Below are 57,671 nucleotides of genomic sequence, written 5' to 3' on the forward strand. Positions count from 1 at the left end.
ACAACATCAAAACAACAATAATCTAATGAAAATAGGCATACTTTGCTATCCGACCTACGGAGGAAGCGGAATCGTAGCTACAGAACTGGGAATGTCTCTTGCCAACAAAGGCTATGAGGTTCACTTTATAAGTTCTGCGCTCCCTGCAAGACTGGACATTACCAACCCGAACATTTTCTTTCACCGAGTGAATGTACAGACGTATCCGCTTTTCCAGTATCAGCCATATGATATTGCGTTAAGTTCTATGATTTACCGTGTCGTAAATCTATATAAACTGGATCTCCTACATGCCCATTATGCCATTCCATATGCATATGCTGCATTTACGGCTAAACAGATGCTGAAGGAAGATAAGAATGACGTTCCATTGGTAACAACACTTCACGGAACAGATATTACCTTAGTTGGACAGCATCCAAGTTATAAACATGCAGTAGAATTTTCAATCAACCAGTCAGATGCCATCACGTCGGTTTCTGAAAGTCTGAAAAAAGATACCCTCCAATTTTTCAATATCAAGAAGCAGATACAGGTGATTACCAATTTTATTGACAATTCTGAATTTGACGACTTAACAGAATGCCAGAGAACACAGTTTGCCAATCCGGATGAGAAAATCCTGATCCATGTCTCTAACCTTCGTCCCGTAAAACGTGTAGATGAAGTGCTGCAGATTTTCAAGAGCGTTGAGAAAAAAGTGAAGTCAAAATTGATCATCATCGGTGAAGGGCCGGACATGGAAAAAGTAAACCAGTTTCTGGAAGAAAATCCTGAGCTTATTTCTAAGATCCGTCTGTTAGGAAAAGTAAATGATTTGTATAAGATCTTACAGCTTTCAGATGTATTTTTACTTCCTTCTGAACAGGAAAGTTTCGGTCTGGCAGCACTTGAGGCGATGGCAGCTTACACTCCAGTGATCAGCTCCAATGCGGGAGGAATTCCTGAAGTGAATATCCAGGGAGAAACAGGATTCTTAGCCGAGATCGGAAATGTAGAAGCGATGAGCAACTATACGATCAAACTTTTAAGCAATGAAGAGCTTTTAACTACGATGAAGCAGAATGCAAAAGATCAGGCTATCAAATTTGATCTGAAAAACATTCTTCCAATCTATGAAGAAATGTACAGAACCACTATAGAAAATTTCAAGAAGGAGCTGACAAAAGCTTAATTTTACCAAACAGATAAAATATAATCTCTATTCCCGCAGGCCAGATATGGAACTGACAGACAATACGAAAGGATTTGAAGATGAGTTTTCTATCATCCGCCTCGACGGGAATATGGGTTATAATCACCAACCGCAACGAACTGCCGTTAACCGGATCTACATTTATCAGAATGGTACAGGATCTGTAACCATCGACAAAACCTCTCTTCATCTGGAAAAATATCAGGTTCTCCTTATCGCTAAGGGACAGATCTTTTTATTCTCCGAAGATTCTTCACTGGCTGGCTATGAAATTACTTTTACGGATGCATTCTGGGAGAAAGCCCCTGAAAGTGCGAGCAATTGTAAATCCGTCCTGTTCAATCTGAATGCAGACAATCAGGGACTGGCAGCGGAAAAGGATGATCTCGAAGAACTTTTCTCAGTAACAGCCATGCTGAACAGGGAATCACAGAGCAAAAACTACATCAATAAAACGGATGCTCTGGCGGCCTATCTAAAGATCATCATGATCAAAACCGCCAATATCAATTTTTCTCTGCAGGAGCGCTATAACAGTTCCGACAGAAAAATCTACACTCATTTCCTGGAACTCGTTTCTCAAAATTATCAGAAAACCCGCGAAGTTTCAGCATACGCGGGATTCCTGAATATAACAAATAAACAACTTTCCGGTATCTGCCATAAACAGGGTGGAAATCCTCCAAAGAAAATAATTGCAGGCATGATCATCAATGAAGCCAAAAGAATGCTCTATTTCTCTGCATCACCTGTAAAAGAGATCGCTTCTGTTCTTAATTTTTCCTCAACGGAGCAGTTTAGTCACTTTTTCAAAAAACAGACTTCTTTTTCACCTCAGGTTTATCGGAATTTAGGTCAATTTTGACATATGAAGGAAAAAAACTGATATTATCTACGCGCTTTGATTGATTTAATTTTGTAAAAAAAGTTATGACAGCAAAGTTAAAATCAGCCGTAGGTATCATAATCCCCGACAGCACCATTGCAGAACAGGCAAGAGAACTTCTTTTGGAGCACGGCAATGAATTTTTATACAATCACTCGATGAGGGTGTTTCTTTTTTCATCTTTAAATGCTAAACGGAAAGAAATTTCTTACGATTCCGAATTACTCTATGTTTCGTCCCTATTCCATGACCTTGGTTTGACCGCACATTACAGCAGTCCTGATCTCAGATTTGAAGTAGACGGAGCCAATGCAGCCAGAGATTTTCTTAAAGGACACGGACTTCCCGAAAAAAGCCTTCAGCTTGTATGGGATACCATTGCCCTGCATACTACGATAGGAATTGCGGAACATAAAGAGGCGGAAGTTGCCCTGATGTATTCTGGTGTAGGATTGGATGTGATGGGTGAAGGATATGAACATCTGTCTGAAGCAAACCGTGAGGAGATCATCGGATTTTTCCCGAGGACAGACTTTAAGAAAAAGATTATTCCTGCGTTTTTCTCAGGATTTGAGCATAAAACCGAAACAACATTCGGAAATATTAAAGCTGATGTATGCGCTTTTATGATTCCGAACTTTCAAAGAAAAAATTTCTGTGACTGTATTCTGCATTCACCGTGGTCGGAGTAGATTGGGGTTTGGAGAAGTTATGTGATATGGGTGCCGGAGTTGGAAAATTTTAAAAATTCACCATTCACTTGCGAAGCAAAATTGACCATTCACATTTCTAATCTCAGCTTTATATCTGCTACCTAAATTAATACATTAAATTTAGACACGATACCTTCCGTCATTGCATGGGAGGTATTTTATTTTTTTAGTTAAAACAAGAAGAAAATAGAATGAACAAAACATAAATCTTTGTTTCAAAAACTGGATTTCTATAGATAAAAATTTGTGTAGAACAGAACCGGAAAACTTAATCACAGGGTTAATGAAAGTACTGAATTTCTATTATATTTATCATCACACCTATGACGGAAAAACTGCTTCAATATCTTTGGAACTATAAGGTTTTCAAAAATTATGACTTCAAGGACCTTGAAGGGAATCCCGTTGAAATCATCCAGTTTGGGAGATGGAATACCGATGCGGGGCCAGACTTTCTCAATGCAAAAATTAAAACAAAAGGACTCGTCATTGCCGGACATATAGAACTTCACATCCGTACCTCTGACTGGATTTTCCACAACCATTCCCAGGATCCCAATTACCAGAATATCATTCTTCATGTAGTCTATCAAAATGACACAGACATCGATGACCTCATCCGGAAAAATGTTCCGACGTTGGAGCTTAAAGATCATATCGACTCAAATATGCTGTGGAAATATGAAAAATTGATCAACGGAACCCAATTCATTCCTTGTGAAAATATTTTTGAGCCTAATAAAATCCCCATTCATTTTCACGAAGCTAATGTTCTTAAAAAATTAGATGAAAAGTCTCAGGAGTTGGAGAAAAGCCTAGACCAGTACAAAAATAATTTTGAAGCCGTTCTTTTTCACAGCCTCGCCTACTCTTTCGGATTAAAAGTGAATGCTCATATTTTCAGACAAATTGCAGAATCAATAGACTTCAGTGTTATCAATAAGATCCGGCAAAATGTATTACAGCTGGAAGCCCTTTTATTCGGTATTTCTGGATGGCTGGATCATCCAAAAGACGGACAAATGATGATCTGGAAAAGAGAATTTAAATTCATCCGAAAAAAATTCAACATTCCCAATCTGACCCTTCATCCTAAGTTTCTGAGATTGCGCCCACCCAACTTTCCTACGATCCGTCTTTCCCAACTGGCAGATCTTTATTCCAGACACCAGAATTTATTTTCAAAAATTATTAAGGCGAATAATACTGATGAGCTGTACGAAGTTTTTGAGCCTGTAAAAGCTTCGGAATACTGGGATTTTCATTTTAACTTTGGAACTATTTCAAAGTTTCAGCCTAAAACCTTAAGCTCAGATTTCATTGAATTAATTATCCTCAATACGGTACTTCCCTTAAAATATACCTATCATAAATATCATCATGAAGAAATTACAGAGGAAATCCTCGATTTGTACAGAAACAGTACCGCCGAAAAAAATTCTGTAACCGCCGCATGGAAAAAACTTGGACTGAAGATTAATAATGCTTTGGAAAGCCAGAGCCTGATTTATCATTATAACAATTTATGCACAGAAAAAAAATGCCTGAACTGCAGTATAGGGTTTAATCTGTTGAAACAGTCTTTGGACAGCTGATATTTTTTGCAATCGACCGATTATACAGCATAGTCTGGTTTTATATTTAAATCAATAAAAATACTTTCTACATCGAATAATTCTCCGTTCATCATCTCGTTCTTAAACCCCATGGATTTATTTGAATATTTATAGAAAAAAAACTGATCTGCTTTTCGAAATTCATTCTTAAAATAAAATCCTATGAAAAACATAAGCGTATTATTTTGTGTTTTACTTACATTTTTTTGTCGTGCACAGAGCTATACACAACAAAAAAATGAAATTCAAGATCTTGTAAAGGAGGTCAGACAACATATCATTAAAAAAGATACCGCAGCTTTTAAGGCTCTATTTACAAAAGGCTCCTTTAACTGGACTGCTGTGATCAGAGATAAGACCCAGCAGAAAAGGCTGAAAAATAAAACGTCAAATCCTTCCAATCTATTCACAAAAAGTTTTCAGGATTTCCATCTGTTCCTTATGGATAAAGGTAACCAGGATGAATTGTTTAATAATGTACATATTGAAAACGATGATGTTATCGGTTCAGTTACCTGTGATTATTCTTTCCTTTTGGATAACAAAGTAACCAATTACGGAAAGGAATTCTGGCAGCTGGCAAAAGTCAATGGCCAGTGGAAAATTATCAGTGTGATCTATAGCATAGAGCTTGATTAATTTTTGATAAAAACCAAAGTCCTGATCAAGATCAATTTATTTATCACGAATCGGATAGGTAGAAAAAAATTGCTTAAATTGCGGTATTGGATTTAAACTTTTAAAAGAATCTTCAAATGTTTGATAATATCCGCCACAAAATGGAAAGAGAATGGTTCGGCGTTCTTACGAGAACCGGAGCTAAACTGGGGATCCCTGTATCTAAATTGAGGATCTTTTTCATCTATTCTACTTTTGCCACTGCCGGCTTTTTCTTTCTGATCTATCTGGGACTGGCATTCACGCTTTGGATCAAAGATATTTTTATTACCAGAAGGCCGAGCGTTTTTGATTTATAATTATGGAATTTTTACCGATTACTTCTGCAGAAGACTATAGAGTTCAGGACATCTATAAGTCGTATTCCAGCACATTCCCCGCAGATGAGCAAAGGGACTGGAACCAATTTACCGCATTATTTTCAAATCCTCATGTGAAGGTCATATCTGTACTTCATGAATCTCAGGCTATAGGTTATCTTATTATCTGGGAACTGAGTTCTTATGTTTTCGTGGAACATTTTGAAGTTTTTGAAGCCTTCAGAAGCCAGAAACTGGGGTCACATATTACAGCATACCTGTTTAAAAATTACCCGAGAATTATTCTGGAAATAGAGCCTGATCATTTGGGAGAAGATGCGAAAAGGCGCTATTCTTTTTATCAGAAAAACGGATTTACCCTGATCGACGAAATGTATGTACAGCCGAGTTATGGCGAAGGAAAAAAGCCGCTGGATCTTTGGCTACTGGCCAATTATACGCCTGAACATCTAAAGAGTGTAAAAGACGAAATTTATGATGTTGTGTATCATTAAAATATAAAAACCGCCGGATATGTTCCGGCGGTTTGCTTTTTATAGCATCTTGTAAAGTCTTTTTTCTTTTTCTTTAACCACTGATTTCACGGATTTTCACAGATGATTGTGTATATTATTCCGTATAAAATCTTTTATTTTTAAAAAAACTTATGTGAACTTCTTGTTCGCAAAGCATTAAACTTCAGAATGACTTAAGTGTCCAAAAAACTTTTGTGCCCTTTTGTGGTTGATAGTTTTTCGCAGATGATGATCTTAATTGACTTCGTACTCCAGCTTTATCGTGATATTTGCTTCTTTTTCTTTCGAGGAAGTATTGAATGTTCCGCCGTAGGAATAATCTTCATTAGAATTGGGTTCTGTAATCTGAATCACTCCCATGGTTGCTTTTTTAAGATTTCCCAAGCTGCTGCCTGAATTTTCTGCAATTTTCTCTGCTCTTTCTTTAGCATCTTTCGTTGCACTGGCAATCATTTCCTGCTTTACCGTAGCTAATTTGGTGTAAAAATAGGATGGTGAAGATGAAGTGAATTCAATCCCACGGTTTATGATTTCCGTAATATTTCTTGAAAGGTTTTCAATCTTTACCACCTCTTTGCTTTCAATGGAAACTTTTTGGGTAAGGTTGTATCCGGAAAATTCACCCTGTACGTAATTTCCATTAGAGTCGTTATAACTTCTGAACTGCTTCTGGATATCTACGGAAGAAAATACAATTTCACCCTGCTTAATCCCTTTTGAAACAAGATAATCATTGATCACCTTTCTGTCTATAGCCAGTTCATCATAAGCTGCTTTTAAATCGGAATTATTTTTAGAAAAACTTCCGGACCATGTGATCAGATCGGACGTAAACTGTTTGGTTCCCAATCCGGTCACGGAAATGGTGTTTTCAGATTTATTTCTGTTTTTAATAGCATTCCCTAAAAAGCCTAGCCCAAGGACAAATCCCAGTGCTCCGACTGCTACCGCAATAATATTTTTATTCATAAAACTTGTGATTTGATTGATTCTGTGTAGCTGTACATCAATTTCTATTCCGCTTTTTAAGAATTTTTTAACATTATTCCTGGTATTTCCGCCCCAGTTTCAAAACTTGAAGGTTAGGCAAAAAGTGGATCAGTCTCAAACTTAGGAGCAGATAAGTTTTTTTTAACATTAAGACATTAAGCTCTTAAAAGATGGGTGCTTAAAGAACTTAAAAAATTAATTTATTGATTTCTTCATTTTTCTTCATTGATAACAATACGCTTGCTGCTTAAATCCTTAATGTTTAAATTAAGAAATAAACTAAAGTTTATTAAGGTTAAAAAAATTTAAGATCAATTTTAAAAAGGATTTTATAGGTTTGATAATATTTATTTTACTCGCCAAGCTTTGAAATTGATCCGTTTTTCCTTTGCTTTAATCTTTCCAGATAAACCGGCATGGTTTCTTCCATTCTCAACAGCGTCCCGGCAAGATTTTTTGCTTTCACATAAGTTCTTACCTGAGGTTTAACCTCAAAGGAATATTGGATAAATTCTGAAATCCGTTCTTCAGGAATTCCTGCCTTGGTAAAATACTCATTATCTACACGGTTCCTCACCCACATAATATGCTCCTGCAGATCGTCATACCTGTACTGCCGTTTCTGGCGTCTTGCTTTCCCGCTGATCAGATCATAGGTACCCTGCACATCTAAGCTTCCTAAAAGTATCGGAAGAAGAACCTTTTTAACTTCTGCAGGCTTTTCACGCATTTTACCAACAGGTTGTGGCAAACCTACCGCCTGTTGTACAATCTCTCCTTTATCTATTTTTGCGGCCAATCGGGAATCCGTTTCCAGGTCACCGGTTGGTTTTTTGACAATTTTTACTTCTCCGACATCTCTCGGTATCGGAATCATGGTAACCAGCAATTGAGGATTGTAGCCATTGATAAGAACTCTTGTGGATACTCTGTTGAAATCTGCTTTTACAAATCTCAGTTCGTCATTAGGAGATGCTTCAATAGAGAACATTCCCATAGCATTGGAAGATGTTTTCTGATCGGTAGACATATTAATAACAATGACTGAGCTTAAATCCACCCCGTCATCATCTGTGATTCGCCCGCTAACAGTTTGTTGTGCCATGAAACTATTAAACGCGAAAATCACAAGGAAGAAAGTTTTCTTCCAATCAGCAACATTGATATTTCTACATCCAACATTCATCTTCATATTTTTAAAACTAAATACTACTCACTTTTTGGGTTTTCCTGTATTCGGCAAATGCTGCTCTTAATTCATATTCCACGACATCTGCCTTAAAGTTTTTTCTGAATTTTTTCGCCATCATTCTCGTGTCATTCGCATAAATCAGGAATTTATCGATCTGCTCTTCATCCATTCCATATTTTTTCAGAAACTGTAAATCTATTTCATTTTTTATTCTTTGGATAAAATCCTGGGTTTCCTTATAGTTGGCTTTCGTGATCTTAAGTTCTGTCGCTTTTTTAAACAAACCCACAGCGGCATCCAGAACCCCTAAAAGACTTACCTGTCCGGCATTATAATCCGGTTTGAAGGTTTTCGAAATCGCATTATCCGGTAACGCTTCATTCAGCGGACTTTTCATATATTCATCAAGCTCTGATCTTAAAGAAACCACTTTCCGGGATTCGTTAAGATGCTTATTATCTCTTTCCAGATTGCCCGTAGGTTTATAAACGATCTTCACTTCAGGAATTTCTATTTCTACCCTTTCAAAGCTGATCATTAAAGGAGAACTGAAATCTTCTTTTTTTATTTTTTTATCAATGCGGTAATACCCTTCTTTTACAAAACGTACGTCATCATTTTCCGACGCTTCTATGCTAAATTTCCCTGAAGTATCACTTACAGCACTTTTTTGACTGGTGATATTGATAATTAAAACCGGATTAATATTGGTTTTACTGTTATCTGTTACGACACCAGTCACCTGCTGCTGGGAAAAAAATTCAACAGATACAAAAAGTGGAACTGCGTAAAGGCTTTGTTTAATATACGTTCTCATCTGTGTTTATTTTTGGGTCTGTGGAGCACGGTAGGACGAAATTCTTGTCAGCACAAATCTTTGAAACCTGTACAGATCTGCGTCGCTGCAGAACCCATACTTCAGAATACTTTTCCGCTCGAAACCGCCTGCAAGAACATAACTGATAAAATGTTCAATCTGAGGTCTCTCAATTTTCAGACTGGTAAAATAGTCATCTCCCAATGCTGAATGCAGATAGCCCATCAAATCAATATCATCCCATTTGTTCTTTACTTTTCCAATGGAGAAGCCCTGCCCTTTCGGTTGTACAAATTCTCCCGGTCTTGCTGCCAGAATCCTCGGATCCGATTTCTGAGCGATATACCGATCAATGTCTTTGATGAGTTTTTCAACCTTTTTAGGACGGTTAAGGGTTTTTGCATCAATTTTCAGATCGCCTGTGAGTCCCTGTTTGACTTCCACTTCAGGAATTAATATGGTTTCTCTCTTTAATGTAATATTGATGGGAGCATCTATAATCTCTTTGGAAATTTTTTTGACGATACGTTCGTAGCCGGCCTTTATAAACCTGAGTTCATCCCCTGCCCTTCCGGAAACCATGAAATGTCCGTCCCGGTTGGTGACCGTTCTTTCATCCGTTCTGATATTAATGACCGTCACATCCTGAATTTCTGCACTGTCTTCAGAAATCACTTTTCCGAAAATGTAATTTTGGGCATGAATGTTAATGAAAAAAAGGGTGGTTAAAAAAAAGAGTAGTTTAAGTTTCACGGACAGTTTTTTATTAAGCAAATCTAAAATTATTTTTAAATTAATTGACAAGTTTAACCACAGTTAACGTGTTTTGGGATTTCTTTTTAGTTTTTGCGGATTAAACTGTTAAATCGACGCTCCAAATTGTTAAAATTTCACTTAAAAATTAGCTAACTTGCAGTCTCAATTCTAAATTCAGCAATGCAAAATTCTTACACAGTGATCAATGCTTCAGCCGGGTCGGGGAAAACGTATGCCCTTGTCCAGAGGCTTTTGATGATCTGTCTCCGCTATCCCAATCAGCAGCAGTCGATCAGGAATATTCTCGCACTGACGTTCACTAATAAGGCAGCCAATGAGATGAAGGAGAGAATTCTGTCGTGGCTGGGAAATTTTTCCGCGGACAATTTTGCAGAAAACGGAGATCTGAAAAATATTCAGAAAGCATTTGAAGCTGATGGCTTAAAAATCACGATTGATGAGCTTCATAGCCGTTCCAAAAAACTGCTGGATTATGTTCTTCACAATTATTCAACATTGAATATCGGAACGATTGACCGTTTTAATTCAAGACTGGTAAGAAGCTTTTCCTATGAATTGGGTTTAGCGAAAAATTTTAATCTTGAGATCGATGCAGAACCGTTTCTGATCGAAGCTGTGGATAAAATGCTCGACCAAATCGGTGAAAATGACAACATCTCCAATTCTTTCATGGATTATGTGGATTACAGTCTGGAAAACAACGAAAGAATCAATCTGAATAAAAGCCTTTATGATTCCGCCAAGGAGTTCGTAAAAGATATTCACTACGAACATCTGAAAAGCAACAAAAGCTTTGATGACACGAATTACGAGAATATAAAAAATACACTCAGAAAAGAGATCGTACAGAATAAAAAGAAGTCTGCAGAGCTTGCCACACAGTCGGTAGAGCTGTTCCGGTCCAGAAATATTGAGATCGAAGATTTCGCACAGGGCAAAAACGGGATCGGAGGATTTTTTACAAAGGTTCAGGATTTTTATAACCAGAAAAGACCCGGTTTTCCGTTTCCTACCACGCAGGAAGAATCTGTAGTCAACAATTACAGAAAGGGGGCTGCTACGAAATCGAAAAGTAAAGAACCCGAAATACTGGAAATACTTGATCAACTTCTGGACAACAGGATGCAGCTGATCCTTCTTTATATTGAAACACAAAAGAAAGAAAAGATTTTATCGGCCCTTCTCCCTTTGAAGGTGAATAAAGATATTCAGGATGAATTAAAAAAAATTGAGGAAGAGAACGATCTGGTTCTGCTTTCTAAATTCAATATCCTGATCAATGAAAATCTTAAGAACGAGCCATCAGCCTTTATCTATGAGAAGGTGGGTGCACAGTTTCAGCATTTTTTCTTTGATGAATTTCAGGATACCTCAGAATTGCAGTGGCAGAATTTTGTTCCGTTGCGGGACCACAGTGTTTCCTCGGAATACACCTCTTTTACGCTGGTAGGTGACCCCAAACAGAGTATTTACAGATTCCGTGGTGGAGAAAGTAAACTGATGCTGGACATTATCAACAAAAAGGAATTTTCGCCCAAGCAGGCAAGTCTTCTTGTTTTAAAAGATAACTGGAGAAGTGCTAAAAATATTGTACAATTCAATAATGAGTTGTATCGTTATCATTCGTTAAACTTGGAAGAGGAACACCGTAATATTTTTGGAGAAGATGCTGAACAGAGTCCAAGATCCCAGATTGACGGACGTGTAAAAGTAAGTCTGATTGAAAACCTCACGAATGAAGATTTTTATAATGACACTTCTGAAAAAATGCGGAATGATATTCAGGAAAGCCTGGATAACGGTTTTAAATTTTCAGACATTACGATTTTATGCCGGGGTAATTTTGACATTTTCAGTTATTCTCAAAAACTGGGAAATCTGAAAGTAAAATATCGCGGAGAAGAAACCAACATTAAAACAATTTCCGACAAAGGTCTGACCCTTGAACTTTCCAACACATTGAAAGCAGTTATTGAATTTCTGCGATGGGAAATCAATCCAAAGAACAAGCCCAATCTGATCATGATGATGTATTATCTGAATACATTGGGAAGAATTCATATGGCTGATTTTACGCTTGAAATGAAAGAAGTTCTGGAACTTGAAACGCATGAGGAAATACTTCAATTCATCCAGAATACCTATTCATTAACACTGAAACAGGAAAACTTCCCAAGATTCAACCTGTATAATTTTGTGGAATATTACATCAATGAATTCGCAGTAGAGAATAAGGAGACGGATTTCCTACTGAATTTCCTGGAAATGCTTTTCAATTTTACACAAAATGCAGGAGCCAGCACAAAAGAGTTTCTAAAATATTGGGATGAAGAAGCTTCAGCCTATACGATTCAGGCTTCAGAAAATATTGATGCGGTTCAGATCATGACGATCCACAAATCAAAGGGGCTGGAATTCCCGATTATATTTATTCCGATGATGAATAAAAACCGGGACAGTGAATTTACGAACTGGTTTGATACGAATAATGATGATGCTTTGAAATCGGTCAATATTAATCAGTTTAGTAAAAACCTTGAAGTCTATGATCAGGAAATCGAGGCTTTCAACAAAAAGAATTCCTACAAAAACCTCATCGATAGGTTATGCCTTCAGTATGTCGCTACGACACGTCCTGTAGAGCAGCTGTTTTTCTATCTTCAGAAAGCAAATAAGACTTCCAATAATCTTGAACTGCTGGAATTTTTCAACGGAAAAAATACCGAAGGAGCTGATGAATTTGATCTGTATGAAGTTCGTCCTGAAATGCTGAAAAAGCATTCTAAAGATAAAACATCATTATTTAAGACCAAGGATATTCAAAACCTTAAAAATATTAATGAAAACAGGTCTTCTATAAAAATTGCTACGCCATCTAAAAACTATCAGGTACGGAATGAAAAGGTAAGGATCGGGCTTTTCGTGCATGAATTACTATCAAAAATCAATACAGAGAAAGATACGGCCAAAGTTCTGGAAAGTTACGTACTTGACGGACAGATTACGCGGGAGGAGAAAGATGAAATTCAGGAAACCCTGATTCAGATCATTCAGAAATATGCGGAGTTTTTTGATGAGAAGTGGGAAGTGATCAATGAAAAAGATATTATGATTTCGGACAGAGGTCAAAGCCATATTTTCAGACCGGACCGTATTCTAAAGAGCGATGAAGGTTATATTATTGTCGACTTTAAAACCGGTGAACAGACAGAAAAAAACGAACACCAGATTGAAAGGTATAAAAATATCCTGGAAAGCCTGGGAAGAAAGGTCTTAAAGACGCAGCTTATTTATCTGTAAAATAGGTTTTCCACAAAGTTTTCCACAATACAGTGTTGATAACTTCAAAATAGTCAATTAATATACTGATTAACAAATCAATATAATTAGCAAAAAAGAAAATATATTCTTCATAATTGTAGATAAATCCTGAAAATCACTGTGGATAACTTTGCATCTTATCAACATTGTCAGATTATATGTAAAACTTGGAGAGCAGCTAAAGTTTTTTTTAATACAAAGAAAATTACAACCCTATTCGATAAAATTAACCACGGATGACACAGATTTTCACAGATGTTTATGTTATCAGACTGCTTGATCTGTATAATTTGCGAGAAAAAAATCAAACCATTAAGAACCAGTTAAGCTTTTAAGAATATTAAGTTTGTGCTTCGCTTTAAGACGTACAACTTAAAAAATCAAATGATTTTATCTTAACTAACCTTACTCCCTTTATTGATCTTAATGTTTTAAAAACCGTACAATGAGAATCTGAGAAAGGAAAAAATCACAACTTGATTTGAAGTGAAATTTTGAAATTAACCAAGGATGACACAGATTTTCACAGATGTTTACGTTGATCAGACTGCTTGACCTGCATAATCTGCGAAAAAAAATCAAACCAATAAGAACCAGTTAAGCTTTTAAGAATATTAAGTTTGTGCTTCGCTTTAAGACGTACAACTTAAAAAATCAAATGATTTTATCTTAACTAACCTTACTTCACTCGTCTTAATGTTTCAAAAAGCGTACAATGAGAATCTGAGAAAGGAAATACTATTACAAACAATATTTTTTGGCTAAAAAATTTTAAAGATTGTAAAAAGCATGTTTTACATAAAGAAACCTTATAGGTTTTGAAAACCTATAAGGTTTGATGGTATGTATTTTTTATTTTACTCCGTAAGTTTTGAAATTGATCTACATTACCCCCATTTGATGTTCAGTAAAAACAAAACCGCCCGGCCGTTCTTCGAACGGCCGGGCGGTTTCTATCTTTTCTATTAATTAAGCTGTTGTAGCCGGTACAAAAACTCTTTGAGACAATTCCTGGTCAAAAAGATATAATGCAGATGGATTGTCGCAAACCATCTTGATTTTTGTAACGTACTGTGAAGCGCTGGCTTCTTCCTCTACCTGCTCGTTGATGAACCACTGCATGAAAGATGTCGTTGCAAAATCACCTTCGTCGTTTGCATTTTTTACGATGTTGAAGATGCTTCTTGTTACTTTTTTCTCGTGCTCCAATGCTTTTTCGAAGATATCCGTTGCATTTTCGAATTCATGAGGAGGTTTTGCAATTTCTCCGATGATGATTTCTCCGCCTACGTCATTTAAAAAGTCAAACATTTTATCTGCGTGCATCAATTCTTCTTTGCTCTGAACTCTGAAATAATTCGCAATACCATCAAGATCTTTTCCTGAGAACCAGGCAGACATGGAAAGGTAATATTGTGCGGCATATTGTTCGTGAGCTATCTGTTCGTTAATTAACGTTGCAATTTTTTCGCTGATCATAAGTATAAATTTATATTCAAAAATAAGGAATAAAAGCCCGACATCAAAAGTTTTAATGAAATTTAATACAAAAAGGACGGGTATTTCCCCGTCCTTCTCACATTAAAAAATCAAAATTATGAACTCTTATTTAGCTTCCGGAGCTTCCGTGTTCATAGGCTTCTTCATCATTTTTCTATCCTTCATTGCGGTCTTTCTCTGCTCCATTTTAGCTTTTCTGTCAGCCTGCCATTTATCATACTGATCAGGGGTAAGAATCTTCTTCATATCGGCATCCATCTGAGCTCTTTTAGCTTTCATATCCTCCATTTTTGCCTGTCTTACTTCTTTATTTTTATCGAAGTCAGCTTTCATTTCAGACTTTCTTTTTTCATGAAGGCTTTTTATCTGTGCTACCTGAGAATCGTTCAGATTCAGATCTTTTTTCATCTCATCAAGATGCTCCTGATGCTTCTGCTCCATTTTCTGATGCATCTCTGCTCTTCTTGCTTCTTTGTCCTGTGGAGTTGTTGTCTGCTGCGCCATGGCAAGACCTCCTATTCCGATAAATGCTATTGCTAAAACTAATTTTTTCATCTTAAAAAATATTTAATTAATTGTTATACATATCTTTGATTATTAGTTAAAAGATAAGTTAAACCTAAATATTCATAAAAAATGTTAAATTATAGTATTAAAATAATAAAATTGAAAAATAAAAAAGGACAGATCCTAAAACCTGTCCTTCACACCACTTAAATATAATATATGAAAATTATTTACTGCTTACCAGACTGCCTCTGAAACCACCTCCATTGCTGTTTTGTGATCTTGAAGGCTGACTTTCAGATCTGGAGCTTCCCCCATTTCCTCTGAATCCTCCACTGTTATTTTCTCTTCGGGGAGCACTTTCTCTTTTTACTTCACCGCTTCCTCTGAAGCCTCCATTATTTCCAAATCCTCTTGTTCCGCTATTTTCAGAACTCCCTCTGAAACCACCGTTATTTCTTTCTCTATTGGTTTCGTTACGGAAACCTCCTGAATTTTCAGATCTTCTGTCATTATTTCCAGCCTGATTTCTGAAACCTCCGGTATTACTGCCGTCTCTTACCGGTCCTCTGAATCCGTTATTTGGTCGGTCGCTGGTTCTGATCACATTGAAGGTTGGGTTATCCATTCTTCTGAATCTTGCTCTGTCTACCCTGTATACGTTGATATTTACATTTCTGTATCGTGGCATTACGGAATATCTTGGCGTGTAATACGTTCTTCTGTAATTCTGAAAGTAAACGATCGGGCTTGATCCACGGTAATAATTGTTTTGGAAAACAACAAACACCCTTGGTCCTAAAATTCTTTCCAGTGCGTAGAATCTGTCATAGTACCATCTGTCCGGATTATATCTGTAAAAATTATCCCATGTAGAGAAACTTACATACAAATTATTCAGACTCATGATCTGATCCATCTGCCAGCGGTTCAGTCTGTTTTCTCTAAAGAAGACATTCCAGTTGATATTGGTGATACTGTTTCTGTAATCATTGTAATATCCCTGATAGTAATCGCCTGGGTAATAGTCCTGAGGATAGTTGTAATAATAATCGTCCGGGAAATAATTTCTGTCATCTTCATCGGAATAACCAACGTTCTGGTAATATCCGTCATCTCCCCATCCGTTATTTGGATACTGCTGGGCGGAAGACAAAGCTGCCAGTCCCAAGGCAAATCCCAAAAGTATTTTTTTCATCTCTATAGTCGTTAATTGGTTAGTATATAGTAGAATATCTCTATTCTATCTTTTGGATGTAAATAAAAAAAAGAAGTTAAATCCTAAGATCAAACTTCTTTTAATTTATTATTAACTAACTGATAATCAAATGTTAAATTTATGCTCTTCCACTATCTTTTATCCAATAAGCTATTTTTTCATTGAATACTGTCTTTCCTTTCAGGTCTTCAAGGTTCAAATGCATCCTGTATCGCCAATAATGCGGGAAAACTGCAGGATTGTTGATCCTTTCGTTATCCATATTAGGATTGGTAAGCTCGGGATCGGTTGCCATAAACTCCTGAATTGGGAAAATAGCCAGCATCGCATCATTGTAAAGATGCTGTTTCATGATAATTTCAGCTAAGTGAGAATCCATTTCCTCAGGAGCTTTTCCATATTGGATCAGCTGCTGATTAAAATACTTCTGAGTCAAGGCCGGATCTTCTTTCCACCACTGTCTCAGCGTAGAACTGTCATGAGAAGATGCGGTGACTACATTCATATAATCCGCATTTTTAGGATTGTAGAACGGAATATTATCCGAAGGCATACGCTGAACTTTTAAGGCAATAATTGCCAGCTCGTCCATCGCTATAGGCACGCAAGCCGGAACCATTCCTAAATCTTCACCACAGATCAGCATTTTGGTAGCATTCAGAATCACCGGAAGTTTCTCCATTGCTTTTTCATACCATAAATGATCCTGTCTTCTGAAGAAGTAGTCGTGATACAGATCATAGATTGCTCTTTGCTCCCATTCAGGAAGGTATTGATAAGAGTCTGTACTGTAAACGTTAAATCTTGGATGATAGACCGTTTCCCCATTCCTCTCCTCAGTCAGGAACAAAACGTTTGCGCAGAGTGAAACCAGTTTTTCTTCAACAGCACCTTTTGGATTCTTTTTGAAAAAATCGGTCAGTTTTCTCTGGGTATCAAATTCTTCTTTAAAAGTATAAGTCCCATCATTATTATTGTTAATAAATTCAAGCGCAGCGCTACTCTCTTCACCGAAATATTTCCACAGGATTCTATCATTGATGAAAGGTTTACAATACCGGTTAAAATCAAACGGAATATGTCTGGCTTTAAATTCATCCACAACAATTGGAACAGCAGGATAAAAATATCCTAAAATCCCCTGTGTGGCAGATATCGGCATTCTCCATATCCTGAAAAACCCTAATATATGGTCGATTCTCATCGCATCGAAATACTGCTCCAATGCTTTGAATCTGTTTTTCCACCATCGGTAGTCGTCTTCCTTCATCGCTTCCCAGTTGTAAGTCGGGAATTCCCAGTTTTGTCCCAGTTCTGTAAACTGATCCGGCGGTGCTCCGGCCTGGAAATCCATTCCGAAAAGTTCAGGCTCTGTCCAGGCTTCTACAGAATGTCTGTAAATACCAATCGGAAGGTCACCTTTTAATGAAACTCCTAAACTGTGAGTATAATCTACAGCATCTTTCAGTTGTAGATGCAACTGGTATTGAACCCACGCATGAAGCATTGAAGCATCATAATCTTTACTTTTTACGGCAAAGAACTGAGAAATCTTCCCTGCAATATATTTCTTGTGGGTTTTCCAGTCATTGAAGTTCGGGGTTTTATATTTATCCCTCAGCACGCAGAAAGCAGCATAAGGAACGAGCCAGTGCTCATTGTCTTTTATAAATTTTTTGAAGCCTCTGTCTTTATAAATTTTTTCTTTTTCCGTGTTGAAAATCGCTCTTAAAAATTTCCATTTGCCCGCAATTACTTTTTCATAATCGATCAGATCCAGAGCGTTTAACGTCTCTTTCTCAGACTGGTACTCAGAAACTAATTCTTTCGGCAAAGGAAAATCAAGGTTTTCCAGTGAAATATACTGTGGGTGCAAAGCATAAACAGAAACTGCAGCGTAAGGGTAAGAATCCGTCCAGGAATAATTGGCCGTGGTATCGTTAATCGGAAGGATCTGGATGATTCCAAGATTGGTTTCACTGGTCCAGTCGGCAAGGTTTTTAAGATCTGAAAATTCTCCAACTCCAAAGCCGTTCTCACTTCTCAAAGAAAAGACAGGAACCGCTACTCCGGCATCATGATACATCTGATAGGACCTGAATTTAAAATAATGATTAGAAACAATCTGCAGAACATCCGGAAGCAGATTAGCAAGGGTGAATCTGTTTTCCCCGGTCTCCACATCAATTACTCTACCTTCTTTTGTATCGTAAAGGCAATATTTAAACTGAATAAATTCGTTTTCCGGAATTTCAACGGAAGCTTCCCAAATCCCAAAATCGGTCTGCGAAAGATGGATTACTTTTTCGTAATTCCAGTTTCCTAAAGAAGCCGTACTGCCGAACAGTACAATTTTCCAGTCCGGGTTATAAACAGGGGCTTCTATTCTGAATAAATGGGTGTGCTTTTTTAAAACCGTCGCTTTTTCAGGCACAAACTGATTGAGCTTATTATAAAGAATTTTATTGTTTAAATAGTTTTCAGGGAAATTTTTATTACTCCATTCATCAAAAATAATAAACTCCTTGTAGTTATGAGGGAAGTTAAGATGATGCAGAACAAATTCTTCTCTCAGAACATTTCCTTTTTCGTCTGAAACCTGATATTTATAGGACACTGATTTTGAGAAATAATCTACCTCACATTTCCAAATGCCGTTTTCTGCATAAAATAAGGTATGAGTCTGGACAGCAGCACCTTTGTCATCTACAATCAACAGCTGCAGATTCTGCCCGGCCTTTGCATTATATCCTACATTAAAGTATAACTTCATCTATATTTTTTTATAAAAATACATTTTAATATCGAAAAATAAAACTTATTGAAGATCAAATAATCATTAAAAAACCTTTCCAAAATAAGTTGAAAAGGTTTTAAATTTTAATAGAGTTTAATGAAATCTCTGGCTTTATTATTCCGTTACCAGAATTTTTTTGTTGAATAAAGCTTTACCGGATTCATCTGTAATATTAACGATATAGGCTCCATTGACAAGACTTTTCAAATAAACCTGCTGATTGAGCGAACCGTCTTTTACAGACAGCTTTTGTTTCATCACATTTTTCCCTGAAATATCGAAAACATTCAGGAGAATATTTCCTTTTATTTTTTGATCATTGACATTGATGTTAATATAATGTTCATCCACTTTCGTCGGATAGATATCGATATTCGCCAATGCATTAGCTGAAGTTGCTCTGTCATTGGTAAAATATTTACTCGCCAGATCATAAATATGCGGTTTTTCTCCGCCAGGAAGTACTTTTGCCTGAAGAGTATTTAAATCTACTTCATACAAACTATCTCCTTTAGCACTTGCAATAACTACTTTTCCACTGGCATTAACTGCAGATCCATTGACTGAATAATTTTCCGGAAGACCGGAGATCTTACCCACAAATTTCGCTTTCAGTTCTTTGGACACCACTTTAAAGACATTTCCGGAAGCCGAGAAGACATAGAAATTATTTTCAGCATCTGCGATCATGTCGCCACCAAAGCCTGTTTCAATAGCAGTGAATGAATTCTTCCCATTGGAAGCATCATCTTTAATAATCCCAAGATCATTAACGGTGTACTGACTGCCTTTTCTGCTAATCTGCAAAAGCTGAGATCCTGCATTGTTCAGGGCATAGATATTTCCGTCATATCCTGCGGTCATTCTTGTGATATGGGAATTGATATCACATGAAGTTACTTTGGTCACCGTATTTTCAACCAGTGTAATTTCCTTTGTCTTCGCATTCAAAATATAGATATTGGACGAAAACATCGGCATATACACCAGGTTATTATTCATCGGGTCATAAGCCAGAGCTGCCATGGCAGTCGCTTGTGAATGGTTGTAGGAATTTTTATCTTCCGACACATTACCTTTTCTTTCCTGAGAAAATACTTTTGCCACAGCATCTACAGAAAACAGCTTATCTCTGGAGGTTCCATTAGTGGCATCCATCACACGGAAATCACTGAAAACAATACTGGAAGTATCTTTTCCGGCAATCGCGAAAAAATCCTGCTGTGCCTGAGCGTTGGCACCTAACACAAGCAGGAAAAGAGGGAATAAATGTTTTTTCATACAATGTAGAATTTAGATTCGTAATGATTTTAGTATGACTAAGTTACACAAATTACCAATGACATCATAAAAAAATAGCAGTATTTACATAGTATTTACAATCATTTAATCTAAACATTGATATTTCGATAAATAATTATTTTTTAAACACGAATAACGCAAATATTTTCACAAATATCACTATTGAAGGGCTGCAACATTTGTGTTATTTGTGGGAAACATTCGTGGATTTATGTTTTTTAAACGCAAAGATTGATTATAGAATTGTATAATTTAAAGAAGCAAAGATTGCCGGTTCTGCCGACATGAGTAAGGCTTTCGCATTAAATCTGCTATATCCGCTATATCTGCGAGAGATTACAAGATGATAAGAAATGAGCATAAAAAAACTCCCGCAGATCACACAGATTACAACAGATTTTTATGATATGATCTGTAGAATCTACGCGAGCTGCGGGAGCTGTACTATTTATTTTTAGGTTAATTCAGAACGTAAGTGGTTCCGTCTCTCCCATCTTTTAATTCGATGCCTTCAGCAAGCAGTTTGTCTCTGATCTGGTCTGAAAGGTCGAAGTTTTTTGATTTTCTGGCCTGATTTCTCAGTTCAATTAAAACCTTTAAGGTCTGATCAAGCTTCTCGTTATTATTTTCTTCCACATTCTGAAGTCCCAACACATCAAATACCAAAGCATTCAGCGTTGTTTTTAAATCTTCAAGATCTTCAGAAGAAATCGTTTCTTTCTCATCATTTAAAGCGAAAATATATTTTACAGCTTCAAATAAATGAGCAATCAGAATCGGAGAATTGAAATCATCATTTAAGGCATCATACGCTTTGGCTTTCCACTCTTTAAGATCAAAACCAGACTCTTTTTCATTATTAGGAGTGATTGAGTTTAATACTTTAATGGCTTCCATTAATCTGATAAAACCTTTTTCGCTCGCAATCATTGCATCATTGGAAATATCCAGCACACTTCTATAGTGCGCCTGCAGGAAGCAGAAACGTACGATGGTAGGATGGAAAGGCTTTTCAAAGAAATCATTCTCACCTGTTACCAACTGCATCGGAAGGATATAATTTCCTGTAGATTTACTCATACGCTGAGAATTCATCGTCAGCATATTGGCATGCATCCAGTAATTCACCGGAGCAGTATCATTGCAGGCTTTCCCCTGTGCGATTTCACATTCGTGGTGTGGGAATTTCAGGTCCATTCCTCCGCCGTGGATGTCAAATTTTTCACCCAGATATTTTGTACTCATGGCAGTACATTCAAGGTGCCATCCCGGGAAACCTTCGCCCCAAGGGGAATTCCATCTCATAATGTGAGCAGGAGATGCTTTTTTCCAAAGAGCAAAATCCTGTGGGTTTTTCTTTTCACCCTGCCCGTCAAGATCACGGGTATTGGCAAAAAGCTCTTCGATGTTACGCTTTGAAAGTTCACCGTAGTTTAAGCCTCTGTTATTGTATTCCAAAACATCGAAATAGACAGAACCATTACTTTCATAGGCAAAACCTCTTTCGATAAGTTTCTGCGTAAGCTCAATCTGTTCTACGATATGACCTGTCGCCGTAGGTTCGATATTCGGAGGAAGCAGGTTGAACATCTCTAAAACTTTATGAAAATCTACAGTATATTTCTGTACGATTTCCATAGGTTCCAGCTTTTCCAGACGGGTCTGTTTCACGAATCTGTCGTTTTCCACATTTCCATCATCTGTAAGGTGACCTGCATCGGTGATGTTTCTTACATATCTTACTTTATACCCTAAATGGATCAGGGTACGGTAGATAAAATCAAAGGAAAGGAAGGTTCTTACATTCCCCAAATGCACATTGCTATACACGGTAGGTCCGCAGACATACATTCCTACGTTTCCTTCTAGAATGGGTTTAAATATTTCTTTTTCTGCTGTAAGCGAGTTGTATATTTTTAATTGCATCGTTTAGTTTTTTGATGTAATGATTTACGTTTAGTTTTAAAATTTCAAATTTTATTAAAAGACCAGAATCCTTTAACAACAGCATTTACAGCAGCAACAAATAATGGTTGTTACAAAAATCTTATCCGAAACTTTTTTAAATTTTATCATTACTTATATTTAATACATTAGATTTTGAACTCCCAATGTCATCCCTTAAAATTAAACTATTTTTATAAAATTCTGTCAACACCCGATTTCCTCCCATATCAGAGTAATCAGTTTTTGTACTGATCAGCGCTCTTAATTCTTCTTTAAATTTATCCAAATTACCAAATTCATCTTCCAGATCATTTAAATCTAATGGATAACCAGGACTCAAATTTACTTTTTCTAAGTTTTGTCTCTGAAAAATTTTAATTAAAATATCATAAATTTCAAAATCTTGGATTTCTATTGTATCAACTCCTTCTTCAAAATTATATTTAACAGAAATATGATCTTTTATCTGAGGGAAAATTTCAATTAGATTCCTTTCATTCTTTATCACGATTACACTTTCATGATACAACATATGGTGGTCATATCTTTCAGAAAGCAATCTGATATTTTTCTTTATGATGTGATTAATCATTGATCTTAATAATCCAGCTTCGCATGACTTCCCACATAATGCAGGAATTCCTGTCTCGTGATAGGATTGGTTCTGAAAATACCGCTCAATTCTGCCGTGATGGTAGAACTTGCCGTATCTTTTATTCCTCTGCAGTTCACACACAAATGTTTTGCATCAATAATACAGGCTACATCTTTGGTGCCCAACGCTTCTTTCAAAGCATCTACAATCTGCATCGTCAGTCTTTCCTGAACCTGCGGTCTTTTTGCATAATAATCCACAATTCTGTTGATCTTGGAAAGGCCAATCACTTCACCGTTTGAAATATAGGCTACGTGGGCTCTTCCGATGATCGGCAGAAAGTGGTGTTCACAGAAAGAATACACGGTAATATCCTTTTCCACCAGCATCTGGCGGTATTTATATTTATTGGAAAATGTGGAAATTCCCGGTTTGTTTTCGGGAAGAAGACCTCCAAAAATTTCATTCACATACATTTTGGCAACACGCTTCGGAGAATCCTTTAAAGAATCATCCGTCATATCCATCCCCAGTGTTTCCATAATTTCACCGAAAAGTTCGGTAATTTTTTCTATTTTTTCCTGTGGCGATTTATCAAATGCATCTTTCCTAATAGGCGTATGTTCTTTTCCAGTGAAAATATCATCGTCGTTATCGGTAAAATCAACCATTTTTATTTAATTTGCAACAAAAATACGGATAAAATCTGTTCATCGATTTCAATTTGAACGAAAAACATTGTCCATTCTCAACTTAGCCTATGATTATTGTCGAAGAAGTACAGAACGAAAAACAGAAAAAGGACTTTTTAGAATTCCCCGCCCAACTTTACCGGCACGACAAAAACTATATAAGACCCCGAAATAAGGACATCGAAGAGATTTTTGATCCTGAAAAAAATAAATCCTTCCAGGAAGGAGAATGTTCCCGGTTTCTTTTTAAAAACAAAAAGAATGAGATCGTTGGAAAGGTGGCCGTTTTCATCTCTGGTCTTTGCGAACAAAAACAACCTACAGGAGGCATCGGGTTTTTCGACTGTATTCATGATCAGAAAACTGCTGATTTCATTTTCGATCACTGCAAAATTTGGCTTCAGGAAAGAGGTATGGAAGCCATGGATGGGCCGATTAATTTTGGAGAAAGGGATAAGTTCTGGGGACTTTTAACGGAAGGTTTTGATGAGCCGTTATTCGGAATGAATTATAATTTTCCTTATTACAAAGATCTATTTGAAAATTATGGTTTTAAAATGTATTTCGAACAGCTATGTTTTTCAAGACCCATTTTCGCTGAAGTTTCAAGGATTTTTACGCTTATGCATACCAAGCACAGCAGAAATCCTGCGATCTCAGCAAGACCGATGAAGAAAAATGATCTGCCAAAATTCGCTAAAGATTTTACGGAAATTTATAATCAGGCATGGGCCTGTCATGGAGAAGGTAAGCAGCTGGAAGAAGCAAAAGTTCTGAAAATGTTTAACACCATGAAACCTATCATTAATGAACACATTTCCTGGTTCGTTTACGAAAATGAAAAACCTATTGCGATGTGGATGAATCTTCCGGATGTAAACCAGTGGTTCAAATATCTGAACGGCCGATTCGGAATTGTGGAAAAGCTTAAGTTTTTGTGGATAAAACAATTCACGAAGAATGAAAAGATGGTCGGTCTGGTTTTCGGCGTTATTCCGGAATGGCAGAAAAAAGGGATTGATGGGTATATGATCTGGGAAGGAACGCAGCACCTGAGAAAACATACGGATTTCAAGACGACGGAACTTCAGTGGATCGGAGATTTTAATCCTAAAATGATAAAAATTGCAGAAAGTCTCGATACGACGGTTACCAGAAAACTGGCTACATACCGGTATCTATTTGACCGCACTAAAGAATTTGAAAGACATCCTATCCTTTAAATAAAAAACCCTGCTATTGAATAGCAGGGCTCCTTTCATTAGATACTCTATTAGAATAGCTCTCCGGCTACTTTTTTAATATTATCACTTTTCCCCATGGAGTAAAAGTGCAGCACAGGAACTCCGAAATCCAAAAGTTCTCTGCATTGATTAATGGCCCATTCTACACCGATCTGTTTGACAGCCTCGTTGTTTTTGGCTTTTTCCACTTCATTGATCAGCTCTTCAGGAAGATCAATTTTGAATATTTGTGGAAGGATTTTTAAATGCTTTTTGGTTGCAATGGGTTTGATACCCGGAATAATAGGCACTGTAATTCCCATTTCTCTGGCCTTTGTCACAAATTCAATAAACCGTTTATTGTCAAAAAACATTTGGGTGACGATATAATCTGCTCCGGCATCTACTTTTTGTTTCAGCCATTTCAGATCATAATTCATGGAAGGTGCTTCCATATGTTTTTCGGGATATCCGGCTACTCCAACACAGAATTTATTGAGTTCATCACAGGCTTCCTCATCATTATGAAGGTACTTCCCTCTTCCTAAATCATTGATCTGATGAACGAGATCCATGGCACTGGCGTGACCTCCCGGCGTTGGCTCGAAGTATTGATGTCCTTTCATGGCATCACCTCTCAAAGCCATTATATTTTCTATTCCCAGATACATACAGTCTACCAAAAGGTATTCTGTTTCTTCTTTGGTAAAACCTCCGCAAAGAAGATGGGGAACAGTATCTACATTATATTTATGCTGGATCGCGGCACAAATCCCTAAGGTTCCGGGACGCATTCTGGTGATACGGCGCTCCATCAACCCGTTTCCTTTATCAAGATAAATATATTCTTCTCTGGAAGTGGTGACATCAATAAAAGGCGGCTTAAACTCCATAAGCGGATCTATATTGGTATACAGATCTTCAATCCCGATTCCCTTCTGGGGCGGAACTACCTCTAAGGAGAATAAGGTCTTCCCATTGGCGTTTTTAATGTGTTCAGTGATCTTCATTTTATAGTTTAGTTATTTTTATCTTTTGTTGATGGCTTATAGGTTGGGACTCACAATCATTAACTTTTTAAGCTAAGTTTGGAGATAACCATCTTCTGGCTTCATCAATGGAGCAGCCTCTCCTTTTTGCATAATCCTTAAGCTGATCCTCGGTAATTTTTCCGAGGCCGAAATATTTCGCATGCGGACTCCCAAAATAATATCCGGAAACCGCTGCCGTCGGGAACATCGCCAGACTTTCGGTAAGGAAAACGCCTGTATTTTCTTCTACTTTTAAAAGGTCCCAGATGGTTTTCTTTTCCAAATGGTCAGGACATGCCGGATAACCCGGTGCAGGACGTACTCCTTTATATTTTTCGGCGATAAGGTCTTCGTTGCTCAGATTTTCCTGATTGGCATAACCCCAATATTCCGTTCTTACTTTTTTGTGTAAAAATTCAGCGTAGGCTTCTGCGAATCTATCGGCAAGGGCTTTAACCATGATGGCATTGTAATCATCGTTGGCTTTTTCATATTCATCAGAAAGTTCATCTGTTCCGAATCCGGTACAGACACAAAAAGCTCCAACATAATCAGTTTTTCCTGAACTCTGAGGTGCTATAAAATCACTTAACGCTAAATATTCTTTTCCTTTTGATCTCTGAGCCTGCTGTCTTAAAGTCAGGAATCTGGCCTGCTCTTCGTTATTTTCGTCAAAAATCAGGATATCATCCGTTTCATTTGAATTGGCTTTGAAGATTCCGAAGATGGCTTTTGCCTTCAGTAATTTCTCATCAAGAATTCTCTTTAAAATAACCTGGGCATCTTTAAACAGTTCTTTAGCCTGAGCTCCCACAACCTCATCTTCCAGGATATTCGGGTATTTCCCGTGCAGATCCCAGCTTCTGAAAAACGGAGACCAGTCGATAAACGGAAGCAATTCTCTCAAATCCTGATCTTCCAGTACCGTTACGCCTAAATGATTCGGTGTAAAGATCTCTTCGTTTTCCCAATCAATGGTAAAATGACTTTCTCTTGCTTCTTCAATGGTAACATAGTCTTTATCCACCTGTCTGTTCAGGAACTTTTCACGGAAATCGGAATACTCGTCTTTCAGCTCTGAAACATATTCTTTATTTCTGTCACCTAACAACGAGCTCACCACATTCACAGCTCTGGACGCATCATTGACGTGAACGACTGCATTTTTATATTTTAAATCAATTTTCACAGCGGTATGTGCTTTTGAAGTCGTTGCACCACCGATTAATAATGGAAAATTGAGATTTTGTCTTTCCAATTCAGAAGCGATGTACACCATTTCGTCTAAACTTGGTGTAATCAATCCGCTCAAACCAATGACATCAACCTTATGTTCTATGGCAGCCTGAATAATCTTTTCAGCCGGGACCATTACTCCAAGATCAACTATTTCATAATTGTTACAACCCAAAACAACACTCACAATATTTTTTCCGATATCGTGAACGTCCCCTTTTACTGTCGCCATCAGAATTTTTCCGTTAGCTGGTCTCGCACCGTCTTTTTCAGCTTCAATATAAGGTTGCAGATACGCAACAGCTTTCTTCATTACCCTCGCGGATTTTACCACCTGCGGAAGAAACATTTTTCCACTCCCGAAAAGATCTCCGACAACGCCCATTCCGGTCATCAGGTTAATTTCAATAACGTGAAGCGGTCTTGCTGCCTGTTGTCTGGCTTCCTCAACATCTTCTTCAATAAAACGGTCGATACCTTTAACTAAAGCATGGGTAATTCTCTCCTGCAAAGGTCTTGTGCGCCATTCTAAATCTTCAACAATTTCTTTCTTGACAGATTTATGTTTTTCGGAATAATCCAAAAGTCTTTCTGTAGCGTCTTCTCTCTTGTCAAGAATTACGTCTTCTACAAGACCCAAAAGCTCTTTATTGATTTCGTCATACACCTCCAGCATGGAAGGATTTACAATCCCGATATTCATCCCGGCCTGAATGGCGTGGTAAAGGAATACCGAGTGCATCGCTTCTCTTACCGTATCATTTCCACGGAAAGAGAAGGAAACGTTGCTGACTCCCCCACTTACGGAGGCATAAGGCAGATTCTGTCTTACCCATCTTGTAGCTTCAATAAAATCGATGGCATTTCTTCTGTGCTCATCCATTCCCGTTGCTACCGGGAAAATATTTAAGTCGAAAATAATATCTTCTGCCGGAAAACCTACCTGATTCACCAGAATATCATACGAACGTTTTGAGATCTCAAGTCTGCGATCGTAATTGTCGGCCTGACCTGTTTCGTCAAATGCCATTACAATCACTGCTGCACCGTATCTTTTGACTGCTTTGGCCTGTTTGATGAATTCTTCTTCACCTCCTTTTAAGCTGATGGAATTCACCACACATTTACCCTGTGCCACCTGAAGTCCGGCTTCCAGGATTTCCCATTTGGACGAGTCTATCATCACCGGAATTCTTGCAATATCCGGTTCTGAGGCTATTAAATTCAGGAACTTGATCATCGATGCTTTTCCATCGATCAATCCGTCATCGAAGTTGACATCAAGGATCTGTGCACCTCCGTCTACCTGATTTCGGGCAATATCAAGTGCTTCAGAGAATTTCTCCTCTTTTATCAGTCTTAAAAACTTTTTGGAACCGGCAACGTTTGTCCTTTCACCAACATTGATGAAATTACTTTCCGGCGTTATGATAAGAGGCTCAAGGCCTGATAATCTTAAATATTTCATTAATTTTTTATTCTGCTAAATTATAATAGGTACTGTCTGTATTCGGTCTCAGCAGATCTATAGCTCTGCTTCAAGTTGTAAACAGCGGAAACTTTTTATAAGCCAGCTTCTATTTCTTGTTTTAATTAAAAACGGCCTGATTATACAAACTCTTTCGTCTTTCTTGGCGGATATTGTGCCACCAGGTCTGAAATTGCTTTGATATGATCCGGCGTTGTACCACAGCATCCTCCAATAATATTGATCAATCCTTTCTCTACATATTCTTTGATCTGTCCCGCCATATCTTCCGGTGTCTCGTCATATTTTCCGAAAGCATTCGGAAGCCCCGCATTCGGGTAAGCAGAAACATAAAATTCTGAATTGTGAGCCAGAGTTTCCAGATAAGGAGTAAGCTGATCCGCCCCCAAAGCACAGTTAAATCCTACACTTAATAAATTCAGGTGTGAAACAGAGATCAGAAAAGCTTCTGCGGTCTGCCCGCTCAACGTTCTTCCTGAAGCATCGGTAATGGTTCCTGAAACCATGATCGGGATTTTTATATTTCTTTCATCCTGAAGTTCATCAATAGCATACAAAGCCGCTTTTGCATTCAGGGTATCAAAAATTGTTTCTACCAAAAGGATGTCTGAACCTCCATCCAGTAAAGCTTCACACTGCTGTTTGTAAGCCACTCTCAATTCTTCAAAAGTGATTGCTCTGTATCCCGGATCATTAACATCAGGACTTAAACTTGCCGTTCTGTTGGTAGGTCCGATGGAGCCTGCCACAAATCTTGGTTTATCCGGATTTTGAGCGGTAAATTCATCACATACTTTTCTGGCAATTTTTGCAGACTCATAGTTCAGTTCGTATACCAGTTCTTCCATGTGATAATCTGCCATTGCAATGGTGGTTCCCGAAAATGTATTGGTTTCGAGAATGTCTGCTCCGGCTTCCAGATATTTTCTATGAACTTCTTCGATTGCCTGAGGCTGTGTCAGGGAGAGAAGGTCATTATTTCCTTTTACCGGATGTTCCCAGTCTTTGAAACGTTCTCCGCGGTAGTCTTCTTCCTCGAATTTGTAGCGCTGAAGCATGGTTCCCATTGCGCCATCGAGAATTAAAATTCTCTCGGATATTGCTTTATATAATTGTTCTGAATTTTTCATATGTTTTTTGATGGTTGATAGTTGATAGGATGTTATCCTATCCTTTGTTAAATCGTCCCGTTGGGACTCTTTGATTTATTTCAAACAAATAATCTGAACCGGCTAGAGTCTTTCTATTGAATTAATCTAAAGCCTGTTTCAGATCTGCAATGATGTCATCTATATATTCCAAACCTACAGAACAGCGGACAAGACCAGCTGTGATACCTACTTCATTTCTTTCATCTTCAGTTAGTTTTGAATGGGTTGTGGATGCAGGATGTGTCACGATGGTTCTTGTATCTCCCAAATTGGCAGAAAGAGAACACATTTTTATTTTGTCCAAGAAGTTTCTTCCGCCTTCTATTCCGCCTTTAATTTCAAAGGCTACGATACTTCCACCCAGCTTCATCTGCTTTTTCGCAATTTCATAACTCGGATGGGATTTTAAGAACGGATATTTTACCAGCTCCACATTCGGGTGGCTTTCTAAAAATTCAGCAACCTTCAATGCATTTTCACAATGTTTTTCCACACGGATAGACAATGTTTCCAGGCTCTTTGATAAAACCCATGCATTGAAAGGTGACATCGCAGGTCCCGTATTTCTTGCAAAAAGGTAGATTTCTCTGATCAGGTCCTCTTTTCCTACGGCTACACCGCCTAACACTCTACCCTGTCCGTCAATCAGTTTCGTTGCAGAATGTACAACAACATCTGCACCATATTTTATCGGCTGTTGCAGATAAGGTGTTGCAAAACAGTTATCTACAATAAAGATAAGGTTATGTTTTTTCGCGATCTTTCCGAAAAACTCAAGATCCAGAATTTCAATAGCCGGATTGGTAGGGGTTTCAAGGTATAAGATTTTGGTATTCGGTTTAATGTACTGTTCAACATTCTCCGCATCTTCAGCTTTGAAATACGTTGTTTCGATATTCCATTTCGGGAAATACTTTGTAAATAAGGTATGGGTAGAACCAAAAACCGACTGACAGCTTACAATATGATCGCCCGCATCCAGTAAAGTGGCAAACGTAGAATAAATAGCCGCCATTCCTGTTGCAAACGCATATCCTGCTTCTGCGCCTTCCATTTTTACAATCTTATCTGTGAATTCTGTCACATTCGGATTTGAAAAACGGCTGTACAGGTTTTTAGATTTTTCTTCGGCAAAGCTCGCTCTCATATCTTCCGCATCCTGAAAAATAAAGCTGGATGTAAGATATAATGGCGTAGAATGTTCGTCAAACTGCGTTCTTTCAGTCTGGGTTCTTATTGCGGAGGTTTCAAAATTTTCCATATAGTTTAATGATCAATGTACCAATGAATCAATATAACAATGTACCAATGATTTCTAGATTGCTAGACTGTTACATTGCTATATTGTTACATTATTAATATTATTTAGTTTCACTTACTCTTAAGATATCACCGAAAACGCCTCTGGCTGTTACCTGAGCTCCGGCACCGGCTCCCATGATGACGATCGGGTTTTCACCGTAACTTTCTGTGTAGATTTCAAAGATGGAATCTGAACCTTTCAACTGACCTAAAGCAGAGCTTCCCGGTACAGAAACCAATTTCACATCAAGCTGACCTTTATCTTTCTGAAGATCTCCGTGAAGATCTCCTACATAACGAAGTACGTGGCCCGGCTCCTGCCCTTCTTTGATTTTCTTATATTCTTCATCCAGCTCATCAAGTCTTGAGATAAATTCATTTTTATCTACTGCCAAAAGGTCTTCAGGAATTAAATTCTGAATATTGATGTCTTGAAATTCATTGATCAGGTCCAATTCTCTGGCGAGGATCAGAAGTTTTCTTGCTACATCGTTTCCGGAAAGGTCTTCACGTGGATCCGGTTCTGTATATCCTTTTTCCATTGCTTCTCCGATGATGGTTGAAAATTTATCGTCTCTCACAGAAAAATTATTGAAGATATAGCTCAGTGAACCGGAGAATACACCTTTAATTCTGGTAATATTTTCTCCTGAAAGGTGTAATAATTTGATGGTATCAATTAACGGAAGTCCCGCTCCTACATTGGTTTCGTACAGATAACGTCTGTTGTTTTTACTCAACGTATATCTTAGTTTACGGTATTCTTCTATTGGAAGTGTGTTGAAAATTTTGTTGGAAGAAACAAGGTCAAAACCATTTTCAGCTAAAGCGTGATAGTTTTTCACAAAATCCTTGCTCGCGGTGTTGTCTACTACGATAAGGTTTTCCAACTGATTTTCTTTTGAGAAGTTGATCAGCTCTTCAACGTTTGAAGGGTGTTCTGCCGTTAAAATCTCATCATTCCAATCTGCATTAAAACCTTTTTTATTGAAAGCAATTTTTCTTGAATTGGCTACAGCCACTACTTTCAGGTCTATCTTTTTACGTCTTTTAATTTCTTCTGATGATTGTAAAACCTGCTCTATTAAAGTCTTTCCTACATTTCCGTGACCGATGATCGCCAGATGAACAGTTTTTGGTTTTTTAAAAATTTCGGATTCGATAACATTCTTTGTCTTCTCATCCTGCGAAGAGGTTACTACAATATTCACTCTGTTTTCCCCTGCAACCTGGTTTAATAAAAGTGGAAAAACGTTGTTTCTAGCCAGTTCAGTTAAAACTTTATTGAAATCCTCCGCCACAAATCCAAGGACGGAAACATTATTGATACTATAAATCTGTGAAACTTTTCCTGATTTTCTTTCTGCTTCAAATTCATCGATCAGACAGGCAACTGCTTTTTCTGCATCGGCTTCATTGACAAGAATAGAAAGCCCGTTTTCAATGGCCTGCTGGGAGATTACTCCCACACTGATTCTCGCTAAAGTAAGCGCTTTAAAAATTCTTCCGTCGATTCCTATTTCTCCTAAGAAATCTTCTCCTTCAAACTTGATGATCGATCTGTTTTTTAAAAACTTTATTTCGTTCGCATTTTTCATCTGTTCTATACTTTTTGTTTGTTATGATCAGATGGAGTTTCGCTTTCGCTTCCTTTCATTCTGAAAATATTGTTGATGATATTATTTAATTGTTCGTATTCCATTAAGAAGGCATCATGCCCATGAATTGACTGTATTTCATAATAGAAAACCTCTTTGTTTTTCTCTTTCAGCTGTTCAAAGCACATTCGTATTTCTGAAGCAGGGAAAAATAAATCTGTATCTACAGCGATCAGGTGCATTCGTGCGCTGATCTTTTCGAGCTGGTTTTCATAGGTATTGATATTCATGAGGAGATGATTCATCAGTTTGTAAGATTTTAAACTAAATCTATCGTTTAATGAATTTCCGTGATACACGAGCCAGTCTTCTGACTCTAACCGTTTGTTTTCCTGATGATATCTATTTTGAAATCTGTCGTTTAGGGACTGTGGAGTTCTATAGCACAACATGGCGTGTATTCTCGCTTTCTGCAGGGGCTCATCATTTCCGTTTAACAGAAATTTCTGAACCAGACACTGTGCATGAAGCCAGTCATGGGTTCTGAAGTCGCAGGCAATCGGGATAAAAATCTCGGCAAGCTGTGGCTTTTTGGCTAGCATTTCCCAAGCGATTCCTCCTCCGAGGGAGCCTCCAATAATGGCATATAAATTTTTGATATGTAAAGCTTCAAGGCCTTTCAGAAATATTTCAGCAATATCTGAAGGGGTGAAGTCTTCGTAGTCGTCAATTAAAAAATGATCAAATCCGTTTCCGGGAATATTGAAACAGAGAACTGTGTACTGATTCGTATCGATCACCTGATTTTCACCAATTAATTGTTTCCACCATCCTTTTTCTCCTGAAACATTTGAGTTTCCGGTTAAGGCATGATTGATCAATATAATGGGTGCTGTAAACAGGTCTTTCCCGAAGATCTGATAAGTCAACGGGATATGGTATTCCTTTTGGGAATAAGTCTGATACGAAAGATTTATATAGTTTAGTTCTGTTTTCAATTCTATTATTATTTTAATACAATTGAAAATGCCACAGGAAATGGCTGAAAAGAACTTCAGTAAGTTATCTGTCCAAAATAAATTGGTAGAACGTAGCACCTTCTCTGCTTGCACAAAGGGTTGCTAAGGTTTCATAGGGTCTAATCCCTCAACCTTTCTTGATAACATTTTCAATATTTGAATGAACGCACTGCAAAGATATGTCTTTTCTTTTAAATTAAAAAAGAAAAAATATTTAATATTTAAAAAGCCTCTAATCATAAGTGTTTCAAGGCTATGTTAAGAATTCTTCAGATGAAAGGAATTGGAATTATTTTTCAAAAAAACTAACTTCGTATTGAAAAAATGATGAAATATGACTGTTGAGAAAGAAAGACTACAAGATACCAAATGGAAAAACTGGGGGCCATACGTCAGTAACCGACAGTGGGGAAACGTCCGTGAAGACTACAGCCCAAACGGAAATGCCTGGCACTACGCGAATCACAATAATGCCGAAAGCTACGCTTACCGATGGGGAGAAGAAGGTATCGCAGGGATCTCTGATGTGAAGCAGATCTTCTGTTTTGCTTTTTCATTCTGGAACAAGAAAGATAAAATAGTAAAAGAACGTTTCTTTGGACTGAGCAATCCTCAGGGAAATCACGGGGAAGATATTAAAGAAATCTTTTATTACCTCGATAATACACCTACTCACAGCTATATGAAAATGGTGTATAAATATCCGATCAATGCATTTCCATACGATGATCTCGTTGCTGAAAACGGAAGACGAAGCAAAAAGGAACCTGAATATGAAATTTTTGATACGGGAATTTTTAACAATGATGAATACTTCGATATTTTCATTGAATACTGCAAAGCGGACCACAACGACATTCTGGCCAGAGTAACGGTTCATAACAGAAGCCAGCAGGATGCTCCGATAGTGGTAGCTCCGACGGCCTGGTTCAGAAACAACTGGAAATGGGGTTATAATACCTATAAAGCACAGCTGACTGCTTCTTACGACGGATGTATCGACATCAATCATGACAGTATTTCGATTAAAAAGCTTTACTCAAGAAACCTGGCTGCGAAAAGTGCTTTCTGCGAAAATGAAACAAATGCGCCTAAATTATATGGTGCACCCTATTCCGGAAATACTTATTTTAAGGACGGGATCAATGATCATATCATTTACGGAAGCAATACGGTAAATCCGGAGAAAAGAGGAACTAAGGCTTCTTTTATTATTGATGAAATTATCGACGCAGGACAGTCAAAGACTTTTGATTTCAGATTGTGTCCGGATGAGGTGGATGAACCTTTTGAAAAATTTGACGAAATTTTCGCAACAAGAGCTGCTGAAACCAACGAGTTTTACGAAGAAATTCAGAGTGAAACCACAAACGAGGATGAAAGAAACGTACAGCGTCAGGCTTTTGCAGGACTTCTCTGGAATAAGCAGTTCTATCATTATAACGTTGGAAAATGGCTGAAAGGTGATCCGAATCATCAGGCTCCGAGAAATTTCAATGATTATGTAAGAAACACGGAATGGAATCACCTTCACAATAAAGACATTATCTCGATGCCTGATAAATGGGAATATCCGTGGTATGCCACATGGGATCTGGCATTTCACTGTGTTCCTTTCTCCATTATTGATGGTGAGTTTGCTAAGGGACAGCTTCTTTTGCTTACGAAAGAATGGTACATGCACCCCAACGGTCAGTTACCTGCCTATGAATGGAACCTGAGTGACGTGAATCCACCCGTACATGCATGGTCTTGCTTCAGGGTTTTTAAAATTGATGAAAAGCAGAACGGTAAACCTGACCTTTTATTTCTCGAGAAAGTTTTTCAGAAACTTCTCCTGAATTTCACATGGTGGGTGAACAGGAAAGATAAAAGCGGTAACAATATTTTTGGCGGCGGTTTCCTTGGACTGGATAATATCGGAGCTTTCGACCGGAATATGGAGCTGAAAGACGGACAGCATCTGGAACAGGCAGACGGAACCAGCTGGATGGCTATGTATGCGCTTAATATGATGCGAATCGCAATGGAGCTCGCTCAGTATTATCAGGTTTACGAGGATATGGCAATCAAATTTTTTGAGCATTATCTGTATATTGCTGAGGCGATGGAGAATCTTGGAGAAGGCAAAGAAGGTCTATGGAATGAGGAAGACGGCTTTTTCTATGATGTACTACAGCTTGGTAACGGAGAAAGTGTTTCTTTAAAACTAAGAAGTATTGTCGGTCTGATTCCAATGTTTGCAGTGGAAATCGTAGATCATAAATTACTGGATAAAATGCCCAATTTCAAAGCCAGAATGGAATGGGTTTTAAAGAATAAACCTGAGCTCACAAAGCTGGTTTCCCACTGGGATGAAGAAGGACAGGGCAGAAAACATCTGATGAGTATTCTGCGTAAGAACAGACTGACAAAGGTTTTAACGAGAATGCTTGATGAAAATGAATTCCTTAGTTCTTACGGAATCCGTGCCATGTCAAAAGTATACGAGGAAAATCCGTTTGTATTTTCAGTTCACGGTACGGAAAACGTGGTTTACTACACGCCTGCCGAGAGTGACAGCCGAATGTTTGGAGGAAACAGTAATTGGCGCGGCCCGATCTGGTTCCCGATCAATTTCCTGATTGTGGAAAGTTTACAGCGTTTCCATTTCTATTATGGCAACAGCTTAAAAGTAGAGTTTCCAACGGGAAGTGGTGAAAAAAAGAACCTTGATGAAGTGGCTCAGAATATCAGCCGCAGACTCTGCTCGTTATTTTTAAAAGATGAAGACGGACAAAGGCCTTTTAACGGAGGAAATGCCAAGTTTAATTATGATGAACATTTCAGGGATTACATCACTTTCTTTGAATATTTCCATGGAGACAATGGCCGCGGCGTAGGGGCTTCCCATCAGACCGGATGGACAGCAACGGTAGCTAAGCTTATGAAGCCAAGATTAACAGTATAAACGCAGCGGCCGGCCCGAATGGGCCGGCCGCTTATAATCAATTAAAAAAATAGTTAAACTTTTTCTCCGTTCACAAGAACTTCATACCCGATTTCTACATTCGGCTCTAAAGTTTTTGATACGGAACAGTATTTCTCAAAAGATAACTGAGCAGCTTTTGATGCTTTTTTAGGATCTATATTTCCCTCCAAAAGAAATCTCACTTTAATAGATTTAAAAGGTTTTGCGTCTTCTACCTGAACTCTTTCTCCTTCTACTTCCGCCTGGAAACCTGTAATTTCCTGACGTTGTTTTTTCAGGATAGAGACTACATCTATTCCGCTACAGCCTGCAACAGCCATCAACACGCTTTCCATTGGAGAAACGCCTTTAGCTCCGGGCTGTGAGGTATTGTCCAAGAGAATTGAATTCCCCTGGGAATTGGTACACTCAAATAAAAAATCGTCGTTAATTCTGTTTAGTGTTATTTTCATTTTCGAATTTTGTTGTAAGATTCTTCGGCTCTCTGCACAGAACCGGAGTAATTAGATTTATGATCAATGCAAAATTATAAAATTCCCCGCGCTTTTATCTCAAGATATTTATTGATAACGTCGATATTTAAATTTTCAGGAAGCGTATACACGGTATAAATCCCATACTTTCTGAGTTCCTGAATGATCAGTTTCTTTTCAAATTCAAATTTTTCGGCAACGATTTCATCATAAATCTCCTGCATACTTTCAGGATTCTTCTGAATAAGGGTCTGCAGTTCTGAATTTTTGAAGAATATAACCACCAAAAGATGGTTTTTGGCTATTCCACGAAGGTATTTCAACTGACGGTTTAATCCATCAAGCGTTTCAAAATTGGTAAACAATAACACAAGACTTCGCTGGTTCAACGAATATTTTACATCCTGATAAAGGCGGTTGAAATCACTTTCAAAGAAATCTGTTTTAATATTATACAAAGCTTCCGAGATCTTCCTCAGCTGCCCGGATTTATTTTCTGCAGCGACTTTATTCTCTGTTTTTTTAGAGAAGGTCATCATTCCGGCACGGTCGCCTTTTTTAAGAATTATATGAGACAAAGCCATGGCGGCATTGATTGAATAATCCAGCAGACTTAATCCGTTGAAAGGCATCTTCATGGTCCTTCCTTTATCGATCAGAATAAAAATCCGCTGTGATCTCTCATCCTGAAACTGATTGACCATTAACCGGTTGGTCTTGGATGTAGCTTTCCAGTTGATGGTTCTGATATCATCCCCGGGAACATATTCTTTGATCTGCTCAAATTCCATGGTGTGCCCAAGTTTTCTGATCTTTTTGATTCCACCGAGCATAAATTCGCTCTGCAACGCCATCAGTTCATATTTTCTGAGGTGTACAAAAGACGGATAGGCAGGCAGCATCGCATCTTTCTGGAAATTAAATCTCTTTGAAACAAATCCCAATGGCGAAGAAACATACACATTCAGGTTTCCGAAACTGTACTCTCCTCTTTCCTTGGGTTCCAGACTGTACTGAAAATAGGTATTTCTACCGGGTTCTATATTTTTTTTAATTAAAAAATCTCTTTTCTGAAACTGAAACGGAATCTCATCAATGATTTTTGTATTGATCTTAAAACTGTAATTATTTTTAATATCAATCTTTACAAAATTTTCATCCCCGTTCGATAATTTTTCCGGAAGTATTCTCTGGGCAAGCACTCCTTTTTTCTGATTAAACAATAAAAGATAGTCTACCATTGCCGCCAGAAAACAGATCAGCAGAACAATGTGAGCCGCCCACATCAGAACCGGAAAGAAAAAAGCAAGGACATACAGTACCCCCACTCCGATGAGCGAAAAGAAAAATCGTGTATTGATGTATAGGTTCTTCATTTTTTAGGTAGCAGGTTGCAGATGATAGGCTGCAGGTTGTTGGTAATACTTATTGTAGAGAGTTTATTAAACCGTTCAGCATTTTTGAAATTTCGATAATGTGTTCATTCAATTTTTTATAATTTTCTTCATTTAAATAATTAAGATTTTTAGAGATGATTAATTGAGTTTCAACTTCAGCACAACTTCCTCTCGCTATCTTTAAAAATTGTAGATAATCCAGTTTGCTTCTTCTGGAGTTTCCTTCAGCAATATTTGATGGTATAGAAACCGAGGCTCTCCTGATTTGTGAAACAAGGCCATACATTTCATCTTTCGGAAAAGATCCCGTAATCCTGTAAATTTCTGTAACAAAATCAATAGATTTCTGCCAAACCAAAAGTTCCTTAAAATTTGCCATACTACACAAAATTTATTGAAAGCAATTAATACTTCGTCACCAGACAGCTATAGCCTGCGACCTGCAACCTATTATCTGCCACCTAATACCTGCAACCTACCTAGGAATCTCTATTCCCTCTAAGATCTGACGTATAATTTCATCTGCCGTTAAGCCTTCCATTTCGCGTTCAGGAGAAACGATGACTCTGTGTCTTAATACGGCATAGCTTGCTTCTTTGATGTCTTCAGGGGTTACAAAGTCTCTTCCTCTCATCGCTGCAAAGGCTTTTGAAGCCGTAAGCAATGCCAGAGAAGCTCTTGGAGAAGCTCCCAGATACAAGAACTGGTTTTCTCTTGTATTGACGATGATTTTTGCAATATATTCCATCAGATGAGCCTCTACAATAATCTCTTTTACAAGATTCTGATAGCTTTTTAATTGCTCTGCCGTAATGACACGGTTCACTCCTTCCGTCTTATCTTCTTTTCTACTTTCGTGCTGATTTCTGATGATCGCGATCTCCTGTTCAAGATTCGGGTATCCTACATTGATTTTAAATAGGAAACGGTCCAGCTGTGCTTCAGGAAGCCTGTAGGTTCCTTCATGCTCTATCGGGTTTTGAGTTGCTACAACCAGAAATGGTTCGTCCATTATGTAACGGATTCCATCCATTGTGATCTGTCTCTCTTCCATGACCTCAAACAGGGCTGCCTGGGTTTTCGCAGGGGATCTGTTGATCTCATCAATTAATATAAAACTGGAAAAGATCGGGCCTTTCTTAAATTCAAATTCAGAGTTTTTTACACTGAAAACGGAAGTTCCCAAAATATCCGAAGGCATAAGGTCCGGTGTAAACTGGATTCTGCTGAAGCCTACATCTATTGTTTTGGCGAGAAGCTTTGCCGTAATGGTCTTCGCTACTCCCGGAACTCCTTCAATCAGGACGTGCCCGTTTGATAAAAGTGCCGCAATAAGATGTTCGATCATGCTTTCCTGACCGACAATTACTTTGGCTATTTCAGCTTTGACCTTCTCTAAGCTGGCGCGAAGCTCGATCATATCAATTCTCGACTGAAACTGATCTTCCTGTTTATTTAGATTGATAGAACTTTTATTTTCTACGTTTTGATTTTCAAGGTTGTCCATAATTTTCTATTTGTGGTTTTTAGTCTATGGTTCTAATTTATCGGACTTCTTATATCCGGCTTTATATATCGGACTACACATATCCGGCTCATCTATCGGACTTCATCCGATCTTTTGTTAAATCGTCCCGTTGGGACTCTTACTTTATTCTATAATGTACCAATTTCTCAGTCAGGCAGTTTACCAATATTCATTGTTACATTGTTACATTGTTACATTGTTACATTGCTACATTGCTACATTGCTACATTGTTACATTAATAACTTATCTCAAAATCTCATCAAGAAGCCTGTTCATTCTGGTGAGGTCTTCTTTCATTACGTTGGCATAAGGATCCTGACCTTTTTTTATCAGAGCTATGGCTTCATGGATCATTTCCATTGTTTTCCCGGTTTTCAAATGAAGTTTTTTGGCAAATTCTTCATCCAGATTTTGGGTATCAATCAGGAAATCCATTCTTACTTTGTTCAGAAAATATTGGCCTTTTTTCGCCATCATATCATGAAAATCACCTTCCTGAAGATAAAGATTTCCAATACTTTTTACAAAATCTAAGGAAGTATTTTTGAGCGGCTCTACAACAGGCACTATCCGTTGTTTTCTTTTGGCATTAAAGAAAATAAACAAGACAAGTCCGCCCAAAAGTACCCACCATGCATACTTCAATGCCGGATTGGAAAGTACAAACCTCATAAAGAAGCGTGAAACTTTGGTATCATTTTCAACAAACCAGATGGTTTCCCTATCCTGAAGATAAGAAAAAACATCCTGTGCATATTTTATACTGCCTGGTTTCAGCAGATAATAATTGGTAAGGAAAAGCGGTTCACTGTGAACATAGATCGTTCCTTTTCCAAAACTGACTTTAATAAAATTGGCCTGATCCGAATTATCTTTTTCTACCGTTTTCCCCAGTACTTCCACTTTAGGTTTGATATACGAAAAGCCTCTGCCTGACGGAAATTTATCCAGTTTAATAAAATCATTCTGGTATTCTCTATCCGTAAGTTTCAATACATTTTCTTCTGCAAAAGAAATATCCGCACTATGATAACCGATGGTATCTGAAATATCTTTCGGGACACGGCTTATCAAAATCATTGCATCTGAACCTTCTGATACCTGATCCAGAATTTTTTTCCAGGACTGCTTATCCAGTTCCTTTTCAATGACAACGATATTGTGTGCTCCCTTTTTGTTTCTGCTGTAATAGTCGTAAGGTGCCTCTTCTATTTTTCTCAGATTATTTTTAAAAAGATCTTTGGCTTCATTATTAAAAACAAACAACCCGAAAGGAGATTTCTCTTCAATATTGAAATTCTTACGCCAGCTTATTCTTTCCTTTTTATTGACTTCAAGCAATGCCAGAATAACCATCACAACGATGAATATCACAGCATATATTTTGAAGGTTTTTTTCATGATTAATAGTTTAATTAAGGCTTAAATGCCTGATACTGGTTTTTAAATTTGAGATAGCTTTGTTCGTCAATACTGAATTCTCCGTACCAGACATAATCGAAAATATAAGAAAGGCCTGAAAATTCACTTTTCAGATCTCCGTCTTTCAGTTCTGCAACATAGTCTTTATTGGTCTTTTCGGGATTCCAATTGATTTGTTTTTTGTCACTCAGTTTTTTAAGGATAAACAGGAATTGGTAACGAACTGCCGAACGGTAATCTCCTTCTCTTTCAAATTTGGCTATACTTTCCGGGAAATTGATTTCATGGATATTTTCATGAAGCTCTTCCGCATTGATGTCTATTTTTTTATTTTTCTTTCCGAAGAACAGATTTCCATCTTTTCCAAGGAGGAATTTAATGATAAAATAAAGAAGGAATCCTACCAGAATAATGGCAAACAAACGGATTAAAATGGTGGTAATTTGTGCAGAATTAGTGAAAACAGTTTCTCCAAAAATGCTTTGCAAAATTCTGTCAATCCTGCGCATCAGCTTTTGGAAGAATGACTCTTTCGGTTTTGATACCGAATAATCAAATTCGTTTCCTTTATATCTGGACTGAATATTTTCTTTAAACTTTTTTGGGTGGAGCGTATTTTCTGAAACCGGCTTCAGGATCAGTACGGAATCTGCACGGAGCATATTCCTGTAATGTCCCGTTCCTAAAGAATCTACGATATAATCTTCCACCGTTTCACCTCCATCGTCATCCTGCGCAGAAACAGGACATATGGAGAAAAAGATCAGCAGAAAAAGCAAGAATTTATTCATTAATACCGATAGTTTCTATTTCTTCAAGTTCAATTTTCGTGTGCAGGTCTGTTCTGCTGTCATAATACATCAATCCTGCATTGATGAACATCAGATTGTAAAGGATTAATGTTGCCAATATAGAAACTCCATACAATAAAAAGAGAATAATTCCCATTGCTCCCGTGAAAGGATTCGCTTCAAAATTCCCGTCCGGAGCAGAGGTAAGAATGGACCCGTACATAAATATCATCGGAACAAATGTGAATACAGAGGTAATCATGTACATAATAATGAACATGATGATGGATGCTCCCCAATATTTCCAATACGGAGATTTTTCACTTCCATTCGGATATGAAAACTGGGATCTTATGGAATAACTTAAGCTTTCCAAAAAGCCCCGTTTTGTATTGAAATAGTCGTACATCAAAAATGAAGACACATTAAATACGGTAGGATATACAAGCAAAATAAGGAAAAACCCGATAAAGATAAGCAGCAGCAGATAGGAAAATCCAAGAAGAATCATTGATACCGGAAATACAATCACCAGCATTCCCAGGCTGATTTTAAAGATGCGTCCTGCATTGGTTTTAAAATCATTAAGGATCTCATCTATTTTCACTTGCTGAGCGCCTTCAACGATCCTTTTCATATAAAAAACAGGATACAGATAATTGACAATTCCCAGAAGAACAAAAAGTATAAAAACCAATATTCCTACTATCGTAAGCATTCCCGCATTATCTGAAAAATATTTTTCAAAATAATAACTTTCACCATTGAGATTTCCCCCAACCAACTGTCCGAGGATCTCTCTGAATCCAAAAATCACCACAGCGATTGTCAGGATTAACAGTAGCCCGTTGATCAGAATATAATTTTTAAAATAATTTTTTCCGTATAATTTGAAAAAATTAAAGCTGTCACTGATGAAAGCTCCAAATTCTCTTTTTTTATAAAACTGCATCATTGGTGTGGGTATTAATTCTTTTATAAACCACCGAAGGATAAACGAAATAGTAAAACCCTATAATGGCCAGTGACGTGATTATTAATGCTAAGTTGACAACCAGTGGCATTTTTAAAGCATGTCTTGTGACGTATCCTTCAATAATTCCGGCGCAGATCGTAAACGGAACGGTACTCAGGAAAATCTTAAACGAATCTTTAAAACCGGTTTTAAAGGAATTAAATCTTGAAAAAGTTCTCGGAAACAGGATACTTGCCCCTAAAATCAATCCGCACATTGCTTCAACCACCATTGCAAAGATTTCAAAAACCCCGTGAAGCCAAATTCCTCTTGCACTGTCTTTCAAAGCTCCGTAATCATAGAAAAAATACTGGAAAGAACCTAGCATAACGCTGTTCGAAAGCAAGGCATACAAAGTACCTACGCCTCCGGTAACTCCGTAAATGTATAATTTCGCGCCCACAGTGATGTTATTAAAAATGATTCCAATGGTACTTCCCCATGTGGAACCGCTCTGGTAAACGCCTACAGCATTTCCTTTTTTAATATTTTCTATGGTTTCGTTGACATATTCTTCACCAAGAATAATATTGGCAAAATCTTTATCATAAGCTCCGGAAAGCACACCTATTGCTGTAAAAAGAATGAAAAACAGAAAAGCATACAAAAGATATCTCCTGTACTGGTATACCAACAGGGGAACTTCTGTTTTGAAGAAATACATCAACCTGTTCTCCTCTACTCTTTTGGTTTTATAAATCTTCTGGAACATTTGCGAAGACAAATGATTCAGATAAACCGTAGTGTTACTTTTAGGATAATAGGACTGTGCAAATGAAAGATCATTGATCAGGTTGATATACAGCGAAGACAGGTCATCAGGATTTTTTTTTACTTTCCCTTGAATAACCTGTTCAATTCCCAACCATTTTTCTTTATTTTGTTTAATGAAATAAACTTCTCTCATAATTGTAAGGCTAAAATAATAAAAATTATGTCTCAAATTGCGATAAATACCTCACAAAATGTAAATATTAACTTTAATATTGCAAGTGTCGGAGAAAGAATGCTTGCCTTCATTATCGATTTCCTGATCAAGGTGGCTTATGTCATTATTGTACTCTACCTTTTCTTCAACATTTTGGATCTTGGGTATTTATTGGATGGGCTGGATCAGTGGTCTATCATGGCAGTTTATATTGTCCTGACTTTTCCGGTTTACATTTATCCTGTAGTTCTGGAAAGCCTTATGGAAGGACAGACACCCGGAAAAAAACTCATGAAGATCCGGGTGGTAAAAATAGACGGCTACCAGGCCAGCTTCGGTGACTATCTGATCCGATGGATGTTCCGCCTGATTGATACGACTGCCGCCGGTGTTGTAGGTTTAATCTCTATGATTGTTTCCAAAAACAACCAGCGTCTGGGGGATATTGCTTCCGGTACCGCTGTGATTTCTTTAAAAAACAACATCAATATTTCCCATACCATTCTGGAAAATATCAACGAAGATTATATTCCGTCATTCCCTCAGGTCATCGCCTTAAGTGATAATGATATGAGGATCATTAAAGATAATTACACCAAAGCACTGAAAATAGATGACCGCCAGATCATCAGTAAACTTTCAGATAAGATCAAAAGCATTTTAAAACTGGAAATTGATCCGAAGATGACGGAAAGACAGTTTATTAATGTGGTGATCAAGGATTATAACTATTATACGGGGAAGGAGAATTGATGGAGATGTTAATGGTCAATTTCGCTGCGCGAGTGAATGGTCAATTTTTGCTGCGCAAGTGAATGGTCAATCGTCAATTGATTACATTACAAAAAAAATTTACACTGTTTAATCAAGTTAAAAAATTGACTGCGAAGCAAATTCACTATTCACTATTGACGGATAACGATGGTTGGCAATGGTCAATTTTGCTGCGCAAGTGAATGGTCAATCGTCAATTAATAATGGTAAAAAAGGATAGTCCTCCTATTTAAACACATCAAAAAAATTGACTGCGAAGCAAATTCACTATTCACTATTGACATTTCCCATAATCCCTGTCGGTGCAATTTTTGTATCTTTCAATACCAAAGCTTAGCATTATGAAATTTGAGAACAATAAATCAGGAAATGGTGGCGTACTTACGCTGAACAACGAAACCAAAGAAGTAGGAAGACTGACGTATACTATTTTTCCTGAAGACAGTAAATTTATTATTTCATTCGTACTCGTACACCCTGAATTTGAAGGGCGCGGACTGGGAAAATATCTGGTTGAGGAGGCCATAAAATTTGCAAGAGAAAACAACTGGAAAGTGTATCCGCACTGTTCTTATGCAAGAGCCGTAATGACCCGAATGAGTGATGTGGATGATATTTTTCTAAAGAGCTAAAACATCTTTCACCAAAATCTCCTCGATATTATCCGGGTAATCTACTTGTAAGTGATGATCTGAAGCGACCCATTCCATAATTTCCTGAAGTTTTAATACTTTGGAGTTCGGAATTCCCATCAAATCCAGAGCACAGGCGTTGCATTCTTGCTCGTACTGGTTATGAATTGGGATCACAAAGAGTTTTTTATCCATGAAAAGCGCTTCTGCGGGCGTTTCAAAACCAGCATTGCAAAGAATTCCATCACAGCTTTCAAAATATTTCAGATACTGCATCTCATCGATGGGGAAAACTTCTACATTTTTCACTTTCACCTGTACTTTGCTGTGTTTTGAGAATACTTTCCACTGTACAGGAATCTGTTTCAGAACTTTGATGATATTTTCGTCTGCAAAACTTGGAAGATAAACGAGATAATAACCTTTCTTATCGGGATTAAGGTTTCGGATTTTATGTCTGATCACAGGTTTTTTAATCTGCGGATGGTAATTTTCAAAGTGGAAACCTATTTTTCTTTTGCTGGGAACGTAATATTTCAGGATCAGTTCACCCAGAAAATCTTTATGTTTCGGCTTTGGTGTTTCGGCAAAACTCATGGAAGCCTGATGGCTCAGTTCGATCATCGGCAGCTTTTTTAATTTCCCTGCCCAACCGGTGAGAGGTTCATAATCATTAATGATCAGATCATACTGTGAAAGCTCCAGTTCCCGGATTGTTTTGGCTGCTTCAAGAAATTTATTCTCGGTAAACGTTTTACGATAGGATAAACCTCCTGTTTTGTTGTAAAGAAGAGAAATACCCCGATATTGATAATTAAGGTCAAAATCAGCCTTTAATTGCGACTGATGCCCACTGATCAATGTATCGACTGAAGCATATTTTTTGAGGATAGGAATAATTTCCTGCGCCCGTGCCACATGGCCGTTCCCTGTCCCTTGAAATGCATACAAAACCTTCATTTATGAAAAATTAGTTACTATTTTCAGAAGTTCAGAACTGTCCATGTCCTGGATTTCTTCTGCTTCGTCGTCTTTAAGTGAATCTTTGTGATCGTCATAATAAAAGATTTTCCATTCTTTATCATGGTATTCAAGAGCGGAAAGGTTTTCTATCCAGTCTCCGGAATTCAGATAGGTGCATGATCCTTTTTTATTAACAACTTCACGGATCTGAGGCTGATGAATGTGCCCGCAGATCACATAATCGTAATGATTGTCTATAGCCAGTTCTGAAGCAGTGAGTTCAAAATCTCCGATATACTTCACCGCCTTCTTTACATTGTTTTTGATCTTCTTTGAAAATGAATATTTTTCTCTGCCCATTTTCTCCAGAAACCAATTGACCATATTATTGATGACAATCAGGAGATCATAGCCTTTTCCTCCTAATTTTGCAATCCATTTAGAATGCTGTACAGAGGCATCGAAAACATCACCATGAAATATCCAGGTCTTTTTCTGATCAATATCCAGACAGATCTTGTTGCAGACTTTCAGTTTTCCTAATTCGAAATCCGTAAACTTCCGGAACATCTCATCATGGTTGCCCGTAATGTAGTAGACCTGTGTATTTTTATTAGTAGCGAATGAAAGGATCTTTTTGATCACCTTCAAATGAGGTTTAGGGAAGTAAGACTTTTTAAACTGCCAGATATCGATAATATCACCGTTCAAAACTAGTGTTTTAGGCTGGATAGAATTGAGATACCGTAACAGCTCTTTAGCCTTACATCCATAAGTTCCCAAATGAACATCCGATATGACAACTAACTCAACGTTTCTTTTCATAGTTTTATACAAAGAAACTAATTGAAAGTTAACTGTATATGAATGCTATATTATTTTTTACAGCGAGTTCATCAGCTCTTCTGTGATTTCCATATTGTGATACACGTTCTGTACGTCATCATCGTCTTCAAAGCGCTCCAGCATCTTCATATTCGCTTTGAACTGTTCTGCATTCACTTCTTTAATATTGTTTGGAATTCTCTGAAGTTCTGCGCTTTTCGCTTCAATTTTCAATTCATCTAATTTATGAGACAGTGAACCGAAGTCTTCGAAAGCCGTTGTAATCATTACTTCCTCTTCATCTTTCTCCACATCTTCTGCACCTCCGTCTATCATTTCCATTTCGAAATCATCCCAATCCATTTTGATCTGAGACAAATCAAGAGTAAAAATACCTTTCCTGTCGAAGATAAAAGCAAGTTCTCCATTCTTCCCAAGGTTACCGTCGAATTTATTGAAGATCGCTCTTACGTTGGCTACAGTTCTCGTTGGGTTATTGGTTGTACATTCTACAAAGAATGCTACTCCACCCTGCCCGTATCCTTCGTACGTAATCTCTTCATAGTTTTCAGCATCAGCACCACCGGCTTTTTTGATGGCTCTTTCTACGTTATCTTTAGGCATATTGGCACCCTTGGCATTCTGGATACATCTTCTTAAAGCCGGATTGGCTTCAGGATCTGTTCCTCCGGCTTTTACAGCCAGTGCAATGTCTTTACCTATCTTGGAGAAAGTTTTGGCCATTTTATCCCATCTGGCCATTTTAGAAGCTTTTCTATATTCAAATGCTCTTCCCATTTTAATTTTTAAATTTTCAACAAAATTAACTAAAAGTCAACAAAAAAAAAATACCTCCAATACAATTGGAGGTATTCATTATTTAGAAAAATTAATTATTTTTTCTTTTTAGCTGGAGCTTTTTTCTTAGCTGGAGCTTTCTTAGCTTTTTTCACTACAGTTTTCTTCTCTACAACGTCTAGATCAGATTTCTGAAGTGCATCCCAAGCAGCACCGTTTACAGCCTCAACTACAACTTTTCTGTCAACCATTCTGTCTGCGTCAGAAGCTTTTTCAGAAACAGTAGCGTCTCTTTCACCAACTCCTACAGATTTTAACTGGTTAGCGCTAACACCTCTAGCTTCTAGAGCACCAACTACTGAAGCAGCTCTTTGTCTAGAAAGTTTCAAGTTATAGTTATCAGCACCTTTCTTATCTGTGTGACCAGTTACTAAGAATGTACCGTCAGAAGATTGCTTAATAATCTTAGCCGCTTCATCTAACTTAGTGCTAGATTCTGGTCTGATTGTAGCTTTGTTGAAATCGAATAAGATACCTTTAAGAGCACCTGTAGCTTCAACTCCGATTACTTCTTTTGGTTTAGGACATCCGTTGTATTCTGGAAGACCTGGAACTGTAGGACAAGCGTCATCTTTATCTAAGATTCCGTCACCGTCTGTATCTGGCCAAGGACAACCGTTGTTTTCTGCAGGACCTGCAACAGTAGGACAAGCATCATCTTTGTCGATAACACCATCACCATCTGTATCTGGCCAAGGACAACCGTTGTTTTCAACTGGACCAGCTACTTCTGGACATTGATCGTCTTTATCTGGAACTCCGTCACCGTCAGTATCAGGACATCCCTGGAATTCTGGAAGACCTGGAGTATCTGGACAAAGATCATCTTTATCTAGGATACCATCCTTATCTCTATCTCTGTTACCGAATCTGAATAAGATCGATGCAGAAGCTTGCCAGAAGTTAGCAACTGTAGATTTATCACCTGGAGTTGACACGTAGTCACCTTGTACACCAAGACCGAAGTTCTTAGTTACCCAGAAGTTAACACCAGCACCTGTAGAAACTGTAAAGTGGTTAGCTTTACCATTTTCGTTACCACCGTCTCCGTTAGGAACAGAATTACCATTGTAATCGTTTCTTGGGAAAGTAAGTGCAGTATAGTCATGTCTCAGGTAGTTAGCACCAACTCTTAAATATGGATCGAACCAAGATTCTTCATTCCATAAAAGACCAGCTGCTTTAGCCTGGAAACCAAGACCTGTCATAAGGAAGAATTCTTTCCCCATGTTGAATCTCTTGTTATCTACATTACCTACGGAAGTCTGCCAGTCGATAACTAAACCTTTACCGATGTTTCTAGCAACTGTTAATTTAGATAATGGAGGTGTAATAGAGAAGTTGTTCACATTGAACATCGTCTTCGTTAAATTATTAGCAGAGAACGTGTTACTGAATCCTGTCTGTGCTGCCTTGTGGTTTTCGGCATGAGCACCAACTCCGATCAACCACGGATTGTTGGTAGTCTGCGCGAAGACAGTAGAGGCTACAGTAAGCGCCAATGCTGAAATTCCTAATTTTAGATTTTTCATAGAATTAAATGATTAAATAATTGATAATGCAAAATAAATATAATTTTTCTTTATATACAAAGTTTTTTGAATGATTTTTAACTTTTCTTTAATATTCTGTCCAGGTTACGTTTATTTTCTCTATCTTTTATCGCTTCCCTTTTATCAAAGAGTTTTTTCCCTCTGGCAAGCGAAATCAAGACTTTTGCTTTCCCCTTATCTGTGATATATAACTTAAGAGGTATAACTGTGTTCCCTGCATCCTTTAACTTCTTTTCAAGTTTCTGCAATTCTTTTTTGTGCAACAGCAATTTCCGTTCCCTTTTTGTTTTGTGATTGTAAAAAGTTCCCAGTTTATACTCATCAATCATCATATTAATAATGTATAACTCCCCATCAATAAACTGACAGAAGGATTCTGTGATAGACGCCTTGGATGAACGTAAAGATTTTATTTCCGTACCCGTCAAAACCATCCCAGCTTCATACTCTTCAAGGATTTCATACTCAAAACGGGCTCTTCTGTTTAATATACTGACTGTTTTTTCGATCTTCATTTTAAAAAATTCGTGTAATTATATTGGACTGGACGGCCCAATCCTTCACTAAGGTGTATTACGGGACTCTTTTCTGATTTAATTTCATTAATGAAATATAGAAAAAATACCCCACATTTAAAAACTTGACTATTACATTATTACGAAATACCCAAATTCTTTTCGTAATTTTGCGCCAAATTTACAAAACTATATGTTAACAGTATCTAACTTATCTTTACAATTCGGGAAAAGAGTTCTTTTTGACGAGGTAAATATTATGTTTACCAAAGGAAACTGCTACGGGATTATCGGAGCAAACGGTGCGGGAAAATCTACATTCCTTAAAATATTAACAGGAAAGCAGGATCCAACGACAGGGCATGTATCTTTGGAACCGGGGAAAAGAATGTCAGTTTTGGAGCAGGATCACTTTGCTTACGATCAATTTACTGTTCTTGAGGCTGTTTTAAGAGGTAATAAAAAATTATACGAAATAAAAGAAGAGATGGATTCTTTATATGCTAAAGAAGACTTCTCTGATGAAGACGGAATCAAAGCTGGTGAGCTGGGTGTAATCTATGATGAAATGGGCGGATGGACTGCTGAATCTGATGCACAGACAATGCTTTCAAATGTTGGGATTAAGGATGGCATGCACTGGCAGATGATGAGTGAACTTGAGAACCAGGACAAAGTAAAAGTTCTTTTGGCTCAGGCACTTTTCGGAAACCCGGATGTATTGATTCTGGATGAACCTACGAATGACCTTGATATTGATACGATAGCCTGGTTAGAAAATTTCCTTGCAGATTACGAAAACACAGTAATTGTGGTTTCTCACGACCGTCACTTCCTGGATACCGTTTGTACGCACATCGGAGATTTAGATTATGCGAAACTTAACCTTTACACAGGTAACTATACTTTCTGGTATCAGGCTTCTCAGCTGGCGACAAGACAAAGAGCTCAGGCTAACAAAAAGGCGGAAGAAAAGAAGAAAGAACTTCAGGACTTCATCGCAAGATTCAGCTCAAACGTTGCAAAAGCTAAACAGGCTACAGCGAGAAAGAAAATGATCGATAAACTAAACATCGATGATATTAAGCCATCTTCAAGAAGATATCCTGCCATCATTTTCGAAATGGAAAGAGAGGCCGGAGATCAGATTTTAGATGTAAAAGGTCTTGAAAAAACTAAAGACGGAGAACTGTTATTCTCAAACATCGACCTAAACCTTAAAAAAGGAGATAAAGTTGCTGTTCTTTCTAAAAGCTCTTTAGCCATCACAGAATTTTTCGAAATTCTTGCTGGAAATGTTCAGGCGGATCAGGGAACTGTGGCTTGGGGAGTTACGACTAACCAATCTCATATGCCGTTGGATAATACAAAATTCTTCCAGGAAGATATCAGCCTGGTAGATTGGTTGAGACAATTCACTAAAAACGACGAAGAGCGTCACGAGGAATTCGTAAGAGGATTCTTAGGAAGAATGCTTTTCTCAGGTGATGAAGCTCTAAAATCTTGTACAGTACTTTCAGGAGGTGAAAAAATGAGATGTATGTTCAGCAGAATGATGCTTCAGAAAGCAAACATTCTTTTATTAGATGAGCCTACCAACCACTTAGACCTTGAAAGTATCACAACGTTGAACAACTCATTGTCTAACTTCAAAGGAAACCTTCTGTTATCATCTCATGACCACGAAATGCTTCAGACTGTCTGTAACAGAATCATCGAATTGACTCCTACAGGAATCATCGACAGAGAAATGACTTACGATGAATACCTTGCTGACAAAAAAGTAAAAGAACTTAGAGAAAAAATGTATTCTTAATTTCTTAAGATCACATTCAACTTTAAATAAAAAAATTCCTCAAAAACAACTTTGAGGAATTTTTATTTTATAATGTAAATTCAATTATTTAGTAAGCTTCGTTTTAGGAAGAGCTACCGTTCCCGGATCTTTCCACAAGCCGTCTTTTTCTGCTCTCTTCTTAATAGCCTGAGCTCTTTTTTCACTGTCAGGGTGAGAGTTAAACATTTTTTGAAAACCGGTCTGAGTGCTTCCTTCAGAAAGCAGGGCCAGTTTCTTGAATGCCGAATACGCTCCTACTACATTATAGCTGTTTGCTTTCATAAAGTCATAAGAATATGTATCTGCCTCAGATTCCTGCTTTTTGCTGTGAGAAGCATCCAGAAATTCGTTCGCCATTTTCCCTACCTGACTTTCGTTTAGTGCCGCTACCGTTCCTGAAGCTGATGATGCCGCATCCAATGCCGCTGCCTTTAAATAAGCAGATTTAATAGCATCTTTAGTATCCTGGTTCTTTACGTGTCCGATTTCATGTCCGATAACTGCTAAAAGCTCCTCATCCGTCATGATATCCATTAAAGAAGAAAACACTCGCACACTTCCGTCTGCACAGGCAAAAGCGTTGATATCCTTTACTTTATACACTTTATAGTTCAGTGCAAGTCCGTCCTGAGATTTGTGTTTTCCGAAAAGTTTGTTCAGTCTTACCGTATAAGGATCTTTTGGACCTGCAACCTCGTTGTTTTTGTCCATCCAATCCACAGATTCCTTAGACAGTTTCACGGCGTCTTCGTTAGTAAACGTAAGGGCTTTTGCTCCTTTCGAAACAATACCTGCAGCTTTTCCAAGATTGATTTTCTGTGCTGATACAGCATTCATTGCCCCTAAGAATAAAAGGCAGAGAGTCATTTTTTTCATAATCATTTTTAATTTGGACCGCGAAGATAGATAATTTTTTTTAACATTCAGTAAGTCAAGTTCATCCTTAATCATTTCAAAATGCTGTTTTTTTTCCTTATTTTTGTGAAATGAGTCAGAAATGGATTTACAAGCCGGAACCCGATGAGGAAGTTGTGGACAGATTAAGTTCGTCACTTGGTTTTGGTACTTTTGAATCTAAACTCCTCGTTTTAAGGGGAATTGACAATTATCAAAAGGCCAGAGAATTCTTCAAACCCAACCTTACCGATATACACAGTCCGTTCTTAATGGCAGATATGCAAAAAGCTGTAGAGCGCATTGCCACAGCCATTGAAAACGGAGAAAAGATACTTGTTTACGGAGATTACGATGTAGACGGAACTACTGCTGTTGCCGTCATGTACCTTTACCTCAGCAAAATTGTTGAGAAAAAATACTTAGATTATTACATCCCGGACAGGAATTCCGAAGGATACGGAATCTCTACCGAAGGTATTGATTTTGCCAAAGAAAACGGCTTTTCACTGATCATTGCTTTAGACTGCGGTATCAAAGCTATTGACATGATCAACTACGCCAAAGAAAAAGACATTGATTTTATCATCTGCGACCATCACCTTCCGGGTGACGAGATCCCTGATGCTGCAGCTGTTCTGGATCCTAAGAGAAATGACTGCAGATATCCTTTTAAAGAACTTTCAGGATGTGGTGTCGGCTTCAAGCTGTGCCAGGGGCTGAATACCATCTATAAAATTCCGGAGGCTGAATTATTTGAGCTTACCGATCTTCTTGCTATTTCCATTGCTGCGGATATTGTTTCCATGACCGGCGAAAACAGGGTACTTGCTAAAATGGGACTTAAAGTTCTGAGAAAAACAAGAAACCTTGGATTAAGATTATTAATTCCGGAAGATAAACTGTCGCACTTCGAAATTTCAAATATTGTTTTTGAGATTGCTCCGAAGATCAATGCAGCAGGAAGAATTTCCCACGGAAAAGCAGCTGTGGAACTTATGGTTTCCGACAACCTGAAACATGCGAATCAGATTGTGGGCGACATTATGAATCTGAATGACGAAAGACGTGAACTCGATATGAATTCCACGCTTTCGGCATTGAACCAGATCATTGAATCCCAGCAACAGAGTAAACATTCCACCATCGTTTATCATCCGGACTGGAACAAGGGCGTGATAGGTATCGTAGCCTCAAGGCTTATCGAAACGTATTATAAACCTACTTTGGTATTCACAGACGGAAACAATGGGGAAATGGTGGCTTCGGCCAGATCTGTTTCTGATTTTGACGTTCATGAAGCGCTTGATATGTGCTCTGAATATTTCCTTAAATTCGGCGGACATCATGCTGCTGCAGGACTTTCCATGGAAAAGGATAAGTTTGAAGCTTTCAAGATTAAATTCGAACAAATCGTTTCTGAAAAAATCCAGGAACATCAGCAGGAACCTTCCGTTACCATTGATTCTGAAATCAAAGTGGATGAGATCAACCGTGAGTTTATCAATTTCCACAGAAAACTGGCCCCTTTCGGACCTCACAATATGAAACCGATCCTTACGCTTACCAACCAGAAGCTTTCCGGATATGTGAAAACAATGGGGAAAGACAACAATCACCTGAAGTTTTACATCAAGCAGGAATCTACAGGAAGAAATATAGAGTGTGTAGGCTTCAAACTGGGACAGCATGCTGAAGATTTTAAAAACAAAAACTTCGACCTTGCTTTCACGTTAGAAGAAAATCACTGGAAAGGAAATGTAACGCATTATTTGAATATTAAAGATGTAAAGTTTAGGGATTAGGAGCTGCTACCTGCAACCTTTTACCTACCATCTGCTACCTGACAACTCATGAAAAAAATCGGCTTATTTTTCGGTTCTTTCAATCCGATCCACATCGGACATTTAATTCTGGCCAATTACATCCTGGAACATACTGACATGGATGAATTATGGTTTGTAGTAAGCCCACAGAACCCTTTTAAAGATAAAAAATCACTTCTTAAAGATCATAACAGGCTGGATATGGTACAGCTCGCGGTAAAAAGCTATCCTAAAATGAGAGCTTCTAATGTCGAGTTTTCACTTCCCAAACCAAGTTATACGATTGACACACTGACTTATCTTCATGAAAAGTATCCTGATCATTCTTTCAGCCTGATCATGGGTGAAGATAATCTGAGCAGCCTTCATAAATGGAAAAATGCTGAACTTCTGATCAAAAATCATCATATCATTGTATATCCAAGAGTTTTTGAAGGGGAAAAGAAAGATTCGGAATATTTGCAGCATGAGAACATTTCCATGATCAAAGCACCCGTTATAGAACTTTCTGCTACGGAGATCAGAAATATGATCAAAGAAGGAAAAAATGTACGTCCTATGCTTCCACCGGAAGTTTTTGAATATTTGGACGGAAGCAGTTTTTATAAGTAATTTTGCAAGAAAGAAATTAGAAGCTAGAAATTAGAAGTTAGATTCCAATACGGCCTGCTATTTTTCAATTTATATATCAAGACATGGAGTTTATCGAAAATTTTTTCTTAAAATATCCTCAGGATAAAGTGATCAGATGGTTTAGACAAATCTGTCTGGCTGAAGCTGTTTCATGGTTTTTCCTGTTTACCGCAATGATCTGGATACGCGTGGATCCGGAAGGTATTTTCCCGATTGTCTATATCAGTACTATTGGAAGTATTCACGGATTATTTTTTACATTGTATCTGATCTTTCTCCCTGCGATAAGAAAAACATTTACCTGGGATGATGAAGACAGTGTCTTTGCTTTAATTTCAGCGTTTTTTCCTTTTGCAACGATCTGGATAGACAAAAAATTAGCCCGCTTCGACAGAGAATAACCATACGACATAAAAAAAGGACCGAGATGGTCCTTTTTTATTTAAGTTATAATGATAAATGATTAAAGATCTCTGAGTACATGCCCATTGGCTGTGAATGTATGGGTTCCGTTCGTATCTGTATACGTTCCGTTTACCGTAAAATCAATATACGCTCCTACTGCACCGAAGCTGGTCACCTGAACCACTACATTTCCATTACTAGAGGTGAAATATCCTCCGGAAAACTCAAAAGTATAATCTGTCGTAAAACTTCCCGGAACTCCAAGCATATTATTTTGATTCATAAAGAAAGAATTCCCGGCAGGTGATGTAGAATTAATTCTTAATTGTTTGGCAGGCATATTCGGGCTGGTTGAAGTAAGGCCAGACCATTGAGCATACATACTTCCCAAAACATATTTCACATTCTGATTATCAATTTTATAACTGATAAACTCATTCACTGAATTACAAACCGAAAGATTGGTAAAATTCATCACCGGTGCATTGGCTGTGAAAGGAATTTCTCCTGAAGTCTGCAGGTTGGCATAATCATAAGCTTCCAAAATAAATTGCGGATTCGCCGTACATGAATACACATTGAATGAAAAGCTACCTGTATTGCTTACCGGAACTGATGTGTACTGAAAATAATTGGTACCCGCCGCTGGTCTTAACAGCACATAGCCATCCGTAACATCAGTATTGGCGCATGTTTTCAGATTCCCCTGTATGGTGTACTGATTTCCTGTAGAGGTTACCGTAATATCAGGCAAAGTCATAGTAGTTCCCACTGCTACAGGGGCTACATTGGATGTATAAATCACCGTATTACAAACATCGTACACTTTAAGAACAAGCGTTTCGTTGGCCGGAATAATTCCTGTAACGGCACCCAGGTTATCCGTCATACCATAGGTTTCATAGGCCTGGCTGCTTCTTTTTAAACTCACCTTTGTATTCACCATTGGTAAGCCTGCCGGATTTTTCACTGTCACTTTCAGGATGGCCTGCTGAAACTGTGCATCGCAATTCCACCAGGAGAAATGATTTACGTTTCCTACATAGGTATTCCCCACCTTCGTTGCAGAACCTTCTTCGTTCCACATTCCTGTATTCTCATCGTATGACCATAGCGGAATTGTATTCGGAGAAGTTGAAGTCTGTGATGCATCGATAGGAACTGTCATTTCAGCGGTATGTCCGGTTGCAATCTGTAATTTTTGTCCTGAGCTTCCTGTAAGCTGAACATGTACCATTCCGAAGGTTTCCATGATTCTTGCACCTCCGCCGGAGTTGGTTGCCAGAAGAGAACCGGGCATTAATTCAGTCAGATACTGATTGGATGATGCTAAATTATACAACGCTACATTCACACTTCCGCTGTACGCATTTCCGCTGGCGTCTTTGAAACTTCCGTCGAATTTTACTTTTGTTCCGTTAGGTAAAGAAACGGTAGAAGTTGCTCCTGAATTGATACTTGCAGTGGTGGTTGCAGGGATCATCATGATATTCACACGGTTCATTCCACCTGTTGGAACCATTACTCTTGAACCATCTACAAATCCGGATTTTGTTACTTTCACAAGGGCAAAGTTTTCCTTCACATTGGCATTTTTAAACGTAAAAAAACCTTTGAAATTGGTTTGAACCGTAGCCGATCCAATGGTTACCGTGGCTCCGCTTACAGGATTTCCGCCGGTATCAAGTACTACGCCCTGAAAATTTCTTTGTACTGTGCTTCCAAAATTAAAATTGGATTCAGGGATTGGGCTGCTGTCATCAATGTCTATATATGTTTCATTTTTACATGAAAATATTAAC

Annotated in this window: 50 protein-coding genes and 1 riboswitch (2 of these 51 cut by a window edge); of the genes, 17 read left to right on the plus strand and 33 right to left on the minus strand. The window is 37.8% G+C overall.

All coding sequences use genetic code 11. The features are described 5' to 3' along the window. The 8 genes from IW22_RS08985 to IW22_RS09020 form a co-directional block, all read left to right on the plus strand. On the plus strand, positions 1–21 hold the 3' end of the coding sequence (locus tag IW22_RS08985; protein WP_034725851.1) for a glycoside hydrolase family 3 protein. Its footprint begins 1,710 nt before the window's first position; the window shows 21 of its 1,731 coding nt (coding positions 1,711–1,731); its start codon lies beyond the left edge, outside the window; it ends in the stop codon at positions 19–21. 4 nt (positions 22–25) lie between these two features. Beyond that, a complete protein-coding gene (bshA, locus tag IW22_RS08990) occupies positions 26–1,174 on the plus strand; it encodes an N-acetyl-alpha-D-glucosaminyl L-malate synthase BshA (protein WP_034725852.1) in 1,149 nt (382 codons plus the stop codon). A gap of 46 nt (positions 1,175–1,220) precedes the next feature. Next, on the plus strand, positions 1,221–2,060 hold the full coding sequence (locus tag IW22_RS08995; protein ID WP_034725853.1) for a helix-turn-helix domain-containing protein: 840 nt from the start codon (positions 1,221–1,223) through the stop codon (positions 2,058–2,060). 65 nt (positions 2,061–2,125) lie between these two features. Next, entirely contained in the window at positions 2,126–2,773 is a 648-nt protein-coding gene (locus tag IW22_RS09000; RefSeq protein ID WP_034725854.1) for an HD domain-containing protein, read from the plus strand. Positions 2,774–3,117: 344 nt separating this feature from the next. Continuing rightward, positions 3,118–4,389 (plus strand): DUF2851 family protein, encoded by a 1,272-nt coding sequence (locus tag IW22_RS09005; protein ID WP_034725855.1) that lies wholly within the window; start codon positions 3,118–3,120, stop codon positions 4,387–4,389. Between the two features lie 183 nt (positions 4,390–4,572). Next, positions 4,573–5,049 (plus strand): hypothetical protein, encoded by a 477-nt coding sequence (locus IW22_RS09010; protein ID WP_034725856.1) that lies wholly within the window; start codon positions 4,573–4,575, stop codon positions 5,047–5,049. Between the two features lie 116 nt (positions 5,050–5,165). Further along, on the plus strand, positions 5,166–5,387 hold the full coding sequence (locus IW22_RS09015; RefSeq protein WP_034725857.1) for a PspC family transcriptional regulator: 222 nt from the start codon (positions 5,166–5,168) through the stop codon (positions 5,385–5,387). A gap of 2 nt (positions 5,388–5,389) precedes the next feature. Further along, positions 5,390–5,902, plus strand: a complete 513-nt coding sequence (locus tag IW22_RS09020) for a GNAT family N-acetyltransferase (protein WP_034725858.1) — start codon at positions 5,390–5,392, stop codon at positions 5,900–5,902. 255 nt (positions 5,903–6,157) lie between these two features. Here IW22_RS09020 and IW22_RS09025 read toward each other — a convergent pair whose 3' ends face one another. From IW22_RS09025 to IW22_RS09040, 4 genes are all read right to left on the minus strand, one after another. Further along, the gene (locus tag IW22_RS09025) at positions 6,158–6,892 is read right to left on the minus strand and encodes an SIMPL domain-containing protein (RefSeq protein ID WP_034725860.1); all 735 of its coding nucleotides are present in this window, start codon (positions 6,890–6,892) and stop codon (positions 6,158–6,160) included. 373 nt (positions 6,893–7,265) lie between these two features. After that, positions 7,266–8,105 carry a carboxypeptidase regulatory-like domain-containing protein gene (locus tag IW22_RS09030; RefSeq protein ID WP_228384023.1) on the minus strand — a complete coding sequence of 280 codons (840 nt, stop codon included), beginning with the start codon at positions 8,103–8,105 and terminating at the stop codon, positions 7,266–7,268. 10 nt (positions 8,106–8,115) lie between these two features. Beyond that, positions 8,116–8,922 carry a hypothetical protein gene (locus IW22_RS09035; protein ID WP_034725861.1) on the minus strand — a complete coding sequence of 269 codons (807 nt, stop codon included), beginning with the start codon at positions 8,920–8,922 and terminating at the stop codon, positions 8,116–8,118. A gap of 6 nt (positions 8,923–8,928) precedes the next feature. Beyond that, entirely contained in the window at positions 8,929–9,675 is a 747-nt protein-coding gene (locus tag IW22_RS09040) for a carboxypeptidase-like regulatory domain-containing protein (protein WP_034726140.1), read from the minus strand. Positions 9,676–9,843: 168 nt separating this feature from the next. On the opposite strand from IW22_RS09040, the gene IW22_RS09045 reads away from it, so the two are divergent. Beyond that, positions 9,844–12,999 carry a UvrD-helicase domain-containing protein gene (locus tag IW22_RS09045; RefSeq protein ID WP_410492841.1) on the plus strand — a complete coding sequence of 1,052 codons (3,156 nt, stop codon included), beginning with the start codon at positions 9,844–9,846 and terminating at the stop codon, positions 12,997–12,999. 990 nt (positions 13,000–13,989) lie between these two features. On the opposite strand, the gene IW22_RS09050 is transcribed toward IW22_RS09045, so the two are convergent. From IW22_RS09050 to folE, 8 genes are all read right to left on the minus strand, one after another. Further along, positions 13,990–14,499, minus strand: a complete 510-nt coding sequence (locus tag IW22_RS09050; protein WP_034725863.1) for a ferritin — start codon at positions 14,497–14,499, stop codon at positions 13,990–13,992. A 126-nt stretch (positions 14,500–14,625) separates the two neighbouring features. Then, a complete protein-coding gene (locus tag IW22_RS09055) occupies positions 14,626–15,075 on the minus strand; it encodes a hypothetical protein (RefSeq protein ID WP_034725865.1) in 450 nt (149 codons plus the stop codon). A gap of 178 nt (positions 15,076–15,253) precedes the next feature. Continuing rightward, a complete protein-coding gene (locus tag IW22_RS09060) occupies positions 15,254–16,225 on the minus strand; it encodes a hypothetical protein (protein WP_034725866.1) in 972 nt (323 codons plus the stop codon). 139 nt (positions 16,226–16,364) lie between these two features. Beyond that, positions 16,365–19,019: a 4-alpha-glucanotransferase gene (locus IW22_RS09065; RefSeq protein WP_034725867.1), complete on the minus strand. Its 2,655-nt coding sequence runs from the start codon at positions 19,017–19,019 to the stop codon at positions 16,365–16,367. Positions 19,020–19,157: 138 nt separating this feature from the next. Next, on the minus strand, positions 19,158–20,324 hold the full coding sequence (locus tag IW22_RS09070) for a T9SS type A sorting domain-containing protein (protein ID WP_034725868.1): 1,167 nt from the start codon (positions 20,322–20,324) through the stop codon (positions 19,158–19,160). Between the two features lie 480 nt (positions 20,325–20,804). Continuing rightward, positions 20,805–22,271: a cysteine--tRNA ligase gene (gene cysS, locus IW22_RS09075; protein ID WP_034725869.1), complete on the minus strand. Its 1,467-nt coding sequence runs from the start codon at positions 22,269–22,271 to the stop codon at positions 20,805–20,807. A 136-nt stretch (positions 22,272–22,407) separates the two neighbouring features. Next, positions 22,408–22,800, minus strand: coding sequence for a hypothetical protein (locus IW22_RS09080; RefSeq protein WP_165571874.1), 393 nt, complete (start codon positions 22,798–22,800; stop codon positions 22,408–22,410). 89 nt (positions 22,801–22,889) lie between these two features. Then, a complete protein-coding gene (gene folE / locus IW22_RS09085) occupies positions 22,890–23,558 on the minus strand; it encodes a GTP cyclohydrolase I FolE (protein WP_034725871.1) in 669 nt (222 codons plus the stop codon). Positions 23,559–23,647: 89 nt separating this feature from the next. Between folE and IW22_RS09090 the strand changes: the two genes are divergently transcribed. Next, positions 23,648–24,802 (plus strand): hypothetical protein, encoded by a 1,155-nt coding sequence (locus tag IW22_RS09090; RefSeq protein ID WP_034725873.1) that lies wholly within the window; start codon positions 23,648–23,650, stop codon positions 24,800–24,802. A 50-nt stretch (positions 24,803–24,852) separates the two neighbouring features. Here IW22_RS09090 and metF read toward each other — a convergent pair whose 3' ends face one another. The 6 genes from metF to IW22_RS09120 form a co-directional block, all read right to left on the minus strand. Then, positions 24,853–25,812 carry a methylenetetrahydrofolate reductase [NAD(P)H] gene (gene metF, locus IW22_RS09095; protein WP_034725875.1) on the minus strand — a complete coding sequence of 320 codons (960 nt, stop codon included), beginning with the start codon at positions 25,810–25,812 and terminating at the stop codon, positions 24,853–24,855. Between the two features lie 67 nt (positions 25,813–25,879). Further along, positions 25,880–28,537 carry a methionine synthase gene (gene metH, locus IW22_RS09100; protein ID WP_051891170.1) on the minus strand — a complete coding sequence of 886 codons (2,658 nt, stop codon included), beginning with the start codon at positions 28,535–28,537 and terminating at the stop codon, positions 25,880–25,882. A gap of 140 nt (positions 28,538–28,677) precedes the next feature. Then, entirely contained in the window at positions 28,678–29,688 is a 1,011-nt protein-coding gene (locus IW22_RS09105) for a homocysteine S-methyltransferase family protein (RefSeq protein ID WP_034725877.1), read from the minus strand. A gap of 121 nt (positions 29,689–29,809) precedes the next feature. Beyond that, positions 29,810–30,970, minus strand: a complete 1,161-nt coding sequence (locus IW22_RS09110) for an O-succinylhomoserine sulfhydrylase (protein ID WP_034725879.1) — start codon at positions 30,968–30,970, stop codon at positions 29,810–29,812. Between the two features lie 100 nt (positions 30,971–31,070). Continuing rightward, positions 31,071–32,609, minus strand: coding sequence for an ACT domain-containing protein (locus IW22_RS09115; protein WP_034725880.1), 1,539 nt, complete (start codon positions 32,607–32,609; stop codon positions 31,071–31,073). A gap of 5 nt (positions 32,610–32,614) precedes the next feature. After that, positions 32,615–33,607 carry an alpha/beta fold hydrolase gene (locus tag IW22_RS09120; RefSeq protein ID WP_051891171.1) on the minus strand — a complete coding sequence of 331 codons (993 nt, stop codon included), beginning with the start codon at positions 33,605–33,607 and terminating at the stop codon, positions 32,615–32,617. 61 nt (positions 33,608–33,668) lie between these two features. Further along, a riboswitch (SAM riboswitch) is annotated at positions 33,669–33,775 on the minus strand. A gap of 187 nt (positions 33,776–33,962) precedes the next feature. Between IW22_RS09120 and IW22_RS09125 the strand changes: the two genes are divergently transcribed. Beyond that, positions 33,963–36,578 carry an MGH1-like glycoside hydrolase domain-containing protein gene (locus tag IW22_RS09125; protein WP_034725881.1) on the plus strand — a complete coding sequence of 872 codons (2,616 nt, stop codon included), beginning with the start codon at positions 33,963–33,965 and terminating at the stop codon, positions 36,576–36,578. 53 nt (positions 36,579–36,631) lie between these two features. Here IW22_RS09125 and IW22_RS09130 read toward each other — a convergent pair whose 3' ends face one another. From IW22_RS09130 to IW22_RS09165, 8 genes are all read right to left on the minus strand, one after another. Continuing rightward, entirely contained in the window at positions 36,632–37,051 is a 420-nt protein-coding gene (locus IW22_RS09130) for an OsmC family protein (RefSeq protein ID WP_034725882.1), read from the minus strand. A 74-nt stretch (positions 37,052–37,125) separates the two neighbouring features. Then, complete coding sequence (locus tag IW22_RS09135) at positions 37,126–38,448, minus strand: DUF58 domain-containing protein (protein WP_034725885.1); 1,323 nt, start codon at positions 38,446–38,448, stop codon at positions 37,126–37,128. A 49-nt stretch (positions 38,449–38,497) separates the two neighbouring features. Beyond that, a complete protein-coding gene (locus IW22_RS09140; protein WP_034725887.1) occupies positions 38,498–38,848 on the minus strand; it encodes a four helix bundle protein in 351 nt (116 codons plus the stop codon). A gap of 96 nt (positions 38,849–38,944) precedes the next feature. Continuing rightward, complete coding sequence (locus IW22_RS09145; RefSeq protein ID WP_034725889.1) at positions 38,945–39,976, minus strand: AAA family ATPase; 1,032 nt, start codon at positions 39,974–39,976, stop codon at positions 38,945–38,947. 265 nt (positions 39,977–40,241) lie between these two features. Then, positions 40,242–41,399 (minus strand): hypothetical protein, encoded by a 1,158-nt coding sequence (locus IW22_RS09150; RefSeq protein ID WP_034725891.1) that lies wholly within the window; start codon positions 41,397–41,399, stop codon positions 40,242–40,244. Between the two features lie 14 nt (positions 41,400–41,413). Then, entirely contained in the window at positions 41,414–42,211 is a 798-nt protein-coding gene (locus tag IW22_RS09155) for a hypothetical protein (protein ID WP_034725893.1), read from the minus strand. Continuing rightward, positions 42,204–43,166, minus strand: a complete 963-nt coding sequence (locus tag IW22_RS09160) for a DUF4013 domain-containing protein (protein ID WP_034725895.1) — start codon at positions 43,164–43,166, stop codon at positions 42,204–42,206. The genes IW22_RS09155 and IW22_RS09160 overlap by 8 nt, the downstream gene beginning before the upstream one ends. Further along, on the minus strand, positions 43,150–44,133 hold the full coding sequence (locus IW22_RS09165; protein WP_034725897.1) for a stage II sporulation protein M: 984 nt from the start codon (positions 44,131–44,133) through the stop codon (positions 43,150–43,152). Before IW22_RS09165 ends, IW22_RS09160 begins: the two co-directional genes overlap by 17 nt. 27 nt (positions 44,134–44,160) lie before the next feature. On the opposite strand from IW22_RS09165, the gene IW22_RS09170 reads away from it, so the two are divergent. Both IW22_RS09170 and IW22_RS09175 read left to right on the plus strand, forming a co-directional pair. Then, positions 44,161–44,907 carry an RDD family protein gene (locus IW22_RS09170; RefSeq protein ID WP_034725899.1) on the plus strand — a complete coding sequence of 249 codons (747 nt, stop codon included), beginning with the start codon at positions 44,161–44,163 and terminating at the stop codon, positions 44,905–44,907. Between the two features lie 362 nt (positions 44,908–45,269). Next, a complete protein-coding gene (locus IW22_RS09175; protein WP_034725901.1) occupies positions 45,270–45,560 on the plus strand; it encodes a GNAT family N-acetyltransferase in 291 nt (96 codons plus the stop codon). Here the strand turns inward: IW22_RS09175 and IW22_RS09180 are convergent. The 5 genes from IW22_RS09180 to smpB form a co-directional block, all read right to left on the minus strand. Further along, positions 45,549–46,520: a glycosyltransferase family protein gene (locus IW22_RS09180; protein ID WP_034725904.1), complete on the minus strand. Its 972-nt coding sequence runs from the start codon at positions 46,518–46,520 to the stop codon at positions 45,549–45,551. The genes IW22_RS09175 and IW22_RS09180 overlap by 12 nt on opposite strands. Next, complete coding sequence (locus tag IW22_RS09185; RefSeq protein WP_034725906.1) at positions 46,521–47,348, minus strand: UDP-2,3-diacylglucosamine diphosphatase; 828 nt, start codon at positions 47,346–47,348, stop codon at positions 46,521–46,523. Between the two features lie 57 nt (positions 47,349–47,405). Next, on the minus strand, positions 47,406–48,146 hold the full coding sequence (locus tag IW22_RS09190) for a YebC/PmpR family DNA-binding transcriptional regulator (protein WP_034725909.1): 741 nt from the start codon (positions 48,144–48,146) through the stop codon (positions 47,406–47,408). A 95-nt stretch (positions 48,147–48,241) separates the two neighbouring features. Further along, entirely contained in the window at positions 48,242–49,738 is a 1,497-nt protein-coding gene (locus tag IW22_RS09195) for an OmpA family protein (RefSeq protein WP_034725910.1), read from the minus strand. A gap of 77 nt (positions 49,739–49,815) precedes the next feature. Continuing rightward, positions 49,816–50,274 carry an SsrA-binding protein SmpB gene (gene smpB, locus IW22_RS09200; RefSeq protein ID WP_034725913.1) on the minus strand — a complete coding sequence of 153 codons (459 nt, stop codon included), beginning with the start codon at positions 50,272–50,274 and terminating at the stop codon, positions 49,816–49,818. Between the two features lie 193 nt (positions 50,275–50,467). Here smpB and IW22_RS09205 point away from each other — a divergent pair, with 193 nt between their 5' ends. Then, the gene (locus IW22_RS09205) at positions 50,468–52,090 is read left to right on the plus strand and encodes an ABC-F family ATP-binding cassette domain-containing protein (protein WP_034725916.1); all 1,623 of its coding nucleotides are present in this window, start codon (positions 50,468–50,470) and stop codon (positions 52,088–52,090) included. Between the two features lie 84 nt (positions 52,091–52,174). Here IW22_RS09205 and IW22_RS09210 read toward each other — a convergent pair whose 3' ends face one another. After that, a complete protein-coding gene (locus tag IW22_RS09210) occupies positions 52,175–52,987 on the minus strand; it encodes a M48 family metallopeptidase (RefSeq protein ID WP_034726145.1) in 813 nt (270 codons plus the stop codon). A gap of 110 nt (positions 52,988–53,097) precedes the next feature. On the opposite strand from IW22_RS09210, the gene recJ reads away from it, so the two are divergent. The 3 genes from recJ to IW22_RS09225 all read left to right on the plus strand — a co-directional run bounded on the left by recJ (position 53,098) and on the right by IW22_RS09225 (position 55,865). Further along, entirely contained in the window at positions 53,098–54,810 is a 1,713-nt protein-coding gene (recJ, locus tag IW22_RS09215) for a single-stranded-DNA-specific exonuclease RecJ (protein ID WP_034725919.1), read from the plus strand. A 48-nt stretch (positions 54,811–54,858) separates the two neighbouring features. After that, positions 54,859–55,443, plus strand: a complete 585-nt coding sequence (gene nadD / locus IW22_RS09220) for a nicotinate (nicotinamide) nucleotide adenylyltransferase (protein WP_034725922.1) — start codon at positions 54,859–54,861, stop codon at positions 55,441–55,443. A gap of 83 nt (positions 55,444–55,526) precedes the next feature. After that, the gene (locus IW22_RS09225) at positions 55,527–55,865 is read left to right on the plus strand and encodes a DUF3817 domain-containing protein (RefSeq protein WP_034725924.1); all 339 of its coding nucleotides are present in this window, start codon (positions 55,527–55,529) and stop codon (positions 55,863–55,865) included. Positions 55,866–55,927: 62 nt separating this feature from the next. Here the strand turns inward: IW22_RS09225 and IW22_RS09230 are convergent, their stop codons facing one another. After that, positions 55,928–57,671: the 3' portion of a carboxypeptidase-like regulatory domain-containing protein gene (locus IW22_RS09230; RefSeq protein WP_117616579.1), read on the minus strand. The gene runs 35 nt beyond the window's last position; 1,744 of the gene's 1,779 nt are visible here — the last part of the coding sequence; the start codon falls outside the window, past its right edge; the stop codon is at positions 55,928–55,930.

This window comes from Chryseobacterium sp. JM1 (assembly GCF_000737715.1).
In the GTDB taxonomy this organism is placed as follows: Bacteria; Bacteroidota; Bacteroidia; order Flavobacteriales; family Weeksellaceae; genus Chryseobacterium.

What these genes read in the sequence shown, in the direction of transcription:
- bshA (WP_034725852.1), top strand. Translation starts at nt 26, where the DNA reads ATGAAAATAGGCATACTTTGCTATCCGACCTACGGAGGAAGCGGAATC.
- IW22_RS08995 (WP_034725853.1), top strand. Translation starts at nt 1,221, where the DNA reads ATGGAACTGACAGACAATACGAAAGGATTTGAAGATGAGTTTTCTATC.
- IW22_RS09000 (WP_034725854.1), top strand. Translation starts at nt 2,126, where the DNA reads ATGACAGCAAAGTTAAAATCAGCCGTAGGTATCATAATCCCCGACAGC.
- IW22_RS09005 (WP_034725855.1), top strand. Translation starts at nt 3,118, where the DNA reads ATGACGGAAAAACTGCTTCAATATCTTTGGAACTATAAGGTTTTCAAA.
- IW22_RS09010 (WP_034725856.1), top strand. Translation starts at nt 4,573, where the DNA reads ATGAAAAACATAAGCGTATTATTTTGTGTTTTACTTACATTTTTTTGT.
- IW22_RS09015 (WP_034725857.1), top strand. Translation starts at nt 5,166, where the DNA reads ATGTTTGATAATATCCGCCACAAAATGGAAAGAGAATGGTTCGGCGTT.
- IW22_RS09020 (WP_034725858.1), top strand. Translation starts at nt 5,390, where the DNA reads ATGGAATTTTTACCGATTACTTCTGCAGAAGACTATAGAGTTCAGGAC.
- IW22_RS09025 (WP_034725860.1), bottom strand. Translation starts at nt 6,892, where the DNA reads ATGAATAAAAATATTATTGCGGTAGCAGTCGGAGCACTGGGATTTGTC.
- IW22_RS09030 (WP_228384023.1), bottom strand. Translation starts at nt 8,105, where the DNA reads ATGAAGATGAATGTTGGATGTAGAAATATCAATGTTGCTGATTGGAAG.
- IW22_RS09035 (WP_034725861.1), bottom strand. Translation starts at nt 8,922, where the DNA reads ATGAGAACGTATATTAAACAAAGCCTTTACGCAGTTCCACTTTTTGTA.
- IW22_RS09050 (WP_034725863.1), bottom strand. Translation starts at nt 14,499, where the DNA reads ATGATCAGCGAAAAAATTGCAACGTTAATTAACGAACAGATAGCTCAC.
- IW22_RS09055 (WP_034725865.1), bottom strand. Translation starts at nt 15,075, where the DNA reads ATGAAAAAATTAGTTTTAGCAATAGCATTTATCGGAATAGGAGGTCTT.
- IW22_RS09060 (WP_034725866.1), bottom strand. Translation starts at nt 16,225, where the DNA reads ATGAAAAAAATACTTTTGGGATTTGCCTTGGGACTGGCAGCTTTGTCT.
- IW22_RS09065 (WP_034725867.1), bottom strand. Translation starts at nt 19,019, where the DNA reads ATGAAGTTATACTTTAATGTAGGATATAATGCAAAGGCCGGGCAGAAT.
- IW22_RS09070 (WP_034725868.1), bottom strand. Translation starts at nt 20,324, where the DNA reads ATGAAAAAACATTTATTCCCTCTTTTCCTGCTTGTGTTAGGTGCCAAC.
- cysS (WP_034725869.1), bottom strand. Translation starts at nt 22,271, where the DNA reads ATGCAATTAAAAATATACAACTCGCTTACAGCAGAAAAAGAAATATTT.
- folE (WP_034725871.1), bottom strand. Translation starts at nt 23,558, where the DNA reads ATGGTTGATTTTACCGATAACGACGATGATATTTTCACTGGAAAAGAA.
- IW22_RS09090 (WP_034725873.1), top strand. Translation starts at nt 23,648, where the DNA reads ATGATTATTGTCGAAGAAGTACAGAACGAAAAACAGAAAAAGGACTTT.
- metF (WP_034725875.1), bottom strand. Translation starts at nt 25,812, where the DNA reads ATGAAGATCACTGAACACATTAAAAACGCCAATGGGAAGACCTTATTC.
- metH (WP_051891170.1), bottom strand. Translation starts at nt 28,537, where the DNA reads ATGAAATATTTAAGATTATCAGGCCTTGAGCCTCTTATCATAACGCCG.
- IW22_RS09105 (WP_034725877.1), bottom strand. Translation starts at nt 29,688, where the DNA reads ATGAAAAATTCAGAACAATTATATAAAGCAATATCCGAGAGAATTTTA.
- IW22_RS09110 (WP_034725879.1), bottom strand. Translation starts at nt 30,970, where the DNA reads ATGGAAAATTTTGAAACCTCCGCAATAAGAACCCAGACTGAAAGAACG.
- IW22_RS09115 (WP_034725880.1), bottom strand. Translation starts at nt 32,609, where the DNA reads ATGAAAAATGCGAACGAAATAAAGTTTTTAAAAAACAGATCGATCATC.
- IW22_RS09125 (WP_034725881.1), top strand. Translation starts at nt 33,963, where the DNA reads ATGACTGTTGAGAAAGAAAGACTACAAGATACCAAATGGAAAAACTGG.
- IW22_RS09130 (WP_034725882.1), bottom strand. Translation starts at nt 37,051, where the DNA reads ATGAAAATAACACTAAACAGAATTAACGACGATTTTTTATTTGAGTGT.
- IW22_RS09135 (WP_034725885.1), bottom strand. Translation starts at nt 38,448, where the DNA reads ATGAAGAACCTATACATCAATACACGATTTTTCTTTTCGCTCATCGGA.
- IW22_RS09140 (WP_034725887.1), bottom strand. Translation starts at nt 38,848, where the DNA reads ATGGCAAATTTTAAGGAACTTTTGGTTTGGCAGAAATCTATTGATTTT.
- IW22_RS09145 (WP_034725889.1), bottom strand. Translation starts at nt 39,976, where the DNA reads ATGGACAACCTTGAAAATCAAAACGTAGAAAATAAAAGTTCTATCAAT.
- IW22_RS09150 (WP_034725891.1), bottom strand. Translation starts at nt 41,399, where the DNA reads ATGAAAAAAACCTTCAAAATATATGCTGTGATATTCATCGTTGTGATG.
- IW22_RS09155 (WP_034725893.1), bottom strand. Translation starts at nt 42,211, where the DNA reads ATGAATAAATTCTTGCTTTTTCTGCTGATCTTTTTCTCCATATGTCCT.
- IW22_RS09160 (WP_034725895.1), bottom strand. Translation starts at nt 43,166, where the DNA reads ATGATGCAGTTTTATAAAAAAAGAGAATTTGGAGCTTTCATCAGTGAC.
- IW22_RS09165 (WP_034725897.1), bottom strand. Translation starts at nt 44,133, where the DNA reads ATGAGAGAAGTTTATTTCATTAAACAAAATAAAGAAAAATGGTTGGGA.
- IW22_RS09170 (WP_034725899.1), top strand. Translation starts at nt 44,161, where the DNA reads ATGTCTCAAATTGCGATAAATACCTCACAAAATGTAAATATTAACTTT.
- IW22_RS09175 (WP_034725901.1), top strand. Translation starts at nt 45,270, where the DNA reads ATGAAATTTGAGAACAATAAATCAGGAAATGGTGGCGTACTTACGCTG.
- IW22_RS09180 (WP_034725904.1), bottom strand. Translation starts at nt 46,520, where the DNA reads ATGAAGGTTTTGTATGCATTTCAAGGGACAGGGAACGGCCATGTGGCA.
- IW22_RS09185 (WP_034725906.1), bottom strand. Translation starts at nt 47,348, where the DNA reads ATGAAAAGAAACGTTGAGTTAGTTGTCATATCGGATGTTCATTTGGGA.
- IW22_RS09190 (WP_034725909.1), bottom strand. Translation starts at nt 48,146, where the DNA reads ATGGGAAGAGCATTTGAATATAGAAAAGCTTCTAAAATGGCCAGATGG.
- IW22_RS09195 (WP_034725910.1), bottom strand. Translation starts at nt 49,738, where the DNA reads ATGAAAAATCTAAAATTAGGAATTTCAGCATTGGCGCTTACTGTAGCC.
- smpB (WP_034725913.1), bottom strand. Translation starts at nt 50,274, where the DNA reads ATGAAGATCGAAAAAACAGTCAGTATATTAAACAGAAGAGCCCGTTTT.
- IW22_RS09205 (WP_034725916.1), top strand. Translation starts at nt 50,468, where the DNA reads ATGTTAACAGTATCTAACTTATCTTTACAATTCGGGAAAAGAGTTCTT.
- IW22_RS09210 (WP_034726145.1), bottom strand. Translation starts at nt 52,987, where the DNA reads ATGAAAAAAATGACTCTCTGCCTTTTATTCTTAGGGGCAATGAATGCT.
- recJ (WP_034725919.1), top strand. Translation starts at nt 53,098, where the DNA reads ATGAGTCAGAAATGGATTTACAAGCCGGAACCCGATGAGGAAGTTGTG.
- nadD (WP_034725922.1), top strand. Translation starts at nt 54,859, where the DNA reads ATGAAAAAAATCGGCTTATTTTTCGGTTCTTTCAATCCGATCCACATC.
- IW22_RS09225 (WP_034725924.1), top strand. Translation starts at nt 55,527, where the DNA reads ATGGAGTTTATCGAAAATTTTTTCTTAAAATATCCTCAGGATAAAGTG.